52 protein-coding genes are annotated in these 50,000 nt (G+C 29.9%); 16 read left to right on the forward strand and 36 right to left on the reverse strand.

Features of this window, described 5'->3' with window-relative positions; genetic code table 11:
* Positions 1-1,483 (reverse strand): tetratricopeptide repeat protein (locus tag ACWI69_RS05640; protein ID WP_448820872.1); only part of this gene is annotated, 1,483 nt, incomplete at its 3' end.
* Positions 1,484-1,626: 143 nt separating this feature from the next.
* On the opposite strand from ACWI69_RS05640, the gene mutL reads away from it, so the two are divergent.
* From mutL to ACWI69_RS05680, 8 genes are all read left to right on the forward strand, one after another.
* Positions 1,627-3,492: a DNA mismatch repair endonuclease MutL gene (gene mutL, locus ACWI69_RS05645; protein ID WP_448820873.1), complete on the forward strand. Its 1,866-nt coding sequence runs from the start codon at positions 1,627-1,629 to the stop codon at positions 3,490-3,492.
* Positions 3,489-3,956 carry a 23S rRNA (pseudouridine(1915)-N(3))-methyltransferase RlmH gene (gene rlmH / locus ACWI69_RS05650; RefSeq protein ID WP_448820874.1) on the forward strand — a complete coding sequence of 156 codons (468 nt, stop codon included), beginning with the start codon at positions 3,489-3,491 and terminating at the stop codon, positions 3,954-3,956. Before mutL ends, rlmH begins: the two co-directional genes overlap by 4 nt.
* A gap of 44 nt (positions 3,957-4,000) precedes the next feature.
* Positions 4,001-4,342, forward strand: a complete 342-nt coding sequence (locus ACWI69_RS05655) for a hypothetical protein (RefSeq protein WP_448820875.1) — start codon at positions 4,001-4,003, stop codon at positions 4,340-4,342.
* Positions 4,342-4,710, forward strand: coding sequence for a DUF1934 family protein (locus ACWI69_RS05660; protein WP_448820876.1), 369 nt, complete (start codon positions 4,342-4,344; stop codon positions 4,708-4,710). Before ACWI69_RS05655 ends, ACWI69_RS05660 begins: the two co-directional genes overlap by 1 nt.
* 51 nt (positions 4,711-4,761) lie before the next feature.
* Positions 4,762-6,186: a tetratricopeptide repeat protein gene (locus ACWI69_RS05665; RefSeq protein WP_448820877.1), complete on the forward strand. Its 1,425-nt coding sequence runs from the start codon at positions 4,762-4,764 to the stop codon at positions 6,184-6,186.
* A 21-nt stretch (positions 6,187-6,207) separates the two neighbouring features.
* Positions 6,208-7,686 carry a lysine--tRNA ligase gene (gene lysS, locus ACWI69_RS05670; protein ID WP_448820878.1) on the forward strand — a complete coding sequence of 493 codons (1,479 nt, stop codon included), beginning with the start codon at positions 6,208-6,210 and terminating at the stop codon, positions 7,684-7,686.
* Positions 7,687-7,756: 70 nt separating this feature from the next.
* A complete protein-coding gene (locus ACWI69_RS05675) occupies positions 7,757-8,098 on the forward strand; it encodes a CidA/LrgA family protein (protein ID WP_448820879.1) in 342 nt (113 codons plus the stop codon).
* Complete coding sequence (locus tag ACWI69_RS05680) at positions 8,099-8,794, forward strand: LrgB family protein (RefSeq protein WP_448820880.1); 696 nt, start codon at positions 8,099-8,101, stop codon at positions 8,792-8,794. It begins immediately after the preceding gene.
* Between the two features lie 275 nt (positions 8,795-9,069).
* Here ACWI69_RS05680 and ACWI69_RS05685 read toward each other — a convergent pair whose 3' ends face one another.
* From ACWI69_RS05685 to ACWI69_RS05705, 5 genes are all read right to left on the reverse strand, one after another.
* On the reverse strand, positions 9,070-9,312 hold the full coding sequence (locus ACWI69_RS05685; protein ID WP_448820881.1) for a hypothetical protein: 243 nt from the start codon (positions 9,310-9,312) through the stop codon (positions 9,070-9,072).
* Positions 9,313-9,382: 70 nt separating this feature from the next.
* Entirely contained in the window at positions 9,383-9,718 is a 336-nt protein-coding gene (locus tag ACWI69_RS05690; protein ID WP_448820882.1) for an STAS-like domain-containing protein, read from the reverse strand.
* Positions 9,719-9,736: 18 nt separating this feature from the next.
* Positions 9,737-10,231 (reverse strand): toxin-antitoxin system YwqK family antitoxin, encoded by a 495-nt coding sequence (locus ACWI69_RS05695; RefSeq protein WP_448820883.1) that lies wholly within the window; start codon positions 10,229-10,231, stop codon positions 9,737-9,739.
* Positions 10,232-10,245: 14 nt separating this feature from the next.
* A complete protein-coding gene (locus ACWI69_RS05700; RefSeq protein ID WP_448820884.1) occupies positions 10,246-10,656 on the reverse strand; it encodes a SoxR reducing system RseC family protein in 411 nt (136 codons plus the stop codon).
* 120 nt (positions 10,657-10,776) lie between these two features.
* A complete protein-coding gene (locus ACWI69_RS05705; RefSeq protein WP_448820885.1) occupies positions 10,777-10,989 on the reverse strand; it encodes a hypothetical protein in 213 nt (70 codons plus the stop codon).
* Between the two features lie 164 nt (positions 10,990-11,153).
* On the opposite strand from ACWI69_RS05705, the gene ACWI69_RS05710 reads away from it, so the two are divergent.
* The 8 genes from ACWI69_RS05710 to ACWI69_RS05745 are packed head-to-tail and all read left to right on the forward strand — an operon-like array spanning position 11,154 to position 18,100.
* Positions 11,154-11,948: a TIGR00282 family metallophosphoesterase gene (locus tag ACWI69_RS05710; protein ID WP_448820886.1), complete on the forward strand. Its 795-nt coding sequence runs from the start codon at positions 11,154-11,156 to the stop codon at positions 11,946-11,948.
* A 10-nt stretch (positions 11,949-11,958) separates the two neighbouring features.
* Entirely contained in the window at positions 11,959-12,888 is a 930-nt protein-coding gene (gene prmA, locus ACWI69_RS05715) for a 50S ribosomal protein L11 methyltransferase (RefSeq protein ID WP_448820887.1), read from the forward strand.
* Between the two features lie 9 nt (positions 12,889-12,897).
* Positions 12,898-13,560, forward strand: coding sequence for a (d)CMP kinase (cmk, locus tag ACWI69_RS05720; RefSeq protein ID WP_448820888.1), 663 nt, complete (start codon positions 12,898-12,900; stop codon positions 13,558-13,560).
* A 54-nt stretch (positions 13,561-13,614) separates the two neighbouring features.
* Complete coding sequence (locus ACWI69_RS05725) at positions 13,615-14,793, forward strand: 3-deoxy-D-manno-octulosonic acid transferase (protein ID WP_448820889.1); 1,179 nt, start codon at positions 13,615-13,617, stop codon at positions 14,791-14,793.
* A complete protein-coding gene (gene trmB, locus ACWI69_RS05730; protein ID WP_448820890.1) occupies positions 14,790-15,491 on the forward strand; it encodes a tRNA (guanosine(46)-N7)-methyltransferase TrmB in 702 nt (233 codons plus the stop codon). The genes ACWI69_RS05725 and trmB overlap by 4 nt, the downstream gene beginning before the upstream one ends.
* 25 nt (positions 15,492-15,516) lie before the next feature.
* Positions 15,517-16,797 carry an adenylosuccinate synthase gene (locus ACWI69_RS05735; RefSeq protein ID WP_448820891.1) on the forward strand — a complete coding sequence of 427 codons (1,281 nt, stop codon included), beginning with the start codon at positions 15,517-15,519 and terminating at the stop codon, positions 16,795-16,797.
* Between the two features lie 49 nt (positions 16,798-16,846).
* A complete protein-coding gene (locus ACWI69_RS05740; protein ID WP_448820892.1) occupies positions 16,847-17,878 on the forward strand; it encodes an asparaginase in 1,032 nt (343 codons plus the stop codon).
* 9 nt (positions 17,879-17,887) lie between these two features.
* The gene (locus ACWI69_RS05745; protein ID WP_448820893.1) at positions 17,888-18,100 is read left to right on the forward strand and encodes a hypothetical protein; all 213 of its coding nucleotides are present in this window, start codon (positions 17,888-17,890) and stop codon (positions 18,098-18,100) included.
* A gap of 47 nt (positions 18,101-18,147) precedes the next feature.
* Here ACWI69_RS05745 and tgt read toward each other — a convergent pair whose 3' ends face one another.
* From tgt to rsmG, 30 genes are all read right to left on the reverse strand, one after another.
* Positions 18,148-19,314 carry a tRNA guanosine(34) transglycosylase Tgt gene (gene tgt, locus ACWI69_RS05750; RefSeq protein WP_448820894.1) on the reverse strand — a complete coding sequence of 389 codons (1,167 nt, stop codon included), beginning with the start codon at positions 19,312-19,314 and terminating at the stop codon, positions 18,148-18,150.
* 9 nt (positions 19,315-19,323) lie between these two features.
* The gene (locus ACWI69_RS05755) at positions 19,324-21,504 is read right to left on the reverse strand and encodes a RelA/SpoT family protein (RefSeq protein ID WP_448820895.1); all 2,181 of its coding nucleotides are present in this window, start codon (positions 21,502-21,504) and stop codon (positions 19,324-19,326) included.
* A 68-nt stretch (positions 21,505-21,572) separates the two neighbouring features.
* A complete protein-coding gene (locus ACWI69_RS05760) occupies positions 21,573-22,085 on the reverse strand; it encodes an adenine phosphoribosyltransferase (RefSeq protein WP_448820896.1) in 513 nt (170 codons plus the stop codon).
* 53 nt (positions 22,086-22,138) lie between these two features.
* Entirely contained in the window at positions 22,139-22,927 is a 789-nt protein-coding gene (locus ACWI69_RS05765; RefSeq protein WP_448820897.1) for a tetratricopeptide repeat protein, read from the reverse strand.
* The gene (locus tag ACWI69_RS05770; protein ID WP_448820898.1) at positions 22,928-23,587 is read right to left on the reverse strand and encodes a DUF502 domain-containing protein; all 660 of its coding nucleotides are present in this window, start codon (positions 23,585-23,587) and stop codon (positions 22,928-22,930) included.
* Positions 23,588-23,590: 3 nt separating this feature from the next.
* Positions 23,591-24,850 carry a hemolysin family protein gene (locus ACWI69_RS05775; RefSeq protein WP_448820899.1) on the reverse strand — a complete coding sequence of 420 codons (1,260 nt, stop codon included), beginning with the start codon at positions 24,848-24,850 and terminating at the stop codon, positions 23,591-23,593.
* Positions 24,851-24,984: 134 nt separating this feature from the next.
* Entirely contained in the window at positions 24,985-25,440 is a 456-nt protein-coding gene (accB, locus tag ACWI69_RS05780) for an acetyl-CoA carboxylase biotin carboxyl carrier protein (RefSeq protein WP_448820900.1), read from the reverse strand.
* Between the two features lie 9 nt (positions 25,441-25,449).
* Positions 25,450-25,890, reverse strand: coding sequence for an ACT domain-containing protein (locus tag ACWI69_RS05785; RefSeq protein ID WP_448820901.1), 441 nt, complete (start codon positions 25,888-25,890; stop codon positions 25,450-25,452).
* A 14-nt stretch (positions 25,891-25,904) separates the two neighbouring features.
* Positions 25,905-26,759 (reverse strand): bifunctional methylenetetrahydrofolate dehydrogenase/methenyltetrahydrofolate cyclohydrolase FolD, encoded by an 855-nt coding sequence (folD, locus tag ACWI69_RS05790; protein WP_448820902.1) that lies wholly within the window; start codon positions 26,757-26,759, stop codon positions 25,905-25,907.
* A gap of 2 nt (positions 26,760-26,761) precedes the next feature.
* Positions 26,762-27,412, reverse strand: a complete 651-nt coding sequence (locus ACWI69_RS05795) for a redox-sensing transcriptional repressor Rex (protein ID WP_448820903.1) — start codon at positions 27,410-27,412, stop codon at positions 26,762-26,764.
* A 24-nt stretch (positions 27,413-27,436) separates the two neighbouring features.
* Positions 27,437-28,369 (reverse strand): methionyl-tRNA formyltransferase, encoded by a 933-nt coding sequence (fmt, locus tag ACWI69_RS05800; RefSeq protein WP_448820904.1) that lies wholly within the window; start codon positions 28,367-28,369, stop codon positions 27,437-27,439.
* Between the two features lie 8 nt (positions 28,370-28,377).
* Positions 28,378-28,809 carry a type II 3-dehydroquinate dehydratase gene (gene aroQ / locus ACWI69_RS05805; RefSeq protein WP_448820905.1) on the reverse strand — a complete coding sequence of 144 codons (432 nt, stop codon included), beginning with the start codon at positions 28,807-28,809 and terminating at the stop codon, positions 28,378-28,380.
* Complete coding sequence (gene nrdR / locus ACWI69_RS05810; protein ID WP_448820906.1) at positions 28,806-29,267, reverse strand: transcriptional regulator NrdR; 462 nt, start codon at positions 29,265-29,267, stop codon at positions 28,806-28,808. The genes aroQ and nrdR overlap by 4 nt, the downstream gene beginning before the upstream one ends.
* 9 nt (positions 29,268-29,276) lie before the next feature.
* Complete coding sequence (locus ACWI69_RS05815; protein ID WP_023051861.1) at positions 29,277-29,747, reverse strand: PTS sugar transporter subunit IIA; 471 nt, start codon at positions 29,745-29,747, stop codon at positions 29,277-29,279.
* The gene (gene recO / locus ACWI69_RS05820) at positions 29,741-30,442 is read right to left on the reverse strand and encodes a DNA repair protein RecO (protein ID WP_448820907.1); all 702 of its coding nucleotides are present in this window, start codon (positions 30,440-30,442) and stop codon (positions 29,741-29,743) included. The genes ACWI69_RS05815 and recO overlap by 7 nt, the downstream gene beginning before the upstream one ends.
* Complete coding sequence (locus ACWI69_RS05825; RefSeq protein WP_448820908.1) at positions 30,423-30,992, reverse strand: hypothetical protein; 570 nt, start codon at positions 30,990-30,992, stop codon at positions 30,423-30,425. The genes recO and ACWI69_RS05825 overlap by 20 nt, the downstream gene beginning before the upstream one ends.
* A complete protein-coding gene (gene mreC, locus ACWI69_RS05830) occupies positions 30,989-31,795 on the reverse strand; it encodes a rod shape-determining protein MreC (protein ID WP_448820909.1) in 807 nt (268 codons plus the stop codon). Before mreC ends, ACWI69_RS05825 begins: the two co-directional genes overlap by 4 nt.
* Before the next feature lie 2 nt (positions 31,796-31,797).
* Positions 31,798-32,901 carry a M20/M25/M40 family metallo-hydrolase gene (locus ACWI69_RS05835; protein WP_448820910.1) on the reverse strand — a complete coding sequence of 368 codons (1,104 nt, stop codon included), beginning with the start codon at positions 32,899-32,901 and terminating at the stop codon, positions 31,798-31,800.
* 152 nt (positions 32,902-33,053) lie between these two features.
* Positions 33,054-34,802, reverse strand: a complete 1,749-nt coding sequence (locus tag ACWI69_RS05840) for an NADH-dependent [FeFe] hydrogenase, group A6 (RefSeq protein ID WP_448820911.1) — start codon at positions 34,800-34,802, stop codon at positions 33,054-33,056.
* Positions 34,803-34,814: 12 nt separating this feature from the next.
* On the reverse strand, positions 34,815-36,602 hold the full coding sequence (locus ACWI69_RS05845; RefSeq protein ID WP_448820912.1) for an NADH-ubiquinone oxidoreductase-F iron-sulfur binding region domain-containing protein: 1,788 nt from the start codon (positions 36,600-36,602) through the stop codon (positions 34,815-34,817).
* Between the two features lie 40 nt (positions 36,603-36,642).
* Positions 36,643-37,140 (reverse strand): NADH-quinone oxidoreductase subunit NuoE family protein, encoded by a 498-nt coding sequence (locus tag ACWI69_RS05850; RefSeq protein ID WP_448820913.1) that lies wholly within the window; start codon positions 37,138-37,140, stop codon positions 36,643-36,645.
* A 165-nt stretch (positions 37,141-37,305) separates the two neighbouring features.
* On the reverse strand, positions 37,306-38,283 hold the full coding sequence (gene fba, locus ACWI69_RS05855) for a class II fructose-1,6-bisphosphate aldolase (protein WP_448820914.1): 978 nt from the start codon (positions 38,281-38,283) through the stop codon (positions 37,306-37,308).
* Between the two features lie 73 nt (positions 38,284-38,356).
* On the reverse strand, positions 38,357-38,827 hold the full coding sequence (locus ACWI69_RS05860) for a hypothetical protein (RefSeq protein WP_448820915.1): 471 nt from the start codon (positions 38,825-38,827) through the stop codon (positions 38,357-38,359).
* The gene (gene serS / locus ACWI69_RS05865; protein ID WP_448820916.1) at positions 38,814-40,085 is read right to left on the reverse strand and encodes a serine--tRNA ligase; all 1,272 of its coding nucleotides are present in this window, start codon (positions 40,083-40,085) and stop codon (positions 38,814-38,816) included. Before serS ends, ACWI69_RS05860 begins: the two co-directional genes overlap by 14 nt.
* 30 nt (positions 40,086-40,115) lie before the next feature.
* Entirely contained in the window at positions 40,116-40,703 is a 588-nt protein-coding gene (locus tag ACWI69_RS05870; protein ID WP_448820917.1) for a TIGR03936 family radical SAM-associated protein, read from the reverse strand.
* A 129-nt stretch (positions 40,704-40,832) separates the two neighbouring features.
* Positions 40,833-41,831 carry a UDP-3-O-(3-hydroxymyristoyl)glucosamine N-acyltransferase gene (gene lpxD, locus ACWI69_RS05875; RefSeq protein WP_448820918.1) on the reverse strand — a complete coding sequence of 333 codons (999 nt, stop codon included), beginning with the start codon at positions 41,829-41,831 and terminating at the stop codon, positions 40,833-40,835.
* 22 nt (positions 41,832-41,853) lie between these two features.
* Positions 41,854-42,339 (reverse strand): OmpH family outer membrane protein, encoded by a 486-nt coding sequence (locus ACWI69_RS05880; RefSeq protein ID WP_448820919.1) that lies wholly within the window; start codon positions 42,337-42,339, stop codon positions 41,854-41,856.
* Between the two features lie 24 nt (positions 42,340-42,363).
* A complete protein-coding gene (locus tag ACWI69_RS05885; protein WP_448820920.1) occupies positions 42,364-44,448 on the reverse strand; it encodes a BamA/OMP85 family outer membrane protein in 2,085 nt (694 codons plus the stop codon).
* Positions 44,449-44,465: 17 nt separating this feature from the next.
* On the reverse strand, positions 44,466-48,803 hold the full coding sequence (locus ACWI69_RS05890) for a hypothetical protein (RefSeq protein ID WP_448820921.1): 4,338 nt from the start codon (positions 48,801-48,803) through the stop codon (positions 44,466-44,468).
* A 26-nt stretch (positions 48,804-48,829) separates the two neighbouring features.
* A complete protein-coding gene (gene rsmG, locus ACWI69_RS05895) occupies positions 48,830-49,843 on the reverse strand; it encodes a 16S rRNA (guanine(527)-N(7))-methyltransferase RsmG (RefSeq protein ID WP_448820922.1) in 1,014 nt (337 codons plus the stop codon).
* Between the last annotated feature and the right edge of the window lie 157 nt (positions 49,844-50,000).

Raw genomic sequence — 50,000 nt, forward strand, 5'->3', positions numbered from 1 at the left:
AAGACTGAGGCATCAAATATTTTTTTCTGGCATCTTGCACCTCTTCTCTATAGTATTTAGGATAGACATAATGCAATAAGTTTCTATATCTATAGAACTCTCTTTTAAAAGTACTAACTTTTTTAAAAGATTCTCTATAAAATCTACTCTCTATATAGCTATTCATTATAGTTATCTTGTCTTGGATAGTTTCTGTATCTAAATCAAAATTATTACTTTGAACAGCTAATTCTAATAGTTCTGGATTTTTTAACTTCCCTATTTGAGTCAATGCATCTTTTAGTACCTTCTCTTTATACGTATTCTTTATTTCAAAGTTTTCTATAGAGTTCATATAGTTTCTAACAACATAATTACTTGCAAAAAATATGTTATAATTTGCCAACTGCCATGAACTACTATCATTTTCTAAAAGTTTCGTATAGACCATATAATAAAGACCCATTTTAGGATTTTCCGGATATTTGTCTTTAAATTTATCATATAGTTCTATAAATCTCTTTTTATTTTTCAGTTTTATGTATGTATCTAATAATAATGAATCTATTCCTTCATTTTTTTGATTTATTTTTTCCAAAATTTCTTTAACTTTAGTATATTCCTCTAATTTATAGTATATTCGTCCAACTCGAAAATTCGCTCTATCCTTAAGTTTTATATCCTGTATTTTTTCATAATTATAAATTGCTCTTGAATAATCTTTATTTTGTTCATATGCTACCGCTCTTATAAATAGAAAATTAGATTCTCCTACCTGTGAGTCTTTTGTTAATTCTATAACTCTTTTATTTTTATCCAATTTTAACAAACTTTGTAGGTATATTATTTTTTGGTTTATTTTTTGCTCATTATAATTACCTAATTTATCTAAAATTTCAACCGTTTTATCAAACTCTTTTTTCTCATAAAAATAGTTTGACAAATCTAATAAATCTTGCTCATCTAGTTTCTCAATTAATTTAAAATTATTTTGATACTTTATTTCATAAAGATATCGATATTTTTCATTAGTTTTTTCTAAAATCTTTAGTGCTTTTTTTTCGTACACTTCTAGTTGAGGATCATAGTAATCCGTCACTAATCTTTTAAAATATTCAATAGCTTTATCCTTTTCATTCTTTAAAAGATATATCTCTCCAACATTGTAATCCCTTCTATACTGAAAATAATTTGTTTTTTTAAATTCTTGCTTCACATAGCTTTCCGGTACATACACAGCCCTACTAAAAAATAAAAGTGCCTCATCATATTTTTTCATATCCATATAATTTTTTGCAATATAGTACTTCGCATAGTTACTTGTCAGTGGGTAGGAATATGAAAAATTTTTTTGATAGATTTCATAATAAAATAAACTATTTTGATAATCTCCTTTTTTGTTAGCTTCTAACGCTTTATTAAAAAATATATAGTCATCAACATTATAGGAAAAACTTTTAATTCCAAATATTATTATAAATATAACTAGATGTAAATACCTCATTTTTTTCCCTCCGCTGTTTTTATATTTTTATTATATCATAATAATTTTTACTATAAAATTTATATTTTCTAAAAAAATAGTTGAAATTATTTTAAATCTGTATAATAATAAATAATGTTACAGTTTTTCTAGGAGGTGGTATTTTGGGAATTATTAAAATTTTAGACGAATCTTTATCAAATATGATAGCTGCTGGTGAAGTTGTCGAAAATCCTGCCAGCTTAATTAAAGAACTTTTAGAAAATTCATTGGACGCCGATAGTAAATACATAAAAATAGATGTCAAAAATGGTGGTAAAAATATAAAATTTACTGATGATGGTAAAGGAATGTCTCGTGAAGATTTACTTCTTTGTATCGAAAGACACGCCACTAGCAAAATATCATCTAAAGAAGACCTTTTTAACCTGAATACCTATGGTTTTAGAGGAGAAGCTCTTTCATCTATTGCTGCCGTTTCTAAAATGACTATCGCAACAAAGCGAAAAGACGATTCTTTTGGTCATTCAATCAATGTTATTGCCGGTAAAATAACTAATCTAAAAGAGCTTCAGAAAGGAACTGGTACAGAAATTGAAATAAACAATCTTTTTTTCAATACCCCAGCTAGATTAAAATTTTTAAGAAAAGACACTACTGAAAATACAAAAATTAAAGAGATTGTTTTACAAGAAGCATTAGCCAATCCTAATGTTTCAATAACACTTATTATTGATGCTAAAGAAACTATTAGAACTAGTGGTACTGGATTTGAAAATACAATTATTGAAATTTTTGGAATTTCAACACTTAAAAATTTAAAACAAGTCGAGTTTGGATATATTGGAAATCTTTCTCTGACAAGATCTACGAAAGATTTTATTTTTACTTTTGTTAACAATAGACCTGTAAAAGCTAAAATTATCGAAGAAGCCTTAATTGATGGCTACTACACTCATTTAATGAAAGGAAAATATCCTTTTGCTATAATCAATTTAAAAGTAGATCCAAAAACTATTGATGTTAATGTCCATCCTTCAAAAAAGATTATCAAATTTTCTGATGAAAATAAAATTTATCATGAAATTTATTCAATTATAGAATCTCAATTAAATTTTGATAAAAACTTTAATATGCCTACTTTTGAAGTAAAAAAAGATGATTTTAACTTTGAAAATATAAATATTTCCAAAGAAATAAAAAAACCTTTTGAAAATTTTGAAATTAATGATATAAAGAGAGAGCTTGAAATAAAAAAAGATGATTTTTTTGATTTTCCATTAGAAAATAAATTTACTCCAGCCAAAAGTGAATCACCAACACTTCAGCTTGATATTAGTGAGAAAATAAATTCTACAGATAAAACTATTGATAAAACTTCACTTAAAACTGATACAGCGGATACTTTCACCGAAAGTGAATCTACAGTCTTTTCCGACGAAATCGTTTATTTCGCAAATTCAAGGAATCATTTAAAGGTAATTGGACAATTCTCTAACTCTTTTATATTAGTTGAGGAAAATAATGAATTAATAATCTATGATCAGCACATTGTTCATGAAAGAATTCTCTACGAAAAATTAAAACAAGAATATGCTCAGCATAGAGTTGCATCACAAGCTTTACTAGTTCCTATAAAAGTCTCTCTAACACTGAAACAAGTCGAAGTTTTAAAGGAAAAACTAAACTTCTTTGAAGATTTTGGATTTGAGATTGATCAGTTTACCGACATGGATTTTTTAATTAGGTCTGTTCCTACTCTAGACAATAAAGATTCTTTTGAAAATATTTTTTTTGAAATTTTAGAAGGAATTAGCAAAACAAATTCTAAAAATGAAGTTATCGAAAGTATGATTATTTCAATGTCATGTAGAGGAGCTGTTAAAGCTAACGAAAAGTTAAGTATTCCTGAAATGGAAAAACTCATTTTGGAACTCCATAAAATTGGACGTTTCACTTGTCCACATGGAAGACCAATAACATTTAAAATAAGCTTATTGGATATGGAAAAAGGATTTAAAAGAAAATGAATATAAACATTATTTGTATTGGTAAAATCAAAGAAAAATATATTTTAGATGGAATTCAAGAGTTTACTAAAAGAATGCAGGCTTTCGGTAAATTAAAAATTTTTGAATTAAAAGAGGATGGTAACGACACCAATAGAAGTATATCTATAGAAAAAGAAGCGAAATCTATTCTTGAAACTCTCGAAAAAAATAAAGGTTTTAAGATTCTATTAGATATTCAGGGAAAAACTCTCTCTTCTGAAGAAATGGCTTTACAGATTGAAAAAATAGCTATCAATGGAAATAATACTATAAATTTCATTATTGGTGGCTCATATGGTGTTTCAGAGGATGTTAGAAAATCTGCCGATTTAAGATTAAGTTTTTCAAAAATGACTTTTCCGCACCAGTTGATGAGACTAATCTTAATTGAGCAAATTTATAGATGGTTTAGTATTATAAAAAATACTAAATATCACAAGTAATTTTTATTTTTAACTTTATTTTTATAAATTATTAGGAGGAAACAATGTATTCGCAAGGAGAAACTTTTTATCACAATATCGATGACGAGGAGTTTGAGCTAACAGTTTTAGAAAGCTTAATTATAAGGGACAAAGAATACCTTATAACTGAAGATTTTGATGGAACTAACTATATATTTTTATATGATGAGGATGAAGACGATTTAGTTCTTATTGATGATACCGCTGAAGTAAATGCTATCTTAGATTACTGGAAAGAGGAGTATTTAGGTGCAGATAATATCGGAGATTGGGATGACGACGAGTATTACGATCGTGAAGATTCCTATGATCAAGAAGACTATTATGATATGGGATATGACGACGACGAAAAGGACTACTACTAATGGCTAAAATTATTATAAATAGCATTGATTCTTTTGGAGAAGAAGTTTCTCAAAAAATGATTGCAAAAAAAACTATTGAAAACGACACCATTATTTTTACTTATGATAACAAATATGGTAAAGGCGAGATAAGAATATCTCCCCATTCTACTGAAATATTGAAGTTTGGAGAAACTCAAAGTAAACTTTTAATTAAGCCAAAACTTAAAACAAATTTTACTTATAAAACGCCCTACTTCAACAAAATTTTTACAATTTTATGTAAAAAATATGTTTATTCTGAAAATAAGTTGACAATTGCCTATATTATATATGATAACGATGTAGAGATAAACCAATTAGAGATTGAGATAATTGAAGTACAATAAACACTAAAATAGAGCAATCTCTTTGCTCTATTTTTTATTAAAGGAGGGTAAATGAAAAAAATACTTTTAATTTCTGCAACAGCTTTAATCTTTTTTAGTTGTACTAATCTTCAAACACAATTTCCTACACAAACTAAAGCTGTTGTTCCCAGTATTAAAAATCCAGTTTTGCAACAAGATAACTTTTTTCTTAATGAGTCTGGTGTAGCTTATCTATACGACCTAATACAAAGAGATTCGTCAACTAATACCATACGTGAGTATCTTCCATCTCAAATAATGGTTCCTATGGAAGTCTACGTAGGTGAAAATTTAATTATTAACAATATTGATGCCGACAGAGTTAAGCTAATCTCTTCCCCAATAAAAAGTGATTTTATATTTACCATCAATGGAAATGCTTTGAATTTTAACAGTCTTTATCAAGGTGAATATATTGCTGAACTTTATAAAGGATTCACATATATTGGTACTGTTAAGATAAAAAATAAACTGAAATATAATTTTACTGAGAAAGATAATTATGATATAATTTTAAACAGCTACAATAATCAAAATTTAGATTTATTGGTAAAAAGTGCCCAGCTTTATCTAATTGCCTTTCCAACGAACAGTAAGCAAAAAGATGTGGCTTTCATGGTGCTTGATTTAAGTTCTGCAAATAATAATCAACTTTTAATCAATAAAGAGATTCGATATTTAAAAGAAAATTTTTCTCTTAATGAAGAAGAAAAAATAAAACTTCTTTCCTTTGAAGAAAAATCTAGTGGTGGAAATTTTATCGTCAATAACTATTATTTAGATTATAATAGAAATAATTTAAAATTAAATACTGAAATAATGAGGGTTATTCAGCGTAAAAATACTGCTAATATGGATGAGTTACAATTTTTGGAAAATTTTTATAGTGACTCTCAAAGTATAGAGTTGGCTTTATTAATTGGAAATTTATACATGCAGCAGGGAGATAATGACAAAGGAAATTACTATCTAAGTTTAGTTAGCTCAAGCTCTAACTTGAACCAAAACTTTCCTAATTTAAGTACTCCTGTGTCGGAAAACTCTATTTCACCTTCGGATAACATAATAGAAAACGAAGTGGCTACTGATGTTGTATCGCCTTCGGATTCCTCTAAAAATCTTATAAATGGAATAGATGCTCTTAATCGAAAAAGTTATAGTGAAGCTTTAATATTCTTCAATAAAATTGAAAGCAGTTCAACAAATATCTCTGAAGTTAACTTCTATCGTGGCAAAACATATTTTTCAATGAATAACTTTGATAAAGCCCTGATTGATTTTAATAAAATTACAGTTCCTGATGAAAATACATCTGAACTGTACTATTACCTAGGAGTTATCTATCATAAAAAGGGAGATATTGAAAAAGCAAAAGATTACTTAAGAAAATCTAGAGAAAATAATCCAAGTAGCACTTGGGGCAGAAAAAGTAGCATATACTTATTGAAACTATAAATTAAAAAAGGGAGAAAAACTATGGAAAAATACTTTGACAGAGTTGGAAAAGAACGTCTTGTTATGGAGCAATGGGAAAAAATAAAAGAGATTGAAGCACTTGGAGTTTACCCATTTGGAAAAAAATATGATAAAATTCATATGATTGGAGAGCTTTTAACATCATCTCCTGAAGTGGAAATAACTTTTAAAACAGCAGGAAGAATCATGGGATTCAGAGAACAGGGTAAAGCTGTATTTGCTCATATCGAAGACCAAACTGGTAAAATCCAAGTTTATATTAGACAAGACCAAATTGGAACAGAGGCTTTTGAAATAGTTAAAAAGTTAGGTGTTGGTGATATTATTGGTGTTGAGGGGACTCTATTTATAACTCAAAAAGGTGAATTAACTTTAAGAGTTTCTAAAGTTGACTTACTATCTAAAAATGTTAGAGCACTTCCTGAAAAGTTCCACGGTCTTACAGACGTCGAAACTAGATATAGAAAAAGATATTTAGATCTTATTATGAATAGAGACGTTAAAGAAACTTTCATAAAAAGAGTTAAAATCATAAATGGTATCAGAGAATTTTTAAATAAAAAAGGATTTTTAGAGGTTGAAACACCGATGATGCATCCAATTGTTGGTGGAGCCGCTGCAAGACCATTTATTACTCATCATAACGCTTTAGATATGGAATTATATTTAAGAATTGCTCCTGAGCTTTATTTAAAAAGATTGATAATCGGTGGATTTGATAAGGTCTATGAAATCAATAGAAACTTTAGAAATGAAGGGATTTCTACTAGACATAATCCAGAATTTACAATGATGGAACTATACCAAGCCTACGCTGACTATAATGATATGATGGACTTGACAGAAAGTTTATTTCAATACCTTGCAACAGAAGTTTTAGGTACAACTAAAATAGAGTACAATGGAAAAGAAATTGATCTTGGACAATTCCATAGAATCCATATGGTAGATATGATAAAAGATATTACAGGTGCTGATTTCTGGCAAACCTTAACAGTTGAAGAAGCCAAGGCTTTAGCTAAACAACATCATGTTGAAATTGCTGATCATATGACAACAGTTGGACATATTATCAATGAATTTTTTGAACAAAAGTGTGAAGAACACATAGTTCAACCAACATTTATCTATGGACACCCTGTTGAGATATCTCCTCTGGCAAAAAGGAATTCAGATGATTCAAGATTTACAGACAGATTTGAATTATTTATTGACGCCAGAGAATACGCAAATGCTTTCTCAGAATTGAATGATCCTGCTGACCAAAGAGGAAGATTTGAAGCTCAGGTCGAAGAAGCTATGTTAGGAAATGACGAAGCTACTGCTATTATTGATGATGACTATATTGAAGCTCTAGAATACGCCTTACCTCCTACTGGTGGATTAGGAATTGGTATTGATAGAGCTATAATGTTATTGACTGGCTCGCCATCAATCAGAGATGTTGTACTTTTCCCTCAGATGAAAAGAAGAGACTAATTTTAATATTAGAGGTGTTCCCTAGGGGCACCTCTTTAATCTTTTACACAATAATACTGGAGGTTTTATTTTGTTATACGAATTTCTTATTATTCTAAGCATTAACTATTTAGGAGTTCTTTTAGAAAAGCTTTTTCATCTTCCAACTCCTGGAACTGTTAATGGCTTAATCCTTTTATTTATTTTTCTCTCTTTAAAAATAATAAAATTGAACACTATCAAAAATGTAGGTGAATTTTTTATTTTAAATATGATTGTTACTTTTATTCCACCTAGTGTAAAACTTTTAGATGTTATTGATATATTAAAAACTGACTTTTTTAAGTTAATTTTTTTACTTGTATTAACAACTTTAATTACCATGGTTGTTACTGCTCTATCTGTGGATTTTATGATGAGGGGGAAAAAATAGATGAAAGAACTTTTATTTGATAATGTTTTTTTTGGAATTTTTATTAGCTTACTTGCTTTTAAACTAGGCAAAGATATTTTTAATAAGTTCAAATTACCTTTTTTAAATCCTATCTTTGTAGCTCTTATTCTTATATTTGCATTTATGGAAATTTTTAATATTCCCACAGCCTACTATAGTAAGGGAGGAGATATATTAGGTTTTTTTATAGCACCTGCTACAGTATGCTTAGCTATCCCTTTATATAAAGAATTAGAAACTTTAAAAAAACACTATAAAGTTATTTTTATTGGAGCTTTAATTGGATCTATTACAGCTATTTTATCTGTTATCTTTCTAGGAAAATTACTGGCTATTCAAGATATTATACTCCTATCATTTGTCCCAAAATCTATAACAACTCCAATCGGAATTGAAGTGAGTAAACTTCTTGGTGGAATTCCCGCTATAACAGTTTTTGCTATAATGGTTACTGGTATTACTGGAAATATTTTTGCTCCATTTATGTTAAAACTTTTTAAAATCGAAAATGCTATTGCTAAAGGTCTTGGAATTGGTATATCTAGTCATGCAGTTGGCACAAGCAAAGCTCTTGAAATGGGGGAAGTTGAAGGAGCTATGAGTGCACTATCTATAGTTATCGCTGGTATCATAACAATTTTTATTGCGCCACTACTTTTAAACTTTCTTAAATAGAAAAATCTAAATAGAATCTAAAAAACCCTCCTGGGGGGGAGGGTTTTTTCATAACACGGGGGAGTGTTAAAAATAAAAAAGATTAAAATAGATTTTTGGGGGGTATATAGATCTATTCAATCAAATTCGGTCTTGCTATTAGTATATAATAAGTACACTTTTCTGTCAAGTTTTTTTTTGGTACATTTATCTTTTATAATTTGTTCCAATTTAAACAAAAAATATTAATTTTTATTACAAAATAAAAGGAGCAGACAAAGTCTACTCCTAATATCCTATACTAATCCCTTTTTTATCATAGCAAGAGCATATTGATGTGCATCTACTGTTGCACTAGCATAAGCAAATTTTGTCTCTCCTTCGAAAAAACCGTTTAACAAGACTTGTTGTTGCTCATCTATATTCATTGTCAACCTCTCAACAGTTAACTTTCCTTCTCTATACTCCTCTAATAATGCATTATAAACCGCATCAAAAGTGCTATCATAAATTTCGTTTTGTATTTCTTCAAAAAACATATTCTTACACCCCTTTTTGGTATAGTTTCTACTCTTCAATGTTAACATTTTTTATTAATTTTGTCAACAATTATCCAATATAAGCTATCTCAAAATTTTGATGTACACCTAAGAACTTTGATCTCAACTCTTTATAGTTCTCCTTTAAATATGCCATCTGTTTAAATAATCCTTGAGAACCATTTTTTATTGTTAACTTATTTTTTAAATCTCTTCCATACTCATTCCACAAATTAGTGAAAAGTACAAATAAAAATACCAGTGTTGTTGCTTGAATTCCTGCAAAATCCAATACAACTTCCTCTTCTTTTTTCAAAATTTCTTTTAGTTTATCACAAAAGATTTTAGCTTTATCTGGGGTTACTAGCATTGAACTATTAAAATATTTTCTCAATTTTATTTTCATAAAGTTATTTCTCCCAATTTAATTTGTTTGATCAAAATGATCTGCATTTAAAGTATAATCTTTTTTTCCTACTAATTTTCCACTTTTGCTATAGTAATTCCAAATTCCTACTGCTTGACCGTTATAGAATTTACCAATTATATGTGGTTTTCCATTATCATGAAACAACTTAAATAAACCATGATCTTTTCCTTTTAAATAATAAGTCTGAAATGTTTTATACCCATTTTCATCATATAAAACATATTTTCCATTTAATTCTCCATCTTTCCAGTTTTCTATAGATTTGATTTTTCCATTAGTATAAAAAGATAACCACTTCCCTTCCGGTATTCCATTCTTATAAAACTCTCTATCTTTTTGAAATGTTACCATCCCTGTCAAAGGACTTCCGGTAGTTTTGACGAAAATTTTTCCATTTTTGTTTAAAATTTTAGAGTAATCCACTTGTAAATAATCTCCAAACACTAATTGAGATATTAAATAAAAAACTACTGATATTTTTTTTAACATATGTTATTCCCTCGCTATCTCTTTTCTACGCCTATTACTTTTACAGATTTTTCCATTTTATTTTTTACAATGAACTTATCATAAAAAAATATCCCTATAAAAGTTAAAACTAATCCACCAAAACTTGCTCCTATAGAGCCTCCTTCTGATAATCCCATATTAGAAGCTATAAAATAAGTTAAAAGTATAGATATTAATGGTAGAATATAAACTATTATTGCAGCTTTAAAAACCTGATTGTCCTCCATTTCAAAAGTTATAATATCCCCAAGTTTAATGTTATTCATATCAGATATAAATGTAAAATCATTTACTATTTTACTACTATCACTACATTTATTACAATGTGAGCAAGCACTTTCTTTATACATTGATACTGTAATCCTATTTTTTTCTATTTTTTTCACTAACCCACTGCTTTTCATTCTTACCTCTCATTAAAATAGTTATAATAAAATTATAACATATTTTTTTCTAGAAATTAAAATAAATTTAAACAAAAAAAGTATAGGAAATTCCTATACTCATTCAATTTTAACTATATATTATAATTTGTCATGTAATGTTCCACCAACAGCACACTTACATCCCATTCCTACCTCTACACATCCACTTGGGTCAGCATAAACTACATCCCATCCATCATCCTCATCGTCACCATATCCAACTTCACCTATGAACATTAATTCAAGACCTTTTGCCTTCAACTCCTCTTCACTTTGTCCTATTTTTTTTAAAAATTCTTCTTTAGTTAACATATGCGTCACTCCCAGCTTATTCGTTATTTGTCTCAATAATACACCATTTTTGTCTAGATGTCAATTTTCAAATTGTTTTTTTAAAACTATTTTTTAAGTTTTAATTTTTAGTAAAAAATGTTATAATATTTTTTGGTAATACAAATATAGAAATGAGGTAAATAATGAAAGTTTTAGTTGTAGGTGATGTGGTTGGAAGTCCAGGGAGAAAAACTCTGAAAGCATACCTTGATAAATATAAAAATAACTACGATTTTATTATCGTTAATGGAGAAAATGCTGCTGCTGGATTTGGAATCACTGCAAAACTTTGTGATGAGATTTTAGATTGGGGAGTTAATGTTATAACAAGTGGAAACCATATTTGGGATAAAAAAGAAATTTATGATTATCTAGATAAATCTAATAAAGTATTACGTCCACAGAATTATCCCAGTGGTGTTCCAGGAACTGGCTATACAATTTTAAAAGATAAAAAAGGTAATAAAATAGCTGTAATCTCTCTTCAAGGAAGAGTTTTTATGCCTCCCATTGATTGTCCATTTACAGTGGCAAATACATTGGTAGGAGAAATTAGAAAAGAATGTAAGCACATCATTATAGATTTTCATGCTGAAGCTACGTCAGAAAAGTTAGCTTTGGCAAACTATTTAGATGGAAAAGTTTCTGTAGTCTATGGAACTCACACCCATGTACAAACTACTGATAATAAAATACTTCTTGAGGGTACTGGCTATATCAGTGATGTCGGGATGACTGGTTCAGATAATGGTATCATTGGTATGAATAAAGAGTCTATTATTCCTAAATTTTTAACCGCTCTACCACAAAAATTTGAAATTGCAGAAGGAAAAGAAAGAATAAATGGTCTGGATATTGAGTTGGATGATGAAACTGGTGAGTGTACAAAGATAGAAAGAATCAACCTTTCTCTTATTGAGTTAGGAATATTTAATTAGGAAGGTTTTTATGAAAGTTGTTGAAATAAAAGTTATATTTGATAGTGACAGTATCAATGAGACACAAAAAGAAATTTGTGATATATTTTATAGTTTTGGAGCTACTGGTTTAAAAATTGACGAACCTTTAAAAACAAAAAATCCCCTAGATTTTTATAGAGATGAAAAACAATTTTTGATGATTGACTATGCTGTTTCAGCATATTTTCCTATGAATATCTATTCTCAAAGAAGAAATGATTTAATAAAAAATGCCTTTGAAGAGAAATTTAGTGGTAGAGATGATGTTATTTTTACAATTGATTTTTATGAGTATGATGAGGAAGATTATCAAAATAGTTGGAAGAAATATCTATACCCTGAAAAGGTAAGTGATAAATTTGTTGTTAAACCAACTTGGAGAGAATATAAACCTGAGGAGAATGAATTAGTTATTGAGCTTGATCCTGGAAGGGCTTTTGGAACTGGTTCTCACCCTACTACATCTCTTTGTCTAAAAATAATGGAAGAAAATATAAAGCCTGGTAACTCTGTTATTGACGTTGGTACTGGTTCAGGTATCTTGATGATTGCTGCTGAAAAACTAGGAGCCACTGACATTTATGGTACTGATATAGACGAATTAGCTGTTGAAGCTACAAAAGAAAACCTCGAATTAAATAGTATATCATCTGATATCGCTAAAGTTTATTTAGGAGACTTAATATCCGTTGTTAAAGATAAACAATTTGATGTTGTAGTTGCTAATATTCTAGCAGATATTATTCTTCTACTTTTGAGAGATATTTTTAAAGTTGTTAAAAAAGATGGATTAATTATTTTTTCAGGTATCATAGAAGACAAACTTCCTGAAATTATTAAACAGGTAGAAGAAAAAGGACTTAAAATACTAGAAATAAAAAAAGATAAAGAGTGGAGAGCTCTTCTTATTAAAGCCTAGGAGGATTGAATGAAAAACTATATTATTGCTTTAGACGGTCCAGCTGGAAGCGGAAAAAGCACTATTGCTAAAATTATAGCTAAAAACTTTAATCTAACATATCTTGATACTGGGGCTATGTACAGGATGGTAGCTCTTTATATACTTGAAAATAATATTGATTTTAATAATGTGACCGCTGTGGAGAAAATATTAGATAGCATTCAAGTCGATATCGTTGATAATAAGTTTATTTTAAACGGAAAAGATGTTTCTCTAGAAATAAGAACACCTGAAGTCACAAAGATTGTTTCTCCTGTATCCGCTATCAAAGCTGTAAGAGTTAAACTAGTAGATTTACAAAGAAAAATAAGTAAAGGAAAAAAGGTCATCTTAGATGGTAGAGATATTGGAACAGTTGTTTTTCCAAATGCTGATTTGAAAATATTTTTAATTGCTTCTCCTGAAGAAAGAGCTAAAAGAAGAGTTAAGGATTATGCATCAAAAGGAATAAGCGAAAATTTTGAAACTGTTTTGAAGGATATTATAGAACGGGATCATAGTGACTCTACCAGAGAAGAGAGTCCTCTAAAAAAAGCCGAAGACGCAATTGAAGTGGATACTAGCTCACTTAATATTGCTGAAAGTGTCCAAGTTATATCTAATTTAATTAAAGAAAAAATTGGAGGATAAAGTATGCTCTACAACCTTTTGAGAGGATTTTTCTATCCTTTCCTCTTTATTTTTTTGCTTTTTAATCCTAAAAAATTAAAGTTTGTTACTCAAAGACTATTTCAAGATATATCAGTTCTTAAAAAAAATGAAACATATATTTGGATTCATTGTTCATCTGTAGGTGAGATTAACCTTATAGATGCCTTAGTAAAAAAATTAAAAAATACTTTTAATCAAAATATCTTAATTACAGTTTTTACTGATACTGGTTATGAAACAGCTATAAATAAGTACTTTAAAGATGAAAAAATATCAATATTAAAATTTCCATTAGATGATATTTTCATACTTAAAAAAATATTTAATTATATCAATGTTTCTAAAATAATTTTAATCGAGACTGAAATTTGGCCTAATCTTATAAATTTAGGTTCAAAACACTCAAAAATATTTATCGTCAACGGTAGAATTTCAAATAAAAGTTTTCCTCGATACAAAAAAATATCTTGGATTTTAAGTCCACTTTTTTCTAAAATCACTGGATTTTTTATGCAATCCCAAGAAGATAAAGACAGAATAATTCTTTTAGGAGCCAATGAAAATAAGGTTTTTATTACTGGAAATTTAAAATTTGATATCTCTTTTGAAGCATTTTCCTGTGAAGAGATATCAAATTTAAAAAAGTTTATAAAATTTAATAAAAGAAAAATTTTTGTCGCTGGTAGTACTAGAGAAGGGGAAGAAGCTATACTCGTAGATGTCTTTAAAAATCTTAAAAACACACTTCTTGTTATTGTGCCTCGACATTTAGAACGAATTGAAGAGGTTGAAAATCTATTGAAGAGTTCAAACTTAACATACCAAAAATTAACTGACTTAGAGCTAAATCCATCTTTAGAAAATTTCCAAGTTCTTATCGTTGATAAAATGGGAGTTTTAAGAAAATTTTATTCTATTGCAGATATTGTATTTGTTGGTGGAACATTGGTTAATATCGGAGGACATAGCTTATTGGAACCATTATTTTATGGAAAACCCCCTATTTTTGGACCATACTTACAAAATGTTAAAGATATATCTAAAGAGATACTAAAACTCAATCTTGGGTATAAAATTAATAATAAAAATGATTTTTTAAACACTATTAAACTCTTAGAAACAACCCCTGTCTCTAAGAATAAAATAAAAGAATTTTTCAAAGATAATCAAAATGCTACTGAAAAAACGATTAAATTTATGGAGGACAAATGAAAAAACGATTAGAAGACACTCTATGGAAGCACTTCTTTACAAATCCTAGAACTAATTATAATCCCTATATGGTTAAATTAGTAGAGTACCCTAATCACATTATCTATGATAGTGAAATTATGGATTCTTATAGAGGAAACTGGAGTCAGAAGGCTTTTGCAAACAATAATCCTGTCTACCTCGAAATAGGATCTGGAAGCGGAAACTTTGCAGTTGGAATGGCCGCTAAGTATCCCGAAAGAAATCACTTGGCTCTTGAAATCAGATTTAAAAGACTAGTCTTATCTGCCACTAAAGCAGTTAAAAAAGACCTTAATAATGTTATTTTTTTAAGACGACGTGGTGAAGATATCACAAAATTTATAGGCAATGAAGAGATTGAGGGACTTTATATCAACTTTCCTGACCCTTGGGAAGGAAATGAAAAAAATAGAATCCTTCAACCTAAACTTTTTGAGCTTCTTGATGTCATAATGAAAGTTGGAGGAGTTTTATTCTTTAAAACAGATCACGACCAATACTATGCAGATGTCCTGGAATTCACTAAAGATTTAAAAAACTATAAAGTAATCTATCATACACCTGATTTACATAATAGTCCTAAAGTTACTGATAATATCAGAACAGAATTTGAAGATTTATTTATATGCAAACATAATAAAAACATCAACTATATTGAAATAAAAAAAATCAAATAACGAAATAACACATGGAGGTATTTAAATGGCAGGATATGTTGTAGTTGGAACTCAATGGGGAGACGAAGGAAAAGGAAAGATAATCGACGTTCTTGGAGATAGAGCTGATTACGTTGTTAGATTTCAAGGTGGAAATAATGCTGGGCACACAGTTGTTGTCAATGGAGAAAAGTTTATACTTCACCTATTACCGTCTGGTATGTTACATGGTCAAGGTAAATGTATCATTGGACCGGGTGTTGTTATTGACCCTAAAGTTCTTTTGAAAGAACTTGATACATTGGAAGCTAAAGGAGCTAAGGTAGATCACCTATTTATAAGTGATAGAGCTCACCTTATTATGCCGTATCATATTCAACTAGATATTTTAAAAGAGGAAAGAAGTGGAGATAACAAAATTGGAACTACAAAAAGAGGAATTGGACCTTGTTATTCCGATAAATTCTCAAGAATTGGAATTAGAGCTGTCGAATTATTAGATATGGAACTATTTGCTAAAAAATTAAAAATAAATCTAGAGGAAAAAAATGAGCTTTTTACTAAAATCTATAATGCTCCTACTATGAAATTTGAGGATATTTTAGAAGAGTATAAAGGATATGCTGAAAGATTAAAACATAGAATTATAGATGCCACTCCTGAAATTAACAAAGCTTTAGACGAGGATAAATTTGTTCTATTTGAGGGAGCACAAGCTATGATGCTTGATATTAACTACGGAACATATCCATACGTTACTTCCTCATCTCCGACAAGCGGAGGAGTTACAACTGGTGTTGGAATCTCTCCTAGAAAAATAGATAGAATAATCGGAGTTATGAAAGCCTATACTACTAGAGTTGGAGAGGGACCTTTTGTTACTGAGTTAAATAACGATTTAGGAGAAAAAATTAGACAGATTGGTGGAGAATTTGGAGCTACAACAGGAAGACCTAGAAGATGTGGATGGTTAGACCTTGTTGTTGGTAAATATGCTACTGATATCAATGGTTTAACTGATGTTGTAATAACAAAAATTGACGTATTAAGTGGATTAGACACTCTTAAAATTTGTACTGGATATGAAATTGATGGAAAAATTTACACAACTGTACCTGCTGCCACAGAAAAATTAGCTTATGCTAAACCTATCTACGAAGAACTCCCTGGATGGACAGAGGACATATCTAATATGAAAAACTATGATGAATTACCTGAAAATTGTAAAAAATATCTTGCTAGAATTGAAGAATACCTAGGTTGTCAAATAACTGTTGTATCTGTTGGTCCTGATAGAAGTCAAAATATATTCTTAAAAGATATATAAAGAATTAATCCCCTACCAAACTAGGGGATTAAATTTTAGGAGGGATTAAATGTTAGAAAAAATTCTTATCATCAATACTGGTGGAACTATTGCTATGGTTAATAGTGACGAAAACAATCCTAATAGCCCTTTAAGACCCGCTAAAACTTGGTTTGAGGTAGCTAAAAATCATCCTATTTTGGAGAGATTTCCGGCTGATTATTGTCAAATTTCAACATTGATTGATTCTTCAGATATGAATCCTGAAATTTGGATTGATATTGTTAAAATCATAGAAAAAAATTACTATAAGTATAGAGGATTTGTTATTTTACATGGAACAGATACCATGGCTTTTACAGCTTCAGCTCTATCTTTTATGCTTAAAAATCTCGATAAACCTGTAGTTTTAACCGGTTCCCAAGTTCCATTAGTCACTCCTAGAAGTGACGCTCTTCAAAACCTAATCACATCAATTCAAATTGCAGGAAACAGAATATACGGTGTTAAAAATATTCCAGAAGTCACTATCTGTTTCAGAGATGAACTACTGAGAGGAAATCGTGCTAGAAAAATTGATGCTACAAACTATTTTGGATTTGCTTCTCCAAATTATCAAGCTCTCGGTGAAATTGGTTGTGAAATTAAAATTCATGATAGAAAAGTTTTAGAGATGCCTAAAGAGGAATTCTATATAGATTCCTCCATCAATACCAATGTACTTGTAATCGAAATTTTTCCTGGTATGAATCCACAATATATAAAAACACTTGTGGAGTCTCACTGTGAAATTAAAGGGGTAATTTTAAAAACTTATGGAAATGGTAATGCCCCAACTTCCAATAGTTTCATTACAGCTTTAAAATCTATAATTGATTCAGGGGTTGTTGTTGTCAACATAACTCAATGTGCCACAGGTGCTGTAAAAATGGGGTTATATGAAGCGAGTAGTGAATTAAAAAATATCGGTGTTATCAGTGGTAGAGATATGACACCTGAAGCAGCAATTACGAAACTAATGTATTTATTAGGTAAAAATCTCTCTCCTCAAGATATTAAATTTTTTATGGAATCCAATCTGTGTGGTGAAATAACTGTTTGAAGGAGTGTTATGAGCAAAAATCTTTGGAAAAATAATAAAAATGGTAAATTTTATGAAGTTTTAAACTATAATGTATTAAACTGTACTAATGAACAAGATGGACAAACTATGTATCTATATAGAGTCTTTTCTGAAGAAGTCTTAGATCCAGAAGGAAATGAAAGACTTTTTGTTAGAGCTGAAGATGAATTTAAAACTAAGTTTACAAAATATGATTTATAATAACCCCACGTATAAAAAGGGAGAACATCTTCTTGTTCTCCCTTCTTCTATTCACTAAATTTTATTGGTTTTATCCAATCACTATTTTTTCCCATAGCATAATTTTTTTCAAATTCAGCCTTAAATTCTTTAAATCGCTTCTCTTTTATAGCAACTCGTGAATCTTTCATCAATTTTAATAAAAAATATAAATTATGATATGTTGCTAATCTTCCACCTAATATCTCCTGAGCTTTAAATAAATGCCTTATATAACCTCTTGTGTAATTTCTACATACATAACAATCACATCCCTCATCTAAAGGTCTATTATCTTCAGAATATGATGCATTTTTTATAACAAGTCTCCCATATTTTGTAAATACCGTTCCATGTCTTCCAATTCTAGTTGGTTGTACACAGTCCATCATATCTATTCCTGATGCTACAGCTTCTAGCATATCTAAAGGCTCTCCTACCCCCATTAAGTATCTTGGCTTATCTTCAGGTAATTTCTCTACTATATAATCTAAAATTCTATACATATCCTCTCTAGGTTCACCAACAGCTAAACCTCCTACCGCATATCCTGAAAAATACTCATCCATTTCACTCAATTCGGACAAACTTTTCTCTCTTAAATCTTCATATATTCCACCTTGAACTATTGCAAACAGCCCTTGTTCATCAGGTCTTTTATGTGCATCTACACACCTTTTTGCCCATCTTGTCGTCCTTTCAATAGATGGAATAAGATACTCTTTTGTTGACATTCCGGGTGGACATTCATCAAATAGCATAACTATGTCTGAGCCTAAATTATTTTGAATATTTATTGATTTTTCTGGGGAAATAAAATGTTTAGAACCATCTAAATGTGATCTAAAGTATACTCCTTCTTCCTGAATATTTCTTAAATCTCCTAGACTAAACACCTGAAATCCACCACTATCTGTCAAAATTGGTTTTTTCCAATTCATAAATTTGTGTAATCCACCAAATTTAGCAACTAACTCATCACTTGGTCTTAAATACAAGTGATATGTATTTCCTAAAATTATTTCAGCTCCCATTTCCTCCAACTCTTCTGGTGTCATACCTTTTACTGTTGCCTGAGTTCCTACAGGCATAAATACAGGTGTTTCAATTTCTCCATGGGGAGTCGTTATTTTTCCTATTCTAGCTTTTCCATCTTTATCATATAATTCATACGTTACTGGTAACTTTTTACTCATCTCTTTCTCCTATCTTTCTACTGATATTACATCTTTTATTTTTAATAAATGATTGACTAATTGCTTATACTCATCTTTATTATTTAATTCAACTGTCACCTTTATAATAGCGATTGTATCTAATCCTCTTTTTATATTATAAGAATTCAATGATAATACATTTATCTTATGATTTGAAATCAGTGTTACAACATCCATAAGTATGTTTTGTCTATCTATAGCTTTTATTGTAAAAGCAAATGTATATTTATTTTTTTTCAGTGGAGCCTCTAAAAGTTTTTCATCCCAACGAACATCTATAACTCTTGCAGGATCGTGATTAACCATTGAAATATAATTTGGACAATCTTTTCTATGGATAGCTATACCAGTTAACTTTGTTACATATCCCCCTATATCATCTCCAGGAAGAGGAGTACAACACCTTGCAAATCTTATTAAGGTGTTTTCTGCACCATCAATTATTATTCCTTGATCATCTTTTTTGGCAGATTTTTTCTTTATAGGATCTTTAATGAAATCTTCCAAATTACTTTCTATATAAGCTTTACTTTTTTCCTGTTCCAACTTTAATTTTGCCACAATAACATCAACTTTGCTTTTACTTTCTCCCATATGAAAGTAAAAGTCGTTTAAAGTAGGAATATTATGTTTTTCTAAATGTTTTTTTAAAATTGGGCTTTCTTCAAATTCTTTTAAAGACATTCCTAATTTTCCAACTTCTTTTTCAATTAACTCTTTTCCAATTTTGATATTCTCATCAAATTTTTGATCTTTTAACCATTTTTTTATTTTACTTTTCGCACTTTGTGTAGCTACAATATCTAGCCAATCATTCCCTGGTCCTCTACCTGTTTTAGATGTAATAATTTCGACTCTGTCACCATTATTTAGTTTATAATCTAACGGAACTATTTTTCCATTGACCTTTGCTCCCACACATTTTATTCCAATTTCTGTATGTATATTAAAAGCAAAATCTATTGGTGTAGCCCCTTGAGCTAATTCAACAACATCACCTTTTGGAGAAAATACAAAGACTGTTTCTTTCACTATATCTCCAGTCACTTCTTTTATAAATTCTTCTGTATTTTCTGCTCCCTGACTCAACTCTACAATATTTCTTAGCCATCCATAAACCTGATCTTTTTTGCTTATTTTTTTATTTTCTTTATAACTCCAGTGAGCCGCAACTCCTTCTTCAGCTACTCTATCCATCTCCTCTGTTCTAATTTGAATTTCAACAAATTTTCCTAAAGGACCTACTATTGTTGTGTGGATTGATTGATAGTTATTTGATTTAGGAACGGCAATATAATCTTTGAATCTTCCAGGCACTGGTCTATAATTGCTATGAATAACTCCCAAAGTATTGTAACACTCCGCTTCTGTATTCAAAATTATTCTGATTCCTATTAAATCATAAATTCCGTCAAAATCTTTGCCTTTCTCAAACATTTTTTTATAAATACTATAAAAATGTTTAAATCTTCCTTTTACTTTTGCATAGATTTGAACTTCATTTAATAAGCGTGTTATATTGTCTACCATATCATCTAAGTACTTTTTTCTTTCGTCTTTTTTTTCATCAATCAACGCTTTAATCTCTTTATATTTCTCTGGTTCTAGATAATGAAGAGACATATCTTCTAACTCCCACTTTATTTTAGCTATCCCCAATCTATGAGCCAAAGGAGCATATATGGAAAGTGTTTCTTGAGCTATTCTTTTTTGTTTCTCCGGTGGCATAAATTTCAATGTTCTCATATTATGAAGTCTATCTGCTAATTTTATAATAATGACTCTAACATCTTTTGCCATAGCTATTATCATTTTTCTAATATTTTCATCTTGCTTTTTAGTTCCATTGGGTAGATGATCCAATTTTGTAACACCATCAACAAGATGTGCAACTTCATCACCAAAATTATATTTTATATCTGCAATAGTTATCAATGTATCTTCAACTATATCATGGAGTATTCCAGCTATTATACCCTCCGTATCCATTTTCATATCTATTAATATTTTTGTCACTTCCACAGGATGTATTATATAGCTGTCTCCTGATTTTCTGTATTGTCCTATATGGCATTCTTCTGCAAAAAAGAAAGCCATTTTAATCTTTTCTTTGTCCACTTTTAAGTTATGCTTATCTATTTCACTTTCTATTTCTTGCCAATATTTCATAATACACCTCTTTCCTTAATAATCCTATACAAATAAGGCGACACAAAGCTGTGCCGCCTTAAAAGTTATTAATACTTCATTAGAGTCAATATCGGATAACCTTTTAATTTCTCTTTACCTTTTAAGTCCTCTAGTTCAATTAAAAATGCCAATCCTGCCACTACTCCACCTAACTCTTCTATTAATTTAACCGTAGCTTCTATAGTTCCTCCAGTCGCTAATAGATCATCAACTATTAATACTCTTTGCCCAGGTTTTAAAGAATCTTTATGCATACATAATACATTTGAACCATATTCTAAGTCATATGCGTATTCAACTACTTCTCTTGGTAATTTCCCCGGTTTTCTAACTGGAGCAAATCCAACACCTAAGGCATAAGATACTGGACATCCAAATATAAATCCCCTTGCTTCCGGTCCTACAACTAAATCTATATTGTGCTCTTTTGCAAATTCCACAACCTTATCTGTCGCATATTTATAAGCTTCACCATTTCCCATTAACGGAGTTATATCCCTAAATTTTATTCCTGGTTTCGGATAATCTTCTACCAATGCTACATATTTTTTTAAATCCATGTAATTCCTCCTCGATATTGCCTTTAAAAGCTTCATTATAAATTACACCTATACTAGTTTAAAATTAAATTTAAAGCCTCTTTTTCTTTTATTTTATTTCCATTTTTATAATATATACTTATCAACTTTTCCACTATATCTCTATCAATCTCATTATAAACTAAATAGTTTTTTAAAACTCTTTCTGAGTATTCATCTTTTCTTAATAATAAACTATAAAAATTTGATAATTTAATTGTATTAACTTTGCTATATTTAATTTTATCTTCAATTTTAAGATATGAATCTTTTTTTAGATTATCTATTCTCTCCAAATTATTCAAATAAGAATCAAAAAATAAACTGTTATTAAATATCCCATCATCTTCTATATTTTCATAGTATTTTAAAGAGTTTAAATAATTTCCATTTAAAAATTCTATATATCCTAAAATAAAGTAATCTTGATCATCCATAAAATCTTTTGGAACACTTTTCAAATACTTCGAGCTTTTGCTGTAATTTCTTTTTTCAAAATTTAAATAACTTAAATTCTTTAAAGTTAAATAATCTTTTGGATTAAGTAATAGAGCATTAGTCAAATCCTGTTCAGCTTGAGTAATATTTCCAAGTTGTCCTTCAATTATTGCTTTTTCTCTCAGTGCTATGCTATTTTTACTATTAATTTTTAGTATCTCCTCGTATATCTCTAATGCTTCACCTTTCCTACCTAGAGAGTATAAATTAGCTCCTTTAAGCAGTAAATACTTTTCATTTTTTGTTTCAAGATTTTTTCCTGTTTTTACTACCTCACTACTGCTACACCCAATTAGCACAAAAACTAAAAAAAGATATTTCCGCATTTAGTTCTCCTTTTTATTATTTGGTGGTAATATTACTCCTCCTGAAATTATAAGCTTTATTGCATCATCCACTTTTAAATCTAAGATTCTTATCTCTGATTTTTTTAAAACTACAAACATCCCTGAAGTAGGATTTGGAGATGTCGGTAAAAATACATTACACATTGGTTCACCAGTTACTTCTTCAACAAAATGGTTTCCATCTGAAGTCATAAATCCTATACTATAAATTCCACGCCTAGGATATTCAAACATTACGACTTTTTGGTATGATTTTTGTCTATCTGATGCGAATAAAGATATTATCTGAGTTATTGTACTATAAATTTGACTAAATAGCGGTATTTTTGCCAAAAGGTTATTTAAATAACTTCCTATTTTTTTAAATAAAAATATTCTCATAGCTGTTCCAATCGCTATCAACAACAATATCAATGTAACAAATGACAAGACATTTATCAATATTTGAGTGTATAGTTGAAGATCTTGCTCTTTTCTCAACCCAGTTTGTAAAACAAGTGTTCTTATCGCTACTGTTAAAAATGAATCTTGTAATAAATTTAAGAAAATCTGAAATATCCAGTTAAAAATGTACACTGTAATCACTATAGGTAATATAGCAATCAACCCACTATAAAAACTGGCTTTTACTCTTTTCATCTTTTATTCTCCTCTTTGTATCTCTACCTTAGACACTCTCATCTTTTCAACTTCAACTACCACTAATCTGACATTTTGAAAGTCTACAATATCACCTATTGCAGGAATTTTCCCAAGTTCTGACATTATAAGCCCACCCAGACTTTCATAGTCCTCTGATATTGGTAAATCAATATTCAAGTTCTTATTTATTGTTTCTATGTCAAGCATTGCATCAACTTCATATCTATTGTCGTCAATCTCTTTTATACTCTCTTCCTCTTCGTTGTCAAATTCATCTCGAATCTCTCCAACAATCTCTTCCAATAAATCCTCTATTGTTAAAATTCCTCCGATACCACCATATTCATCCAATACAAGAGCAATATGAACTTTTTTACTTTTAAACTCCTGTAAAATTTCTATGATTGATTTTGTTTCAGGAACAAAATAAGCCTCTCTTACTAACTCCTTAATCTGAGTATCAGTGCTATGTTCTTTTAAATAGTTTAAAACATCTTTAGTGTATAAAACTCCTATAATATTATCAATAGTATCTTCATAGACAGGTATTCTTGAAAATCCAGCTTCTATCATTTCATCCCAAATATCATCTAAAGTTTTATTTCCTTCAACCGCAAACATTGAAGTTCTTGGAGTCATGATCTCTTTTGCATTAGTCTCACCCAATCCCACAATCGAATGAATCATTTCTTTTTCTTCTTCCTCTATAATACCTTCAGCTTCACCTACATTTACAAAAGATATTAAATCCTCCTCTGTAAACATTATATTTTCAGTTTTTACTTCAACTCCTAAAATTCTACCAATTAATATTGAGGTCCACATCAAAACTTTTACAATTGGTTTCATTATTACACCAAAATAATACATTGGAGCAATTACTAGTTTTGAAAATCCTTTAGAATTATTTTTGGCCATTATTTTCGGTGTTATCTCTCCAAATATAAGAATTAAAACTGTCATAATCCCTGTTACAATAGCTAAACTCCTAGGAGAATTTCCCATTATATTAATTGCTAAAGCAGTAGCAATAGATGATCCTAAAATATTTACTATATTATTCCCTAAAAGCATCCCTGTTAAAATCTCATTTGGACTTTTTAACCACTTTTTTAATAAATGTGCTGTTTTCTTATTCGACTTCTCTATATCTTCTAAATCTGTTGTTTTAAAAGATGTCAATGCTGTTTCCGAGGCTGAAAAAAAACCAGATAGTAAAATTAATACAACTAATATAATAATATCACGATACGTGTCCAACTTTATAATACACCTTCCTTATTTTTTAAATTGAATGCTTACATATTCTACCATAATTCTCCATAAAAAACAACATACTGTGCTTTTTAAAATATAGTTTGGTAACGAATAAAAAGGAAAGCTGTTCGCTTTCCTTATTTTACTAAAAATAATACATCTCCTTTTTTAACCACTTTTCCATTTTCAGCTTTTAAAGCCACAATAGTTCCAGCCACTGGAGATTTAACTTCATTCATCATTTTCATAGCTTCTACTATACATACAGTGTCACCTATTTCAACCTTATCACCTATTTTTATAAAATCTTCAGAATCTGGTGATGGAGCTGAATAGTATGTCCCAACCATTGGTGAGATTATCTCTTTTCCTTCTAAAATTTCCAAAGGAGTGTCAATCTCTTCTATTTGTATTTCCTTGCTATGTACAATAGGCTGTTCAGCATACCTGATTGTTGATGTTATCATTTCTTGTCTCAATTCTTCTTTTTTCATAGTAAGTTTTGTTCCATCAATTTCTACACTAATTTCAGAAAGATTATGCTCTTCTATACTTTTAGCCAATTTTTTTATGCTTTCTAAATCTAATTTCATTACTCCTCCTTAATTACTTCCTATTACTCTTAATTCCTTTACAGAATCTAAAGCACTTATTTTTTCTAACATCTCTTCTATTTTTCTAAGTAGATTTTCTGTTGTTTGTATCGAAATAGTCACTCTGCTTACCCCATCTATTGCTATATTTTGAACAATTGTCAAAATATTCATTTGTTCTCCTGCTATAATATCTAAAACTCTCGCTAAAATTCCAGGTCTATCTACCAAAGATAGGTGTATACTAAATACCTTTTCTTTTCCACCTTCAAAAAATGGTTTGATATAATCCTTATATTTATAGTATGTACTTCTACTTATTCCAACCCTTTTTATTGCTTCATATTTCGATATTCTTTCAGCTTGAACAATTTCATTTACTTTTATAACACTTTGAATTGAATTTGGTAGTATCCTCTTATCTACAATATAAAATTCTTTCTTATCCATTTCTAAACTCTCCCCTATATTTTTTTTCCAATTTTGAATGCCTTCAGTGTATTATTAAGCAGCATTGCTATAGTCATAGGACCTACTCCCCCTGGAACAGGTGTCATATACGATACCTTTTCTTTTACAGATTCAAAATCTACATCTCCACAAATTTTATTATTTTCATCTCTATTTATTCCTACATCTATTATAATAGCACCCGTTTTAATCATATCCCCTTTTAAAAAATTGGCTTTTCCAATAGCTACTATTATAACATCTGCATTTTTTGTTTTTTCTGTAAGATCTTTTGTCTTACTATTACAAACCGTTACTGTCGCTCCTTCATTTATCAGAAGTGCTGTCATGGGCTTTCCAACAATATTACTTCTTCCTATAACAACGATATCTTTTCCTTCTAAAGCTATCTCATACTCTTCAAATAATTTCAATATACCTGCTGGGGTACAGGAAATCAGTGCTGTTTCATCTCCCAAAACAACTTTCCCTAAATTTTCTGGCTTAAAACCATCTACATCTTTATTTATATCTATTGCTTCTATTACTTTTGGTGTATCTATATGATCTGGCAATGGTAATTGAACCAGTATTCCATCAATTGTTTCATCCCTATTTAACTCTTCTATTTTCTCTAAAATCTCTTTTTCTGTCACTTCTGCCGACATAATAAAATTTTTCGATTCTATTCCTACCTCTTTACATTGTTTAATCTTAGAATTAACATAAATTTTAGATGCTAAGTTATCTCCCGCCTGTATTACTGCCAGTCCCGGAACTATGCCTTTAGCTTCTCTTATTTCAGCTATCTCTTTTTTTATTAAATCTCTTACTTTTTGAGATACATATTTACCATCTAAAATCTTCATCACTATTCCGCCTTTTTCTTCCAGTAATTCAATTCTTGAAGCTTTCTATTTAAGTCTATGTGTTCAATCACAACATCCTTTGATACCTTTATCTCTAGAGAAGTCATATTGAGTATAGCCTTTATACCAGATTGAATAACTATGTCTGTCACCTGCTGAGCTATAGATTTACTCTCTGTTATAATTGCCATATCTATTTTTTTCTCAGATGCAACTTTCGGTATATCACTTACACTACTTATTTTTATACCTTTATACTCTTTACCAATTCTGCTCTTTGTAATATCAAAAATTCCCACAATATTAAATCTTGGCTTTTCTATATCACCCTCTAGTAAAATAGCATTCCCCAATTTTCCAGCTCCAACAATAATTACATTATTTTGTTTGTTTATTCCTAATATATCCTCAATCATTTCACAAAGACACTTTACATTATACCCCTTGCCCCTTATTCCTATACAACAATCTAAATCCATTATAAAATTTGAAAGATCTTTTCTGATTTGAGCAGCTGTTACTCCTAACAGAACTCCCATCTCTTCCGACGATATATAATCATCTGGTGAAAATTTCTCCAAACATTTTAAATACATTGTTAGCCTTTGTATAGTTTTTCTTGAAATTTTTTCTCTCTTTTCTGAAGTCTTCATTATTTAACTTCTCCCCCTATTTTTTTATTTTAAAACTTCACCTATTTTAAATAGATTTCCGTTTATACTATCTTTCCCAGATATATTTTTTTTATTCTCAGGTTTAATCTCAATCAAAATTATACTACCTTCACCCACTTTTACTACAAATCCCTTCCCTTTAATTGAATCTACTATTTCACCATTTTCCCCATTTTCATAGACTCTATCAAATTTTTCAACAGCGTAAACTTTTAAAATTTTATCATTATGATATGTATATGCTGTTGGAAATGGATTCATTCCTCTTACAAAATTAAAAATTTCCTCTTTATTTTTATTCCAATCAATCAAACAATCTATTTTTTTATATGGCTTCACAAATGTTGCTAACTCATGGTTCTGTTTTTCTCTTTTTGCTATCCTTTTTTCTATTTGATCAACTGCCTCATTTAACTTTTCAGCCCCTATATCTTTTAACCTGTCATGAAGTGTTAAAAAAGTGTCCTCTTCATGAATTGGAGTAGTTCCTTTCAGTATAATATCACCGGCATCTAACTCTTCAGCGATATCCATAATAGTGACACCTGTTTCTTTTTCTCCAGCTATTATTGCAGCATTAATTGGTGCTGCACCTCTAAATTTTGGAAGTAATGATGAGTGCACATTTATTATTCCAAATTTTGGAAAATCAATTATATTATTTGGTATTATTTTTCCATATGCAACTACAACAATTAAATCCGGATTCAACTCTTTTACTAAATTAAACGTTTCTTCTGATTTCAGCGAATTAGGCTGATAAACAGGTATATTATTTTTCATCCCGTATTCTTTAACAGGTGTATATTTTATTTTTTTTCCTCTGGTATTAGGCTTATCTACCTTTGTGAATATTCCAACTATATCATGCTTCTTTCTTAATATATCCAATGATGGAACTGCAAACTCTGGTGTTCCCATAAATAAAATTCTCATTTTGCCTCCTACTTCTTTAAACTACTCAAATATTGAAGAGCCATTTTATAACCTTCAGAACCAAACCCAGCAATTTTTCCTATACATATATCCGATATTACAGATTTATGTCTAAATTCTTCTCGAGAATACACATTAGATAAATGAACTTCTATTGTTTTTAAATTAGTCGACAAAATTGCATCTCTTATTCCTATTCCATAATGCGTCAATGCTCCAGGATTTATTATTAAATAATCAATTTTTTTATAACTTTCTTGTATCTTGTCAATTATATAACCTTCATGATTAGATTGAAAAAATTCTATTTTCATTCCAGAATCCATACCGAACTCTTTGATTTTACCATTGATTGATTCTAAAGTTTCATTCCCATATATTGTAGGTTCTCGTTTTCCCAAAAAATTTAAATTTGGTCCATTTATTATTAAAATATTCATATCTCTTTATCCTTTTTTATATCCTCCACAACATCTATAAAAGATTTTATGTCATCAAACTCTTTGTATACAGACGCGAATCTGACATATGCCACTTCGTCTAATTCTTTTAATTTCTTTAGTACAAGTTCGCCTACTTCCTGTGTTGTTATCTCATTTTTCAAAGTATTTTGTATCACTTTTTCCACATCAGCAATAAATCGCTCTAAATCATCTCTACTTATATTCCTTTTGTTAGTTGCTCTTTCCAATCCTCTTAAAAGCTTTTCTTTATTAAATTTTTCTCTACTTTTATTTTTCTTTACAACATAAATTGGATTTTCTTCTATTCTTTCATAGGTAGTAAATCTTTTTTCACAGCTATTACATTCCCTTCTTCTTTTTATGGAGTTGTTCTCAGAAAATGCTCTACTATCTATTACTTTTGTGTCTTCACTATTGCAAAATGGACATCTCATACTCTCTCCCTACAAAGCTTCCTCTTTGTCTATACACTCTAACACCTCTTTTGCATTTTCACAGTTTAAAAGCTTTTCTCTAAAATTTTCATCTCTTATTAGTCTTGAAATTCTCGCTAATACTTTTAGATAAATTTGACTATCCTTAAATGGTGATGCGAATACAAAAAATATTTTTACTTTCTCTTGATCTAAAGATTTAAAATCTACTCCTTCTTTACTTATTCCAAAAGCTATTGTTAAACTTTCCGCTGCATCAGTTTTGGCATGTGGTATTGCTACCCCTTTTCCTATCCCCGTACTCCCTAGATTTTCTCTTTCCAAAAGAGCTTTATATATAACATCCTTTTTCTCTATTTTCTCTGATTTTCCTATTAAAGCAGACAGTTCTTTTAAAGCTTCATCTTTATTTTTAGCTTTTAGATTAAGTAATATTAGTTCTTCTGACATATAGTCAGTTATTTTAACTATGTTTAACATGAGTAACCTCCAAATAAATGTTTCTTTAGACTTAATTTTGTATCTAAATGATAATTTATATATTTTTCATAAAGAATGATAGCATCAACCAAAGTGTTTAGTTCTATTTTTTTTTCATTTTCTACCTTTTTCTCTAGATTTGCCAATACCTCAAATAAATCTTTTTTTAGGGGTATAACTTTATCATCTCCAAAATCTGTTATAGCTGATTCTGAAATACTGAAATATTTATCTCCTAATATATCTATTCTATACCCTTCATTTTTTATAATCCAATTCATCATCTTTAAAAGCATAATAAAATTATTATAATTTTCATTTTTTATAATAAAATACAAAGCCTTTTCTATTCTTTGGAAAAACTCTTTTTTTCTCTCTCCTGGCAAAACCACTTCATTAATGACAGAGAGAATATAAGATACTATTTCCAATTTCTCTATATTTTTTTTCAAATCATAAAAAAATTCTATTGAATCAATTGTGTTTAATATAAAATTATCACCTTTTTTATAAAATGTAAAATTTGATAGAGTTAATAAATCCACCGAACTTTGGTCTCTTTTTTTACTTTTTCTAATCCCTTTAACTAAAAGATCAATCTTTCCGAAATTTTCAGAAAAAACAGTTATGATTCTATCCCCTTCACCAAAATCTATTTTTTTTATCACTAACCCTTTAGTTTTTATAAACTTCATTTTTTAGTTCCTTTCTCTTAAGGTCACTATTAACTTTTGTATCTTTCAAATCTAAATCAGCGACTTTACTTTCTCTTTCAAATATCTCCATTTTAATTGGTAATAGATATCCGTCTATCTTTTTATATTCTTTTATTTTTATTTTATAAGTATCTTTATATTTTAACTCTTTCACTTTCTCTAAATAATAATTATCTATAAAACTTTTATCATTTTTATCTTTATTTTTTAAATCTTTTATAATTGATAAAAAATTACTCACGTCTTCACTATTATTTTCAGATACTTCATCAAACAATGGAATATATACTAATGATTTCTCATTTTCATATTGAAATATCTCTCCTTTATTGACAGTTGGAGAGATTACCTCTTTTCTCAGATAATCTGGTGAGATATACTCAATTTTATATTCCTTCACTTTTTTATTTCCATTCAAATAGATTGTTTCTTCTACTGTAGCATATATATCTTTTATATCTGAAATTCTATTTGGTGATGAGAAAATAGATGTCCCCACCAATAAAAATACAACTATTTTTTTTATCATCTATCCACCTCTGTGAGAACTATTATCTCATTCATATCCATTATATTGAAAGGTAATTTTACAAGATATTCAACATTGTTCTCATACTTCTTTTTTATTTCACACACTTCACCAATATATAATCCCTTTGGATATATATCACTGATTCCTGAAGTATAAACTTTGTCTCCCACAGCTAACTGTGCTTCATGAAATGATACAGGTTCAAATATAAGTTCATCACTTCTATTTCCCTTCACTATTCCTACCGTATTCCCTGCTGCAGTTGCACTAACTATCGAATTTTGAAAAGTTATCATTTGAACAATAGAGTAGTTCTTAAAAACCTTTTCAACTTTTCCTATTAGAGATTCATTAAATAAAACAGGCATATTCTTTTCTATTCCATCTGCCTCACCAATGTTTATGGCAAAACTTTCATACATCTCTCGAGTCTGTTGAAAACTTATTTTTCCGACCTTAAAATTAAATTTAAAATGATCTTTCATGTTAAGAAGCTCTCTCAGTCTATCGTTCTCTTCCAGTAACTTTTGATTTTTCTCTTCAACCAATGATTTCTCCACCAAGGTATGCTTTAATTTATTATTCTCGTTTAATAGTTCTTTATAATTTATAACACTCTCTGTGCTCTCTTTAGCCTTTTTACCTAAAAAATATATCCGCGATTGAAAAGGTAATAAAATCTCTTCTATCTCTGTCATTGTGTACATAAATACATCTTTTGCAAAAAAAACTACAACCATTAAAATTATGAATACATATATAATGTTTAATACTTTACTCTTTTTTCTTCCTATTTTCATCTCTATCCTTTTACAATTTCAACTAATATTTTTGATAAATCTACTAAATCTTTTATCTCGATATACTCCTCTAAAGTATGAACTTTTGTCATTCCAACAGCTAAATTTACACTTTTAACTCCCTTACTATTGTAAATATTTGTGTCACTACCTCCACCTGAAGATGCTGTTTCACTTTTAATTCCAACCTTTTCACAAGCTGTTTTTACAATTTTCACAATCTCTTCACAATCTTCTAATGAAAATCCAGGATACTCGATCTTTACATTATTTTCCAATATTGCCCCAAACTCATTACAAACTTTTTGGAATATATCAAATGTTTCATTTATCAAAGTATTCAACTTTTCGTTTGATAAACTTCTTGCTTCATAATCCAACTCTATTGACGGCATAACAATGTTCGTTGCCTGACCTCCTTTTACAACTCCTATATTCGAAGTTGTTTCAGCGTCAATCCTTCCTAATTTTATTTTAGTTATTGCATGCGCTGCAACTGTTAAAGCATTTATCCCATTTTCTGGTGAAATACCAGCGTGTGCCGGTTTTCCTATAATTGTTATTTTTCCTCTAGCAGCTGATGGGGCCTTTGTAATTATCTTCCCTGGTTTTCCACTTGAGTCCAGTATGAATCCAAAATCTACACCATAGCTATTGATATCAAAAGATTTCGATCCCAGTAGCCCTATCTCTTCTCCCATAGAAAAAACTACAACTATCTCTGGATGGTCCAAATTATTTTCTTTTATCACTCTTAACATCTCTATAATAGCAGCAATTCCACCTTTATCATCTCCCCCCAATATAGAAGTCCCATCTGATTTTATTATATCATTTTCTATTACTGGAACTACTTTTTCACAGGGTACCACTGTATCCATATGAGCACTGAATAATAATCTTTTCTTTCCTGGTGCTCTTAAAATTCCAATTATATTCCCACAGTTTCCACCATTTACTTCTCCTGCATTATCTTCCCTTACTTCTAACCCTAACTCCTTTAATATTTTTAATAAATAATCCCCCATAGCTCTCTCATTTTTTGAAGGAGATGAAATTTTTACCATATCTAAAAAATTTTCTACCAATCTGTCCTTTTTTATCATTTGCCCTCCCACAGGTTATCTTTCTTTTTAATATTCTTCTATAAGATTATATTACATTGTCATTCCTTTGTAAAGAGTTAAAGGTAATAAAAAATAACAGTAGTTAGGTACTACTGTTATTTTTTTCTAATATAGTTGCATTATTTTAAATCCTATTTAGAGTAATATTTTGTATGTAATATTCTATGGGCTTCTGAACTCAATGGATGCTCTAAATATTTTTCATATAATGATTGGATATATGGATTTTCATGTGATTTCCTAAAAATCTTTCCATTGTCTATACTCTGTAATCCCTCTGCTCTTTTTATAATTTTTTCGAAATCTCCGTGATGATATGGCTGGCCTCCTCCACCGACACATCCACCTTTACACGCCATAATTTCTATCGCATGAAAAAATTCCTCCCCATTTTTAACTTTATCCAAGATATCTCTAGCTGCTGATAAACCATTTGCTATTCCTATTTTTACAATAGTATCCCCAACTTTAACCTCACTTATTTTTATACCTTCCATTCCTCTCATAGATTTGAAATCTACATCCTCTAATGTTTCATTTGTCACCCATTCATATAAAGTTCTTGTTGCTGCCTCAATAACTCCACCTGTTCTACCAAAAATAACTGCTGCTCCTGTTGAATACCCCAAAGGATTATCAAATTCTGATTCTTCAAGTTTTCTTAAATCTATATTTGATTGCTTTAAAAGATGAGCTAATTCTCTTGTAGATATTGAATAGTCAACATCCGGTATACCATCTGTTATAAATTCTGGTCTTGATGACTCATATTTTTTTGCTAAGCAAGGCATTATAGAAACATTTATTATCTCGTCTCTTTTAACTCCTCTTGCTGGTCCCCAAATATTTTTCAATACCGCTCCAAACATTTGCTGTGGTGACTTTGCTGAAGAAGGTATATCCAACATATCTGGATAATGATGCTCAATAAAATTAACCCAAGCTGGGCAACACGATGTTAAAATCGGAAGTTTTACATCTTTATTTCCACTTAAATATTTTTCTAATCTTTGTTTAAACTCTGCCGCTTCTTCCATTATAGTTAAATCCGCTGCAAAATCTGTATCAAACACATCATCAAAACCTAATTTTTTTAACGCTGTTACTAACTTTCCAGTTACATCTGTTCCTGGTTCGTAACCAAATTCCTCACCGATAGCAACTCTCACTGCAGGTGCTACTTGAACCGTAACTCTTTTTCTTGGATTTGCGATATCTTTTATAAGTCCCCATGTATAGTCCTTTTCGTACAATGCACCAACTGGACATACAGCCACGCACTGCCCACAGAATGTACAATTAGTCTTGTCTAAATCTGATTCAAAAGCTGTTGAAACAACTGATTTAAACCCTCTATTGATAGCTGATAAAACTTGACATTTTTGAATATTATTACACATATTTTCGCATCTTCTACACATAATACACTTGTCTAAATCTCTAACTATTGATGGCGAAATCTCTCTTCTATATTCAAATATTTTTCCTTTGAATCTTATATCTCTAATTCCAAACTCCATTGCTAAAGTTTGTAAATCACACTTTCCATTCTTAGCACATATTAAACAATCTGTTGGATGGTTTGATAGCATCAATTCCAATACATTTCTTCTTTTTTCTAAAACTTCCATAGTATTAGTATTTATTATCATTCCCGGTGATATCGGAGTTGCACAAGCTGGAACTAAGTTTTTCCTCCCTACAACTTCAACTACACATATCCTGCAAGAAGCACAATCATTTTTAAAGCCAATCTCTGGAATATTCATATAACATAAGCTTGGTATTTTTATTTCAGCTGTTTTAGCTGCTTCTAATATTGTTGTTCCCGCTAAAGCTTCTACTTCTTTACCATCTATTATAACAATAACATTTTTCATAAATTCCCTCCACTAAGCTATATCTATTGCACTAAACTTACAAGCGTTATAACAAGCACCACATTTTATACATCTACTTTGATCTATAACGTGTCTCTCTTTTACTTTTCCTTCAATACAAGCAACAGGACACACTCTTGCACATGCTGTACATCCCACACACTTATCATTAATTAGATATCTTCTTAAAGCTTGACACTGTCCAGCTCTACATTTTTTATCATATATATGCTCTAAATATTCGTCTAGGAACTGACTTATTGTGGATAAAACAGGATTTGGTGAAGTTTGTCCCAATCCACAAAGAGAAGTTGTTTTTATAGTTTGAGACAACTCTTTCAATAGGGCTATATCTTCCTCTCTTCCTTCTCCTTTTGTTATTCTATCTAGAATTTCCCATAATCTAGTGTTTCCTATTCTACATGGTGCACATTTCCCACAAGATTCATCAACAGTAAATTCTAAATAGAACTTTGACACTGCAACCATGCAATCATCCTCATCCATTACTATCATTCCACCTGATCCCATCATAGATCCTTTAGCTAAAAGAGTATCAAAATCTATTGGAGTATCCAAATCCTTTTCTGTTAAGCATCCTCCAGATGGTCCACCTGTTTGAACAGCTTTAAACTTTTTATTATTCTTTATTCCACCACCAATCTCAAAAATAACTTCCCTTAGAGTTGTTCCCATAGGAACTTCTACCAAACCAACATTATTTATTTTCCCAGCCAAAGCAAATACTTTTGTTCCCGGAGAGTTTTTTGTTCCAATGCTTCTAAACCACTCTACTCCTTTTAGAATTATTTGAGCAATATTTGCTAAAGTTTCAACATTATTCACAACCGTCGGTTTTCCCCAATACCCTGATTCAGCCGGATATGGTGGTTTTGTTGTTGGTTCTCCTCTTCCTCCTTCCATTGAGTGTATCAGTGCAGTTTCTTCCCCACATACAAAAGCTCCAGCACCATATTTTATCTCAATATCAAATTCAAAGTTCGTTCCAAATACCTCTTTTCCTAACATTTTATGCTTTCTAGCCGTGTCGATAGCTTTTCTAAGTCTTTCTATTGCCAAAGGATACTCTGCTCTTATGTAAACTAACCCTTTTGTTGCTCCTATAGCATACCCTGCAATGGCCATCCCTTCAATTACACTATGTGGATCTCCCTCTAAAATAGATCTGTCCATAAAAGCACCCGGATCTCCTTCGTCAGCATTGCACACTACATATTTTTGATCTGATATATTTTTAGAGGCAAATTCCCATTTTAAACCTGTTGAATATCCTCCTCCTCCTCTTCCTCTCAAACCTGAATCTTTAGTCACTTTTACAACACTTTCTGGAGTCATTACTGTCAATACTTTTTTTAAAGCTGCGTAACCTTCAGCTGCTATATATTGCTCAATTGATTCTGGATCTATAGTTCCACAATTTTTAAGAGCAATTCTAACTTGCTTTTTATAGAACTCCATATTTTCCCCTTCAAAAACTCTCTCCCCGCTCTTAGGATCAATATACAATAATTCTACAATTTTTTTCTCACTAATTATGTCTTCTACTATAATTTTTTCTGCATCTTCTGGTTTTACTTCAATATAAAATGTATTTTCCGGCATTATTTTTACTATAGGTCCTTTTTCACAAAATCCAAAACATCCTGTTTGGATAACTTCTACTTCATTTTTTAATCCATGCTCTTTAATTGAATTTCTTAGTTTTTCTACAATTTGTTCTCCTCTTGCAGACAAACAACCAGTACCACCGCAAACAAGTATTTTCTTTTTCTCTTTCATAATTAGCCTCCTAAAATACTTTTAATGTAATATCGTTCCTTTATTTTGATGTTTTTTCTTTTCTATATTTTTCTAATATTTTTTTCATATCTTTAACTTCTTCTTTTCCATAAACATCTTTTCCAATTAGAACCACTGGAGCTAATCCACACGCACCTACACATCTGAGTGCATCTATTGAAAATAATCCATCCTCTGTTGTTTCTCCAACATCAATTCCTAAATAATTTTTTACACTAGTTAAAACTTTTTCAGCTCCTCTTACATAACAAGCTGTCCCCATGCAAACTGATATAGGATATTTTCCTTTTGGTTTCATTGAGAAGAAGTGATAAAAACTTACCACTCCATACACTTTTGCAATTGGAAGATTCATCTCTTTTGCAATAAATTCCTGTACTTCTTGTGGCAAATATCCAAAAATCTCCTGTCCTTTATGAAGTACAGAGATTAATGCTCCATTTTTTTCTTCAAGAGCTTCTATATACTTTTTTAACTCTTCAAACATCTCTTTTTTTAATTTATTATCACAAGCCATTTTTACCTCCTATTTTTTATTTTTGTTTTTTCAAAGAATTTATGTTATTTTATTACTATATTTTTTAACAAAAATCAATAGTTGGAACAAGTTAAATTTTTCTATACTTTTCCCTCATATAATAAAAAACCTGCAGATAAAAATCTACAGGCTTTAATTTTCTAACTATTTTGCTGCTTTATAAGCGTTCTCTGAGCCAAAAACTTCTTTAATTTTCTCTTTATAATACGCCTTCATCTCTTCCTTTGCAACACCTAAATATTTTCTTGGATCGAACTCTTCAGGTTGCTCAGCAAATACTCTTCTCACTCCTGCTGTAAATGCAAGTCTTCCATCTGTATCTACGTTTATCTTTGCAACTCCTGATTTTGCTGCTCCCATTAACTCAGTGTTAGGAATTCCAATAGCATCTTTTAATATTCCACCATATTTTTTGATCTCTTCAACGTACTTTTGAGGTACTGCTGATGACCCGTGTAATACAATTGGAAATCCTGGGATTCTTCTTTCAATTTCAGCCAATATTTCTAACTCTAATTTTGGATTTGTTCCAGGTTTAAATTTGTGAGCTCCGTGTGAAGTTCCAATAGCGATAGCCAATGAATCCACCCCAGTTCTCGCCACAAACTCTTCAACTTCATCTGGATTTGTAAATATACTATGTTCAGCAACAACATCATCTTCTACTCCAGCAAGAACTCCTAACTCAGCCTCTACTGTTACATCAAACTTCTTTGCATACTCAACAACTTCTTTTGTAACTGCTATATTTTCTTCGAATGGATAGTGAGAACCATCAATCATTACTGATGAGAATCCTGCATCTATACATGATTTTACTGCATCTAAATTTGGACCATGATCCAAGTGAAGCGCCACTGGAATATCTGATCCCATAGCTCTTGCTCTATCTACAGCAGCTTTAGCTAAAAGTGGAGTAACCTCTTTTGTCATATACTTTAATGCTCCTGTTGAACATTGTAATATAACTGGCGAACCCATTTCAGCACAAGCTTCAACAATCGCTAGCATTTGCTCCATATTATTAAAGTTAAACGCTGGAACAGCATAGTGCTCTCTATTGGCTTTTGCAAACATTTCTCTAGTATTAGATAATCCTAAATCTTTGTAATTATATGACATAACTTTCCTCCTAAATATTTTATTCATCTATTAATATAACAAATTTTTGTACTAAAATCAATTTTTGAAACTATTAGTTTTTTATCTTTATTTGACTTAAAATATATCTAAAAAACCACTTTATCTTTCTTTTACTCTTAAATATTTTAAAAACTTCAGGAATTAACTCTATTACATCCTCTATTACTCTTTGATATGAAGATAGACTTTTAGGTAATATATTTTGAGTGTTCACTAGCCAAGACAAAAGAATTAAGTTTATAATTCTTAAAAAGCTTGAAGCAAAATTTAAAATTCCACCCTTTGTTACATATATACTATAAATTTTGAATAGAACTTCTCCCTCTTGATGATAATATATTTGAGCCAAAAAAGTAGTTAAATATATAAATATAAGAAATTTTAATTTTTTTAAATGTTTTAAAAGTTCTTTATTAAATAGAATATTTAACACAACCTCTGCTATAAGGAGAACTGTTAATATTGTCATATTTTTAACAAAGAGATTCAAAATAAATAAAATTAAAAGGCTATTTTTTAACAACAGTCATTCCACCCATATATGGTACTAAAACCTCTGGTATCAAAAATGATCCATCCTCTTGTTGGTAGTTTTCCATAATTGCCAATAAAGTTCTTCCCACTGCTAATCCCGATCCATTTAATGTATGACAAAACTCACTCTTTGAATTTCCTTCTGGTCTATATTTTAATCCCATTCTTCTAGCTTGGAAATCTCCACAATTAGAACAAGATGAAATTTCTCTAAATTTGTTCTGTCCTGGTAGCCATACCTCTAAATCATAAGTTTTTGCAGCCCCAAATCCCATATCACCAGAACACAGTTGAATAACTCTATATGGCAAACCTAATTTTTGTAGTATCGCTTCTGCATTTTCAACCATTTTCTCCAATTCATCATATGATGTTTCAGGTGTCGCTAACTTTACCATTTCAACTTTATTAAACTGATGTTGTCTAATTAGTCCTTTTAAATCTCTTCCATAAGAACCTGCTTCTCTTCTAAAGCACGGTGAATATGCTGTATAATATTTAGGTAAGTCACTTTCATTCAATATCTCTTGTCTATGAATATTTGTCAATGTAATTTCTGACGTTGAAATTAGAAACATATCGTCAGTTGTCTTATACATATCTTCCTCAAACTTTGGCAATTGCCCTGTTCCTTCACAAATCTCTCTTCTCACTATAAACGGTGTTAGGTGCTCTGTATATCCATGCTCTGTTGTATGCGTATCAAGCATAAAACTAATTAAAGCTCTTTCTAACCTCGCTGCTGCTCCTCTGTATATTGTAAATCTCGATCCTCCTAATTTAGTTCCTCTTTCAAAATCTAGAATTTCAAGTTTCTCTCCTATTTCCCAATGCTCTTTAGGCTGAAAAGTAAATTCTCTTGGTGTTCCCCATCTTCTTATTTCAACATTATCTTCCTCATCCTTTCCAATAGGAGTACTTGTATGATACATATTTGGAAGAGTCATTTGAAAATATGTCACTTTCTCTTCTACTTCTGCCAATTTTGCATCTAATTCTTTTATTTCAGCTGAAACTTTCCCCATTTCTGCTATGATTTCAGATGCATCCTCACCAGCTTTTTTTCTTCTAGCTACCTCTGCAGACTCTGTATTTCTTTTATTTTTTAACATTTCAACTTGAGATAAAATTTCTCTTCTCTCTGTATCTAACTTCACAAACTCTTGAAGATCAATATTACTTCCTCTGTTTACCAGCATTTCCTGTAACATATCAATGTTTTCACGAATAAATCTTAAATCTAGCATAGCTTTTCTCCTTTATAATTAATTATATATTTATATTTTATAACCTTTTTTTACTATATGTACATCCTTTATATCTATTCCAGCTAAAATCAAAAAGGAATTTGGTGAAGTGTTGACCAATTCTAAATTTATGATATTTTCAACTCTCGAAAAATACTTGATTCTCTCTCCTAGATTCCTCTCAAATATTTTTCCTTTCTTTTCTTTTCTTTCAATTATCTCCCCTTGGTTAAATAAATTCTCCAAAGTATCTATATCTTTTTTTGTCCCTTTTATTTCAAAAACAGCATCTGTATATACATCTACAATACTTCTCTTATCCTCAATTGTTTCCACTTTAGTCACTTTAAATCCTGGAACCGCTGCAGAGTTCATTCTCTCCATTACTTCAGCATCTGTCATCATCTCTGATAACTCTATATCCATTAATTCATTAAAAGCTTCTGTTCCTAGAGATACCGGATTCCCCAAGGAAATTTTTGGTCTTGGGTGAAATCCTTGAGTATATTTCATAGGAATATGAGCTTTTTTTAATAATCTATCTGCAAATCTAAGCATATCTAAATGAGATATAAATCTCATCTCACCATACTTATCAAAAGTTATTCTCTTTTTCATTATGTTACCTCATTTTTTATTTTAGATATATTGTACCATGTTACACTTTTAAATTAAATACCTTTCTTTAAAAAAATAAAAAATCTAAAGTTGATTTAACACCTTTAGATTTTCTAATTCTATATATTTTTAACTTTTTCTCTCTAACTCTTTAACTCTTTTTAATAACTCTGGTAATTTTTTTTGAGCAGCTTTTATTCTCAAATCATCTTTCAAATTCACCAATGGATGACCTGCTAGCACTTGGTTATCCTCAACATTTCCTGTAATTCCAGATTTTGCACCAATCATAACATTGCTACCTATCTTAATATGTCCAGCAACTCCAACTTGTCCACCCAAAGTTGTATTATTCCCAACTTCAGTACTTCCCGCTATTCCTACCTGAGATATAATCAAACAATTTTGACCAATTATATCATTGTGTGCGATTTGAACCAGATTATCTATTTTTGTGTATTTTTTTACTATTGTATTTCCAATTGTTCCTCTGTCTATCGTTGTATTTGCCCCTATTTCCACAAAATCTTCAAGAATTACGGATCCTATTTGCTCTATTTTTGTATTATTTCCATTCACTTTCACAAATCCAAATCCATCTGATCCAATTACCGCCCCCGGTTGAATAACACACTCTTTTCCAATCTTACAAAACTCTCTTATAGTTGCATTTGGATATATTATTGTATTATCTCCAATCTCTACCCCCTCACATATTGTCACATTTGGATAGATTGTTACATTTTTCCCTATTCTTACATCATGCCCTATATAAGAATTAATTCCAATACTTGATCCCTCACCTATTATAGCTGAATCCTCAAGTAATTTCTCCATTTTTTTTAATTTTCTTTTAAAAAATCCTAGTAATTTGGGCATTAAAACTCTTGGATTATCTTTTACCAACAGATATGTCTTTCCATTTTTTGGTAATTCCATCCCCATTGGAACTATTATAACACTCGCTTTTGTCTCATCTAATTTTTTCAAAAATTTTTCATCTGATGCAAAAGTTATTTCTCCTTCTTCAGCTTGAAAAAAGGGAGATAGCCCTGTAATATTTACCTTGATATCTCCCTTTACTTCGCACTCAAGAAGAACTATCAACTCATCTAATTTATAAGTCATCCTATCCCTCTCTGTGCTTTTATTAGTCTACTTTTTTACTTTTTTCCATTACGTTTAGTACTTTTGGAGTTATATTTTCTCCTCCAAACTTAATTGCACCCTGCTCAAGAACATAATCATATTTATCTGTTCTTGCCACATTTTGAATAGAGATATTTATTAATCTATCAATCTCTTGCATTTTTTTTGCTTCTTCACTTGAAAGTTTAGCTTGAGAATCTCTCACTAACTTTTGAAAAGCAGCAACTTTTTCTTCAAAAGATTTTTTTTCAGCTTCAGTTACATCTTTTCCTTTTCCTTGTAATTCAACTTGAAGTTTTTGTAATTCAATCTCTTTTTTCTGTAATGTAGTTTCTAAAGTTTGCTTCTCTTTAGTTAAATTATCTCTAATGACTTTTGTTTGAGAATATTTTGCAAATAACTCTTGGCTATTTACATATCCCACTTTTAATGCGAAAGCAGATGTAGATACTGCTGCTAACATTGCTATTATTGCTATTTTCTTCATTTTGAATCCTCCATATATTTTTTATTAGAATGATTGTCCCATGTTGAAATAGAATTTCATTCCACTTTCTTCTGAATTTCCTACTGGCCATCCAAAGTCAAATCTTAAAGGTCCTACTGGTGTATTTACTCTTAATCCGACTCCTACTGTTGTTCCAATATCATCTGGGAACTTTGCATTTCTTTTTTGATTTAAGTACCCTGGGTCTTCACCTTGATAATCCCATGCTCTTCCAATATCTGAGAATACAACAATTCCTAAAACATCATTTATTTGAGTTCTATTCTCTATTGTCGCAGTCACTTTTTGTGTTCCTTGATAGAATCCACCATCATATCCTCTAAGAGTACTTCCTCCTCCTACCCAGAACCTTTGAGATTCAGGTGTAGTAGTAGTCATAATTCCACCTACAACTCTATATGCAAATGTGTTACTTTTAAATAATCCTCTATGATATTTTCTTAATTCTAAAGTTGTATTAGCGAAAGTTCCTGAGTCAATGGTATCAGCATATCCCACTTCAACTTGATATTTTCCATACCAACCTGATGTTGGATTCCAATAACTATTTCTAGTATCATATGTTATTGATGGATATATACTGAACAATCCATAACTTCTTTTATCTCCCCATTTTTCAAGAAGATTTACTCCATTATAATTAGTGTAGTTTGCTAGCTCTGACTTTTTAGCTTTTTCTGTTATATATTCAGCTTTGGTTCCTAGTCCTATTCTTAAATTTTTAGTTAATCCTTTTCCTACATTCAATTTAGCACCGTAGGTATCTGTTTCACGGAACAGCACACTGTCACCGTTTTCATATTCGTTTTTATATAAACTCCATCCCCAAGATATTCTATCAGTACCTTTTATCCAAGGATCTGAGAAGTTAAGAGAAAAGCTTGTATAGTTTTCATTTGACTTTTCAAAAGTTACTCCCAACTCTTGTCCTTTACCTTGCCAGTTCATATCTTTTACTGATAACATACCAAGAAGACCTATTTCTGATCCATAGGATATCGCTCCTTGTAAAGTTGCTGTTCTCTCCTCTTCCAGTAAAAGAACTAAATCAACACCTTGATTTTCTCCCGGAGCTGGTTTTGTTTCATATTTTACATTTTTAAAATAACCTGTTCTCATCAAGTTTGATACAGTTTCATTGTAATCATTTATATTAAATACTTGACCTGGCTGTATCTCTATTTCTCTATCAACTACGTAATCTCTTGTTTTTAACAGCGTATCCGTTGCCTTTCTTCTTTGACCTTTTTGTTTAGTTACCATTTTCGTAAAGTTAACTTTATCTACTACGCCCTCATTGATTACTATTTTTAAATCATTGGCTCCAGTTAAATCAATGTCCTCTATCTCCGCTAAAACATAGCCATCTTCATTATATTTTTTTAATATCTTATCTCTAGCATCTCTTAAGTTGTTAAGATTTAAAACCTTTCCAGGTTCTATATTAACTAAACTCTTTAGTTCCTCTGTTGTATACTTCGTATTCCCTTCTATTTGAACTCCATTCACAATTGGATTTTCAATAACAGAGTATACAACTACTAGTCCTTCTGGATATTGATAAACATCTGGTATAACCTCTCTATACATTCCTGTTTCTAAAAGTTCTCTTTGACCCTTAATTATTTTATTTTTTGAAAAATATCCTCCAACTTTAATCGGAATTTTCTTAGCAACTTCGCTCACTGGAACATTTACGCTACCAATTATTTCCAAACTAGATACAACCAATGTAGTATCCACTCGTTCTCTTTCTGAAGCCGGTAAAATCCCTTGTTTTTCTAAAAGTTCCTTAGTATCTTTTTTCTCTTTTACATCTACTACTAATTTTATTCCTCCATCATAAACTTGAGGATAAATAGCTAATTCGTCTATATAATCACTTTTTTTTATGTTGTTATAGTCTTTTAATAATCCCTCTGTTGAGAATACTTGACCTTTTTTTAAACTCATCTTTTGTATTAAAACATCTTGAGGTATCTCATTTAAGTTTTTAAACTCTACCCCTTTTACTAAATATTCTCCTTCTGCTCCAAATGAAACTATAGAAGCTACTAGTGATATTATTCCGATTAGGTGCTTTTTCATCCCAAATTGCCCTCCAATTATTTTTTATTAGAAAAAATATCTTTTATACTATTATATTTTCTTTCAAACTTAAAATCAACATAATAATTTAATTTTCCTTTTTTCTTTTCATCAATCATATTAGCATCATTTAATTTTGAAGTTCCTATTCCATAAGACCATCCTGATTTATATCGCCTTTCCACTTTAAAATCTAGCTGATTTACAGAGTTAGAAAACTCACTACTTTTACTCTCGCTATCAGTTCCTCCTATATCATACTTCGTTCCATCTATTATTCCTAGTTTTAAAATCCAAAAATATTTATCTTTATATATAGGATTTTCTGCCTCTAAATATGCTCCAAATCCAAAAACACTCGGATCTTGAGTTTTAGGATCATCTGAGTTAGCTAAAACTTCCTGATTGAAAACATCTGACACTATCCTAAATTTTGATATATGAAAAATATTTTGAATTTTTCTCGATATAGGTCTCAATAAAGTACTTGAAATTTGACTATCTATAATGGTCTTAAAGAGTAACGCTACTACGTTTCTATCGTTTCCATCTCCATTTCCATCAAAAAGATTTTTTAGACTACTGCTCTCACTTCCTTGATTTGTCATTATATTTAATCTTAAACTATTTAGTTCTCCTTGTAAAGATATTTCTACATTTCCATTGGCTGTTAATGAAGAGACATCAAATATCAAGTTAGGATTAAACTCCGAAATTAAACCATTCTTTTTATCGGCTAAAAGTAAAGCTCTTGTTACGGTAAAATCTTCACTTCCAAGTACAAAGCTTCCTTTTTGTATTTCTAATTCACCCACTACACCTACTTTTTCATTTTTTCCAACAAGGTTAAATCTACCCAATAAAACTCCCTGTACGTCTTGTGCAAAAGTTGAGACATCAGGTATATTTATATTTATTCCATCTTTTATCATGACTCCTACATTAAATTCTGGTGTTTCATTCAACCCACTTTTTATTTCAAAGTCTTTTCCTAGCCTTTTACTCTCGCCAATTATCGCTCTTGTTTTATCTATTATAAAATTTAAAATAGTTAAAATCAAGCCTTTATCTTCTTTCAATATTCCGGTTATTTCACCACTGTTTATAACAACATTTCCAGATACTTTATTTTCTGAATACACTAAATTTGTCGAAAGATCTATTTTAAAATAATCTTTTAATTGATAAATCATATTTTTCAAACTCACATTAAACGCATAATCTAAATTTTTATAAAATTCATTATCTGCTCTAATTTCATCTAAGGACGGTAACTTTAGATATCCTTTACCTTTTATCTCTCCGTCATTTAGTTTCCCTTCTAAAGAATTGACAGTCAACCTTTCACTATCAATTTTTAAAATCATATTTATATCTTTCAAGTTTGAAAAAGCTTTAGGTAGATTTGCATTGAAATTAACTAAATCAATATATCCACGATTTTCTTTAAAATTACTTGATAAATGTACATCTATATTTGCAGTTCCTGTTATATCTTTTACATTGTCCTTTGATAGGATTCCATTCAAAAAACTTAAATCTATATTTTTTGAAAAAACATTAAAATTGTACTCCTGATTTGAAATTCTATACTCTCCTCTACCCTTTATCATATTCTTTTCATAATAAGCTAAAATTTCATTAACTGTTAAAATATCTTTATCCCCTAATAATCTCAAAGAGATATCATTAAAATTAAACTCCTTAATTTCGTATTCTCCATTGAATAAATTTAAACTATATTTTGGATTGTCTAAATAACCCTCAACCTTACTCTCTATACCTATACTTCCATCCATATCTTTCACATTGATAATCCCGTGAAAATTCTTTAAATGGAGTATTTGTTTTGGAATACTATACTCCAGTGTTTTTTCAATTAAATTAATCTCTCCTCTTGAGTATAAAAGTTTTTTCCCTTCCAAATTTAATACATCTAAGTTGTCTATATAGATACTATTCTTTGTGTTATCTTTTAAATATTTTAAATTGGATGTTAAGTTTGGTAATATACTGCCATTTAAGTACACTCTATCAATATTGATTCCCGCAACAGCCTCAATAATACCATCAGATATCTGCCCACTTACCCTAGATAAAAGACGATATTTTAACGCTTTAAAATTATAATACTTTGGTAAATTTTCTTCCAAAATATTCAATATAAATTTCCCCTCTTTATTTTTTAAATTATATTCAATAGTTGCTAAACTCTGATTTAATTTAAATTTATCAGCTATTAGGGTATCATCTTTATAAAAGAGATTTCCATTTAATGATATTAATTCTTTGTTTGGCATCTCTAAATAAGCTTCTTTAACTTGTGCATCAGCTTGAAATTTTTCAAAACTTCCCGATATATTTCCATATACATTTTCTAAAAGTAAAACTATACTACTTTTTTCAAATTCACTACTTTTTAAACCAGTTATGTAATAATCTAAATCTAGAGATTTGTCCTTAATATCTATTTCTCCTTGCACTTTAAATAATCCATTTCTTATATCAGAGATTGTTAATTTTCCATCATCAAATGTCGAATCAATTTTTATTCCCTGAACCATAATCTTTTTATACTTTCCCTCTCTTAACTCACCTTGAACACTAGCTTGAAAACCACCATCATTAACTATTGATACATTTGCATAAGCATCCAAAAGAATATCTTTATTTTCTAATTTTAAGTCGTTTACAACTCCTCTTAAAATAAATTTTTCTTTCTCTCCTGCAATCTCACCTACAAAGTCCAATTTTGTGTCCAAATTCAAATTAGTAAATATATTTTTTTCTTGAAAATTTTTTGTATGTATTTTAAATTTATATTTCAAATCTTCTCTGTTTAATTCCCCTAGGATTTGTAACACTTTCTGACCATCTTGGTTAACCATTGCAATCTCATCAAAATTAATTATTTTGTCTTTTTCGTGAGCTTTCAAAAAGAAGTCATAGTTATTTAATAAATTACTTCCACTTAGACTTAATAATTCTAAGGTTTGGTTTTTTAAATCATAAGACATCACAAGTTTTTTATCTTGATAAAGTTCTAATACTTCCTCTTTCTTTTTATATTCCCCATTCAAATTTACAAAATTTGAAGCAACATCAAATTTCAGATTCTCTCCATTAAAATCTAAGTCAACTTTATACGTCAATTCCTTTTTATACTCCAATCCTGGAACTAATAGATTCAGTTTATCTCCGGATAAAGTCAGTATCCCATCCTTAAAAAGAACTTTTCCATCTAAATCATTTATTTCAACTCCTGAGGAGATAAATGGATAACTATTATATAAAACTTGAGCTTTAAAACCTTGCTCTTTTTCATATGATAACTCTACATCAACATTTTTGAATTTTAAGGTGTCTAAAGGTAAATTTAAGTCTCCTAATAATTTATAACTCTTAGCTACCTTGTATGGTAAATTCTCAAATTTAAAATTAACTTTTACCCCCGACTCCTCTGAATAAAAAACGTCGAAAGTTCCTGGAATTTTATCCAAAAGGTAAGTGAAATTAACATCAATTTTATCTTTTTTAAAATCAATTTTTCCATTTACATCTTCAACTTTACTGCTTAATCCGTCATATGTCACTGTTCCATCTTTAAGTTCGGCCACCCCTGTTAAACCTCTTGTTGCAATTGTTAAATTCATATCAAATAATCCTGTAGCTCCGCTTATTTCTCTGTCATCATAACCGTATTGAACAAGTTCTGGTTTTATCATAATATTTTTTAAAACTATATTCATATCCAATGGTTCATCTAAATTATTAAATCTATATTCATATCTCTCTTCTTGATGTTTACCTTTAAACTCTAAATCAATTCCTGTTATTTTATTGAAAGAAACATAGCCATCGACACTACTTAATTCTTGTTTTATCTCTCTCGAGTACGTTGTATCTCTAAATAACAATTCTCCATCTTTCACTGTTATTAGATCTATTGGAACTGCTGTTCCAGCTTTAGAAGTTGACTCTCCTTTATCTCCACTTGAAAAAGCGTCCACTATATTTATATTCTCACCTTTACGCTCTATATGAACCCATGGTCTTTCAACATTAATCTCTTTTATTCTAAAGTTTTTAAGTGACTCTTTAGAGTATGTTATAACTACTTTTGGAGCTTTTACAATTATGTCCTCACCTTTTGACAATACAACATCCGTAATGTCAATTTCTCCAAACTTAGAAAATTTAATCTCTTGAGAAGATATTGTTGGACCTACTGCAATTTTCAATATGAGTTCCACAACCTTAGGTAAATTATACTTAATTAACAATCCTCCACTCAAAAAAATAAAAATGGGAAGAGATATGATTATTAATTTTTTGTATTTTTCAAAAATTTTCATCTCTCATCCCTCCTACTAAATATTATTTATAATGGCTTTTTTAAAGCTACCCCAGCTCTTCTTGGATATTTTTTATCAGTTGATTTTTCTTTTAAAATTTCAACTACTAATCTTTCATCACCATAATTTGGTAATTCGTATCTATGTGTCTTTACTATGCTTGCTCCCAAAATATTTAAAGCGTTTATTGCTTCATCTGTTTCATCTGTTCCCGCCATTTTTTGAGCTAAAAAATGACCTCCAATCTCTATAAAAGGAATCATATATTCCAAAATAACATTAAGTTTATTCACTCCTCTACAGAGACCAATGTCAAAACTTTCTCTATTTTCCTCAGTTATATAATCCTCTGCTCTAGAATTGATTACAGTTACATTTGATAGATTTAGCAACTCTTTTACTTTTTGTAAAAATATTGTTTTCTTGCCAACAGAGTCCATTAATACAAACTCCATTTCAGGGTTAAATATTGCCAATACCATTCCCGGAAATCCAGCTCCTGTTCCTATATCTATAGCTTTTCTACCTTTTTTCTCATCCAATAGATTTTGTAAAAGAAGTGAGTCCAAAAAATGCTTCTCTATTGCATCTTTAGTATCCCTAATAGCTGTCAAGTTTGTATGCTTATTGTACTCTATTAAATACTCTAAATATTTTACTAAATTATCATATACATCATATGTGTTTTTACAATTTGGATCTCTAAAACTACCAAGAGTAATTTCTTTTGTAACATTAGATACTTGCATAGTACACCCATATGCTCCACCTAAAACTCTAACCTTATTCCACAAATAATCATAACGAACAATATGTGCTAATATTTGAAGTGCTCCATCATATTCAAAATTTGATTCTTTTAAATTGAATGTTTTAGCATTATATGAAACCTCTGATGGAATGACTAATGCTCTTTTAATCTTAGAATTTAAGCAAACATCTAATGCTTGAACATTTTCTTTACTTTCAAGTTCAAATAAAGAAACTTCTTTTTTAAGAGCTTTAATTGTTTCATTACTTCCAGAGAATGAAACTAACATATTATTTTTATTAAATACACGCTTGATAACATTTTCTAAATTAGAAATAAAATCACCTACATTAGCTATTGCTTGATTTAAAAATTCATAGCGATTCTTTCCAATTAAATTAGAACGAAGCTTAGCACTTTTAACATCAACTGCTTGAGCTTCAATC

The organism is Cetobacterium sp., from assembly GCF_977044495.1.

Excerpts from the sequence above, each read along its gene's own strand:
- ACWI69_RS05760 (WP_448820896.1), bottom strand. The coding sequence starts at position 22,085 with ATGGATTTAAAAAAATATGTAGCATTGGTAGAAGATTATCCGAAACCA.
- ACWI69_RS05835 (WP_448820910.1), bottom strand. The coding sequence starts at position 32,901 with ATGATAAAAAAGGACAGATTGGTAGAAAATTTTTTAGATATGGTAAAA.
- ACWI69_RS05665 (WP_448820877.1), top strand. The coding sequence starts at position 4,762 with ATGAAAAAAATACTTTTAATTTCTGCAACAGCTTTAATCTTTTTTAGT.
- ACWI69_RS05690 (WP_448820882.1), bottom strand. The coding sequence starts at position 9,718 with ATGAAAATAAAATTGAGAAAATATTTTAATAGTTCAATGCTAGTAACC.
- ACWI69_RS05685 (WP_448820881.1), bottom strand. The coding sequence starts at position 9,312 with ATGTTTTTTGAAGAAATACAAAACGAAATTTATGATAGCACTTTTGAT.
- ACWI69_RS05655 (WP_448820875.1), top strand. The coding sequence starts at position 4,001 with ATGTATTCGCAAGGAGAAACTTTTTATCACAATATCGATGACGAGGAG.
- serS (WP_448820916.1), bottom strand. The coding sequence starts at position 40,085 with ATGCTAGATTTAAGATTTATTCGTGAAAACATTGATATGTTACAGGAA.
- recO (WP_448820907.1), bottom strand. The coding sequence starts at position 30,442 with ATGAAGTTTATAAAAACTAAAGGGTTAGTGATAAAAAAAATAGATTTT.
- ACWI69_RS05885 (WP_448820920.1), bottom strand. The coding sequence starts at position 44,448 with ATGAAAAAGCACCTAATCGGAATAATATCACTAGTAGCTTCTATAGTT.
- ACWI69_RS05795 (WP_448820903.1), bottom strand. The coding sequence starts at position 27,412 with ATGAAGACTTCAGAAAAGAGAGAAAAAATTTCAAGAAAAACTATACAA.
- ACWI69_RS05745 (WP_448820893.1), top strand. The coding sequence starts at position 17,888 with ATGAGCAAAAATCTTTGGAAAAATAATAAAAATGGTAAATTTTATGAA.
- ACWI69_RS05735 (WP_448820891.1), top strand. The coding sequence starts at position 15,517 with ATGGCAGGATATGTTGTAGTTGGAACTCAATGGGGAGACGAAGGAAAA.
- tgt (WP_448820894.1), bottom strand. The coding sequence starts at position 19,314 with ATGAGTAAAAAGTTACCAGTAACGTATGAATTATATGATAAAGATGGA.
- ACWI69_RS05825 (WP_448820908.1), bottom strand. The coding sequence starts at position 30,992 with ATGATAAAAAAAATAGTTGTATTTTTATTGGTGGGGACATCTATTTTC.
- ACWI69_RS05840 (WP_448820911.1), bottom strand. The coding sequence starts at position 34,802 with ATGAAAAATGTTATTGTTATAATAGATGGTAAAGAAGTAGAAGCTTTA.
- ACWI69_RS05740 (WP_448820892.1), top strand. The coding sequence starts at position 16,847 with ATGTTAGAAAAAATTCTTATCATCAATACTGGTGGAACTATTGCTATG.
- ACWI69_RS05705 (WP_448820885.1), bottom strand. The coding sequence starts at position 10,989 with ATGTTAACTAAAGAAGAATTTTTAAAAAAAATAGGACAAAGTGAAGAG.
- ACWI69_RS05660 (WP_448820876.1), top strand. The coding sequence starts at position 4,342 with ATGGCTAAAATTATTATAAATAGCATTGATTCTTTTGGAGAAGAAGTT.
- ACWI69_RS05770 (WP_448820898.1), bottom strand. The coding sequence starts at position 23,587 with ATGAAAAGAGTAAAAGCCAGTTTTTATAGTGGGTTGATTGCTATATTA.
- ACWI69_RS05815 (WP_023051861.1), bottom strand. The coding sequence starts at position 29,747 with ATGTTAAACATAGTTAAAATAACTGACTATATGTCAGAAGAACTAATA.
- ACWI69_RS05755 (WP_448820895.1), bottom strand. The coding sequence starts at position 21,504 with ATGAAATATTGGCAAGAAATAGAAAGTGAAATAGATAAGCATAACTTA.
- ACWI69_RS05700 (WP_448820884.1), bottom strand. The coding sequence starts at position 10,656 with ATGAAAAGCAGTGGGTTAGTGAAAAAAATAGAAAAAAATAGGATTACA.
- ACWI69_RS05880 (WP_448820919.1), bottom strand. The coding sequence starts at position 42,339 with ATGAAGAAAATAGCAATAATAGCAATGTTAGCAGCAGTATCTACATCT.
- ACWI69_RS05765 (WP_448820897.1), bottom strand. The coding sequence starts at position 22,927 with ATGCGGAAATATCTTTTTTTAGTTTTTGTGCTAATTGGGTGTAGCAGT.
- ACWI69_RS05850 (WP_448820913.1), bottom strand. The coding sequence starts at position 37,140 with ATGGCTTGTGATAATAAATTAAAAAAAGAGATGTTTGAAGAGTTAAAA.
- rsmG (WP_448820922.1), bottom strand. The coding sequence starts at position 49,843 with ATGTTAGTTTCATTCTCTGGAAGTAATGAAACAATTAAAGCTCTTAAA.
- cmk (WP_448820888.1), top strand. The coding sequence starts at position 12,898 with ATGAAAAACTATATTATTGCTTTAGACGGTCCAGCTGGAAGCGGAAAA.
- ACWI69_RS05680 (WP_448820880.1), top strand. The coding sequence starts at position 8,099 with ATGAAAGAACTTTTATTTGATAATGTTTTTTTTGGAATTTTTATTAGC.
- ACWI69_RS05870 (WP_448820917.1), bottom strand. The coding sequence starts at position 40,703 with ATGAAAAAGAGAATAACTTTTGATAAGTATGGTGAGATGAGATTTATA.
- folD (WP_448820902.1), bottom strand. The coding sequence starts at position 26,759 with ATGAAGATTTTAGATGGTAAATATGTATCTCAAAAAGTAAGAGATTTA.
- prmA (WP_448820887.1), top strand. The coding sequence starts at position 11,959 with ATGAAAGTTGTTGAAATAAAAGTTATATTTGATAGTGACAGTATCAAT.
- nrdR (WP_448820906.1), bottom strand. The coding sequence starts at position 29,267 with ATGAGATGTCCATTTTGCAATAGTGAAGACACAAAAGTAATAGATAGT.
- ACWI69_RS05845 (WP_448820912.1), bottom strand. The coding sequence starts at position 36,602 with ATGAAAGAGAAAAAGAAAATACTTGTTTGCGGTGGTACTGGTTGTTTG.
- lpxD (WP_448820918.1), bottom strand. The coding sequence starts at position 41,831 with ATGACTTATAAATTAGATGAGTTGATAGTTCTTCTTGAGTGCGAAGTA.
- fba (WP_448820914.1), bottom strand. The coding sequence starts at position 38,283 with ATGTCATATAATTACAAAGATTTAGGATTATCTAATACTAGAGAAATG.
- fmt (WP_448820904.1), bottom strand. The coding sequence starts at position 28,369 with ATGAGAATTTTATTTATGGGAACACCAGAGTTTGCAGTTCCATCATTG.
- trmB (WP_448820890.1), top strand. The coding sequence starts at position 14,790 with ATGAAAAAACGATTAGAAGACACTCTATGGAAGCACTTCTTTACAAAT.
- lysS (WP_448820878.1), top strand. The coding sequence starts at position 6,208 with ATGGAAAAATACTTTGACAGAGTTGGAAAAGAACGTCTTGTTATGGAG.
- mreC (WP_448820909.1), bottom strand. The coding sequence starts at position 31,795 with ATGAAAATAGGAAGAAAAAAGAGTAAAGTATTAAACATTATATATGTA.
- ACWI69_RS05890 (WP_448820921.1), bottom strand. The coding sequence starts at position 48,803 with ATGAAAATTTTTGAAAAATACAAAAAATTAATAATCATATCTCTTCCC.
- ACWI69_RS05785 (WP_448820901.1), bottom strand. The coding sequence starts at position 25,890 with ATGGATAAGAAAGAATTTTATATTGTAGATAAGAGGATACTACCAAAT.
- ACWI69_RS05710 (WP_448820886.1), top strand. The coding sequence starts at position 11,154 with ATGAAAGTTTTAGTTGTAGGTGATGTGGTTGGAAGTCCAGGGAGAAAA.
- accB (WP_448820900.1), bottom strand. The coding sequence starts at position 25,440 with ATGAAATTAGATTTAGAAAGCATAAAAAAATTGGCTAAAAGTATAGAA.
- rlmH (WP_448820874.1), top strand. The coding sequence starts at position 3,489 with ATGAATATAAACATTATTTGTATTGGTAAAATCAAAGAAAAATATATT.
- ACWI69_RS05695 (WP_448820883.1), bottom strand. The coding sequence starts at position 10,231 with ATGTTAAAAAAAATATCAGTAGTTTTTTATTTAATATCTCAATTAGTG.
- aroQ (WP_448820905.1), bottom strand. The coding sequence starts at position 28,809 with ATGAATATTTTAATAATAAATGGACCAAATTTAAATTTTTTGGGAAAA.